This is a genomic window from Kistimonas scapharcae, from assembly GCF_039540975.1.
GTDB lineage: Bacteria > Pseudomonadota > Gammaproteobacteria > Pseudomonadales > Endozoicomonadaceae > Kistimonas > Kistimonas scapharcae.
On record NZ_BAABFL010000114.1, the window covers coordinates 1 to 41,624 of the forward strand.

A 41,624-nucleotide genomic window follows, 5' to 3' on the forward strand; every position below is an offset into this window, starting at 1 on the left:
ATGTGTGAGGTTCCCGACTTCGGCTGACAGTCAAAACTAATGTGTCATTTTGTCTCGTAGAATCTCATAGGGCGTTTTTCCTTTCAAGGCACCATGTAGTCTTTGAAAGTTGTAAAACGCCTCCCATTCTTCGAGCTTGGCTTCCAGATCAACATCATCTTTATAAGTAATGAGTTGATAGAATTCTCGTTGGTCAGTCAGGTGTGAGCGTTCAACTTTTCCGTTGAGATTGGGGCTGGCCGGTTTTATATACACATGTTGCATACCAAGATCTTCGACATGCCAATGAAACTTAGCCTGAAATTCGCTGCCATTGTCTGTACGAATCATTTTTATCCGGAAAGGAAACTTCTCAACGACATAGTTAATGAAATCAATAGCATTGGCCTGATTATGTTTCTTATAGGCCTTCAGAGCTCGTATTCTGGTTGCATCGTCTATTGCCGTATATTGGTATCTGCGGACTTTTTTACCCAGTGCATCTCTGAAGTTTAGAAACTTTACATCTACCTGCACATGGTGGCCTGGAACCTGCTTTTCATACCGCTTAATACTCTTTACATGTCGCTTTCTAAGGTTCTGGGGAAGCCTGTTCAAACCATGCCGACGCAATACGCTGTATACACCGGAAATTGAAACAATCAGGCCATGGTAACGCTCAAGGTACCAACTGATCTTGGCTTGACCGAAGTGATAGTTCTTACGCAGGTACAGTATTTTTTCTTCAATCACGGCAGCAACACGAACAGCAGGGTTTTCAGGGCAGGGTTTGCTGTTTATCAGGCCGGACTCACCTGACTGCCTATAAGCGCGTTGCCAGCGGTAGAAGGTATCACGAGAAATACCCCAATACCGACAGGTCTTGCTGACGTTACCTGTTTCACGTGCATGGGATAGGACTTTGAGTTTACGCCGAACGTCCTGCTCATCTTTTCTATTCATTCTTATACCCTGGCTGGCACATCGTGGACTATACAGAAATGTGTCAGCCAAGGTCTAAAGTTTCACAATTTATGCTCTGTTGATAGGTCAATTCTGTTACACCCTACTACGCCGAGTATCAAAAATTATGGGAGGTAGTACCTCCCATAATGTCATTTCTTTATGGTGCTTACATCATCGGCATGCCTGGTTCAGCACTATCCTGGAGTTCAGGGAACCACAGAGCTGCATCGTCAGGATCAGCAGCCAGTGCCATGCCTGCGCTCATACCAAGCTTCATTGTGCGTGGCTTCAGGTTGGCCACCATAACCGTGTGTTTTCCAACCAGAGCTTTCGGGCTACAGGCCGCCTTGATACCTGCAAAGACGTTGCGAGTTTTACCACCGATATCAAAGGTGAACTGCATCAGCTTGTCTGCGGTATCTTCGATAGCCTTTGTCTGCGGGCGCTTTTCACACGTGTCATCTACGGCTTGAAGTAGAGAATCGTTACAGTGATCAGGAACGGTTATGGATGATTCATTCTGTTGTGTTATTCGAGATGATAGTTTTTTCGGTGATTTGAAACAAATGCTAGTATCACTCTCTGAGTACTTCGGTTGATTCTAGGCGTGAAGGTAATTTGGAGATTTATACTGATAACTAAGGTTGTTGATGTAAATACAGTCTAACTTTAGAAAGAGTTTGAAACTGAGCGGATCACTGTAAAACGGATGAGTCAGCATGAGCATAAATCAATTATTATGTGATATCAGTCATTGATGTTTGACGTCCAAAATGAACTTAATATTTTGAATGTAATAATAAGCAAGTAGCGGAGAGGTTATGTCGTGCAGCGGGTTTGAAATTTTTCAACGGCGTAGATACCCTTATTTATCCGCCATCATTATCGCAGATGCTTCCTGTAAAATTCTGTATAATGCACCATAATTCACTTGCAAAGTACCCTGAAAATTATGTCTAAGTTTTTTTACAAAGGTAGCCGCGTCAATATGCAGGACAACCGCGGCACGGGATACACCTCCAAGAAAGTGGTTCGTGTAGGCACAGAGACCAGTCCGGCAAAAGTCTCAGTTCAGACTGAAGAGCGTGAGGAAGAGTTACTGGCACTCGCCAAAACTCACAATATCGTGGTTGATATCGTTGTATCTGATGAAGAGCCAGAGGATACCTCTCAGCTGGACGCCCTGCTGAACACGGCAAAAACGCAGGTAAACGAAAAGCTCCCCTCGCGTAACGATCCTTGCTTGTGCGACAGTGGGAAAAAATATAAGAAATGCTGCGGCGCCTGAGACAGACTGTCCGTATCGCAATTGCTGTAGAAGTTCAAAGCTGAACTTCTACCCTTAAATCCCGCTTAACCTTGGGAATGTGAGCAAGCTGGCCGTACTTTTGGCAACAGAGTACAGTTTTTGCACAAAACNTGCATTCGTTTTCAACATGTTAGGGCATCAACCACCCAACCCATTTCCTACACCAACAGGATAATTAGCCATGTTTAGCCGGTATTACAGCGCATGTTTTATGATTGTCGCTTTGTCCGCCTGTATTTGGCCACAGCCTTGGCTAATCATTCAGCCGTTCTTTTTCTGGCTACTCGCCATCATCATGGTGTTGATGGGGTTGACGCTAAGCTGGAGTGACTTCCTAAACATCCTGAAACAACCGGGTAGCGTTTGCCTGGGTGTTGTACTCCAGTTTCTGGTGATGCCTCTACTCGCCTGGTTAATCAGTCTGGCACTGGGCTATCCGACTGAGTGGCTGATAGGCATGTTGCTGGTTGGCGTTGCTCCCGGAGGAATTGCATCGAATGCTTTGACTTACCTTGCCGGGGGAAATGTGGCGCTTTCGATCAGTATGACACTGGTTTCCACATTGCTATCCCTGTTTATGACACCTTTGCTGACTGGTTGCTATCTTTCGACAGTCATTCACGTAGACAAAACTGGAATGTTGCTCAGTATTGCCCAGATAGTCATTTTGCCAGTGGTGGTAGGGCTACTGGCCGTCCATATGCTGGGTGAACCGAGAATCCGTAAGGTTCGCTGCTGGCTGCCGGGCCTGTCACTGGGGTTGATCATGATTGCCGTATCCACACTGGTTGCCCTGAATGCAGACAACCTCAACCGTTTGTCCTGGACTTTATTGTTGGGTGTATTGATTCATAATGCCTTTGGCCTATTGTCAGGTTATCTGCTAGCCAGATGCCTTGGCCAACCAACCGCAAATGCCCGGGCTATCGGGATTGAGGTAGGAACGCAAAATACCGGTCTTGCCATGGCACTGGCGCTGAAGCACTTTACCCCTTTAGCAACCCTGCCCGGCGCCATTTTTTCTGTCAGTCAGAATATTTTTGGCGTGACGCTCGCCAGATACTGGCGGCGTAATGACCAGCAATCTGATGAACCGCTATAGTGTCCATCTCTTTTGGGAAACCCTGTACCTGGTTATTAACGAATACAGTGCGCAGATAGAGAGGAGATAGGCTTCGCTTTATCTGCATGCTCTGTTGATGTTGTTTGTAACCATTGTGATGTTATTGAAGCTGTAGTAAGAACGGAACAAGATCATCGTGATATGGTGTATACCTCAAATAAAAGAGGGCATACACACTGTTTTACCAACGCCCTCTTCCATCCTGACTTAAATAACCTGTTGTAGAAAAGTCTGCAATCGCTCTGCCTGTGGATTATCAAAAAAGTCATCCGGCTTGCTATCCTCAAGCAGCTCACCAGACTCCATAAACATGACTCTATCCGCGACTTCCCGGGCAAAGCCCATCTCATGGGTAACGACAACCATCGTCATACCTGACTTTGCCAGATCTTTCATAACATCCAGCACTTCTCCGACCATTTCCGGGTCCAGGGCACTGGTCGGTTCGTCGAAGAGCATGATTTTCGGCTGCATGGCCAACGCCCGGGCAATAGCTACGCGCTGCTGCTGGCCACCTGACAATTGTGGTGGATAACTGTCAGCCTTTTCACTCAATCCAACCTTCAGTAACAGTGCCTTGGCACGTTCTTCCGCCTCAGCCCGGCTGATCTTTCTGACTTTTTGTGGCGCCAGGCAAATATTGTCGAGCACCGTCAGATGCGGGAAGAGATTAAACGACTGGAACACCATTCCCACCTCTTCCCGCAACGCGTTGACATCGCCCGGGGTGGTCAAGGAAATATTGTCGACAACGATTTCACCGTCGTTGATGGTTTCCAGCTGATTCAGCGTACGCAGGAACGTCGATTTTCCTGAACCGCTGGGTCCCACCACCACTACCACCTCGCCCTCCGCAATATCCGCTGACATCTTTTTCAGGGCATGCACCCCGTTGGGGTAGATCTTATCAACACCGGTTGCACGAATAATGTAATCAGTCACTGACGGCATACCTCACTTCCAGTTTACGCACCAGCAGGCTTAACACGCCGGTAAGAATCAGGTAGCAGAGTGCCACACTGAACCACACTTCAAACGGACTGAAGGTTGAACTGACCACTTCCCGCCCCGCTTTGGTCAGGTCAGTGATGGATATCACGGAAACCAGTGAAGAATCCTTGATCAGGTTAATAAACTGGCCGGCCAGTGGTGGCAAAACACGCTTAAAGGCCTGAGGTAAAATGACGTAACGCATGGATTGATGCCATCCCATTCCCAGGCTACGGGCAGCCTCCATTTGCCCCCTGGAAATCGACTCTATGCCAGCCCGAACGATTTCAGCAATATAAGCGCCAGTAAATACAGAAAGTGCGATCACACCAGCGGTAAAACGTTCCATATCCAGCACTGAACCAAGGAAGAAGTAGACCAGGAAAATCTGCACCAGCAAAGGCGTTCCCCTGACCAGTTCAATATACAGAATGGCCAGTTTTTTCAACGCCGGGTTGTTGGATATACGGAATAAGCCAGCAACCGTGCCAATAATAATTGCCAGCACAATAGATACCAGCGACAACTGCAATGTCATCACCATGCCGTCTACCAGCGGCCCGGCTTCCCAGTAGGTGGTGGCCGCGAAGCTGTCACCTTCAAACACCAGTTCCCCGTCGTCAGCAAAGAGCAACTGGGGTTGCATGACCCTCTGGACGGTATCCGGATCATTGTCAGACACCAGTTGCACAACGCCACTTTCACCCAGCGAAATGACGCCGTCGAATTCGGCGATATAGTCTTCCTGAGCCTGATAAAAGAGGTATTGCGGAATGCGCTCCCAGCGCCAGATGTAATCGATGGATTGACTCGACTTATAGATACCCAGGCCCGTCAGAAACACGATTCCCACAAACACCAGGTTCCAGAGAAGCTGGTTGGGTTGTTTTTCCATCTGTTTCGGCCGGCCCGTCACGGGTTTACTTCCAAACACCGGGTTGAAACTCTCCTGGTTGTAGTAAACAGTCATTTCACTACCCGCTCTGAATAAGAACGGGTATCGATGAGCCATCAGGACTTATTTGAGCTTGTCCTGCCAGTCAGAGTTTGCGAACCAACGGTTGTAGATCTTGTCGTAAGTGCCGTCACCACGGGCCTGGCGGAGGAAGTTGTTCAGCCAGTTGGCGAAGTCAGGATCACCCTTGCGGATCGCCCAACCCAGGGGTTCATAGGTGAAAGGCTCATCAAGGTGCACCAGATTGTCACCATTTTGAGCGGAATAGATGGCGTTATAGGGCAGGTCGTAAACGAAGGCATCCGCACGGCCATTGGCCACTTCCAGTGCGCCATCCGCCTCAGTCTCGAACAGACGCAGTTCGGCCTTGGGCATGTATTTCTTGATAGCGTAGTCACCGGTCGTACCCAGCTTGGAGATGACCTTGTACTTGGGATCATTCAGATCCTTGTAGCTCTTGATCTCGCCTTCCAGACCCTTGCGCAGGAGGATGGTCTGACCAACGACGATGTAAGGATCTACAAAGTTCACCTGCAGGTTACGCTCGGCCGTTACCGTCATACCGGACATGATGATATCGAACTTGTCCGTCATCAGCGCAGGAATGATGCCATCCCAGGCAGTATTGACGATTTCCAGCTCAACCCCCATGGCCTTGGCCATTTGCTTGGCGAAATCAACATCAAAGCCGATGTACTTGCCGTCTTTACTCGTCATTTCAAACGGCATGTAACCGGAGTCCAATCCTACCCGCAGTTTCCCTTCTTTCATGATGCGGTTCAGCGCCGACTGCTCCCACAGGCTGTTGCTGGACGCCCAGGCATTGCCCATCATGGCGACCAGCATGGTCAGCATTAACGCGATTTTTCTCATTGTCTCACTCCGTCATTTTTGTTCTTTAATACCGAGACCTGTGCCCTGCCTGCGCTCCCCCACGCAGACAACAACTGACAGTCATGTGTCACCCGGTCAGGCCAACATTGTACTGATACATACGTATAAATACAGACCGATTACGCAGCAATATTCAGGCCTAATGCTCAAAATTCACTGACATCTCGAGAACAAACCTGGATGAACCAGCACATCATGTGGAATTACCACACATAATCACCGGAAATTCCTGACAAGCCGCAAAAAAACAACAAGATATCCGGAATGGCACGATAAGGCTTCACTATCAACGAAATCGATTCGTCGTATAAGAAATATGATTGTTTGTCATGACCAATTTAGACGTTTAAAGCTTTAATTTTCTGCCCGCCGTGATTACAGTGTGTTAAAAGGTTTTTCCCGTCTATAGCGGTTCTGGCTCCACTCATTTCTGTGCATGGGCTTGAAGGCTGGCGATACTCGCTGCCACCTGTCCGCCCTGTTGGTACGTCTACAAAAACCCTGCTCAGCTTCACGCTGTTACTCCTATGCTGTTGACACTTGCCGATTAAACAACTGAGCCCAGGGCTCAGTGTCACATTGCATACGTGCGTCTTTACACAACGAGGTTAGCCATGCATCAAGCCGACCTGGCACTGCCAGTGTTAATTTTCACCGGTCTTTTCATGTTGACCACAGGCTCTGCCATCTGGCTCAAGTTCCTGCGGGTGCCTTATACCATCGGTCTGGTGGTGATTGGGATGGCCCTGGGGCTGCTGGCCAAATATTCGGACTTTCTCGCCCCCGTGCTTCAGGTTCAGCTGACCCATGACCTGATCATGTACGTCATGCTCCCCGTACTGATCTACGATGCCGCAATCAACATCAAGCTGCCCATGTTGATCAAGGAGCTGGTACCGGTGCTGATGCTGGCCATCGTAGGGGTTGTCTTATCCACCCTGGTGGTTGCGGGCCTGATCGGTAATTTCACCCCCATGACGATGGCGGGGGCGCTTCTGTTTGGCGCCCTGATTTCCGCCACAGACCCCGTCGCTGTCATTGCCCTGTTCAAGGAAGTGGGCGCTCCCGAGCGTATGGCCCTGCTGATGGATGCAGAAAGCCTGTTCAATGATGCCACGGCCATTGTCATGTTCGGGATTGTCATGGCCGTATTGCAGACCGGACAGGGTTTTGGGCTGGATACTGTTTTCATGGCGCTCTGGGATTTTTGCCGGGTCTTCTTTGGTGGTATTGCCGTTGGTGCCATCCTGGGCATCGCCATGCTGTTCCTGCTGCGCCTCGGCCACGCCATTCCCTATGTGCAGATCTCCCTGACCACCATACTGGCCTATTCCAGCTTTATCATTGCTGACCATGTGTTTGGGATGTCCGGCGTGATGTCCACCATTGCTGCGGGTATCGTTACCCGCACCGGGTCCAAAAAAGTACTCTCCGAGCCGGTACAGCAGTATCTTGGCCCTTATTGGGAATTCATGGCCTTTGTTGCTAACAGTTTTATTTTCCTGTTGCTGGGCATGCAGGAAGATTTCCTGTTCAAGGATATGGATCATCTCTACAAAAATGTCCCCTTCCTGGTGCTGACCATTGCCGTAGTCTTGTTTGCCCGCTTTCTGGTCGTTTATCTGTTACTGCCGATCAGTAACCGGTTACCCAAAAGCGCCCCGGTGGACAACAAGACCAAGGCCATTATGTTCTGGGGAGGATTACGCGGTGTTGTGCCCGTTGCCCTGATGCTCTCCATCCCTGTCGATATGCCGGAACGGGGGGCGATCATTCACATGACTCTGGCGGTGATTTTGTTCTCACTCCTGATCCAGGGAACAACGATTGGGCGCCTGATGGATTTCCTCAAGCTCAAACATCTCTCCCGGTGATATCACACACGTTACGTCGAAGCGTGAACAGTGAACCGGAGATAGTCTCGATAGTTGCCTGCCCATCAGACGATGGGCAGGTATTGGGACTCAATAAAAGATTATTGATGATCAAACGCTGATATTACCCTGCATCAGAGTCCTCCATGGTCTTACACAACATTTACTTTTTTATTGTCAGATAGCCTATTGGGAAAAATATTTCTTACATACAACCCCCGACCGATAAAATAATTATTCAACCATCCATTAACAGGATTTATTTTCTCATTTCAAACACAGCAATAAAAAACAAAAAACAGTTTAATGACTACAACTCACAACAATCAAAGAAACACTGAAAACACTTTTTATTAAGCAGAATCCAATTTCAAACATATTTCCCGCACATTCAGAAAAACCAGAAAAAAATCAGCCACCCAATAAAAAAACAACACAATTATCCACATAAGCCAGTGAATAAACAGCACCGACACCAAAAGACCAGCCTTGTTATTCTTTGCTGCAGATCAAAACTCAGACCTCTGAGCCATCGCAAAATACGCCCGCATTTGATTCAGGACAGAAAACCACTGACCTTCATGTTTGCCTGAAGGGGAACAACCATCAGTTAATCCTGCTGATTAATAAAAAGCAGCACACACTGATTTCAGCCAATTCTGCCTGAGAAACAATCGTTCCGTTGTTTAACAACAGCCCTGTTTATTGAAGCTATTCATTGACTGACTCACCATTAAACCATGGAACGATCGGCTATTGGGATAAGAAAGAGGGAAGCCCTATGCCCACATCCATAAAGACCACGTCACAAAAACACCCCGCAACATTTTATATTCTTCTTTTTTGGCAATTCTGGTGGGCATTTTCATTTTATGGCTTATGGTCGTTACTACCGGTTTATCTGAATAAATACCTGCAACTCAGTGAAGCGACATCCTTCGCTATCTTTGGCGGTTATACCGCCCTTGGTGCCGGCCTGCTCTTTATTGGTGGCTGGATTGCCGACAATTACCTCGGCGCCAAACGCAACCTGGTCATCGGTACGGCGTTCCAGAGTATCGGCTATTTCCTGGTGGCGTTTTCTGCGGTCAACAAAACGACTCTGCCTTTGTTCCTGGGACTGGGATTTGTCGTGATTGGCCGCGCCACGGCCAGCACCTGTCCGCCGGTGGTGCTCGCCAGCGCCTATGATGGCAAGGACGATCCGCGACTGGATGGCGCCTTCACCTACCTGTACATGGTGAATAATGTTGGCTCATTCACCACCATGCTGGTGATTCCGCCCATCGCCAGCAGCATTTCCATGACGCTGGCATTTGCACTATGCGGCGCTGGCATGGCGATCAACGTCATCGGGCTGATCCTGATGCGCGGACCCATGAGAAAAGCCGGCTCTGCACCAGACCTTAAACCGGCTGGAGCCCGCAAACTGGGTACCTTTACCGGTGGTGCCCTGCTGGCCGTCGGCGTCGCCACCTACCTGCTGACCAACCTGCCGCTGGCGCAGACGCTGATGGCTGTTTCCGCCATTGCCATCTGTGTACTGATTGTCCGGCATATGCGCCAGGAGTCCCCGGCAGACCGTAAACGGATGATTGTCGGCATGATTCTCATGCTGCAGGCGCTGGTGTTTTTTGTCCTTTACAACCAGATGCCCACCTCCCTGAACTTCTTTGCCATTAACAATGTGCAGCCCTACGTCTTTGGGTTCGAGATTGACCCGGTTCAGTACCAGTCCCTGAATCCGTTCTGGATCATCCTGATCAGCCCGCTATTGGCCAAAATCTACAGTTATCTCGGCGAACGCAACAAAGACCTGTCCATGCCGGGCAAGTACGCACTGGGTATGTTTATCTGCGCTATCGCCTTTGGTTCTGCCGGGATTTCCAAATACTTTGCCGACGAGAATGGCATGGTGTCCGCCTTCTGGATCTTCACACCGAATTTCTTCTTTGCCATTGGTGAACTGCTCATCAGCGCCCTGGGGATGTCAGTAGTGGCCAAGCTGTTCCCGGTTCACATGCGCGCTTTCACCTTTGGCGCCTGGAATATGACCCTGGCGCTTGCATCCATTGCCGGCGCCTGGGTGGCAGGGTTCTCGTCATCGGAAGGCAGCAATATCACCCCCATGGACAGCCTGCAGCTCTATGGTGACTACTTCATTATTCTGGGGGTTGTCACCGCCGTTATTGCCCTGCTGATTGCCTTCATGGTGCCAAAGCTGAATCGCTTCATGGAACACCGGGATGAAGAGCCAAGGAAAAATGACAATTCGCATGGCGAGCCTGTACCGGCCTGATTAAGCCTCCATCAATCGTAACGTTTTCATAGATAACCGTGCCGGATTCACCCAATATCCGGCCCAGGGGAGAAGCATGTTTTATCAACGCACCAGCGGCTGGGAAACCACCAGCACCGAACGAAAAGCGGATATTTTTGAGTTCTGCGAAGGTTACAAACACTATCTGGATATCGCCAAAACTGAGCGCGAATGTGTCGCGGAAGGGATTCGTCTGGCCACAGCCCAAGGCTTTGTCCCCGCCGAGAGCAAAGACACCTTCATGCCTGGTGACAAAGTGTGGTTCAACAACCGCGACAAGAACCTGGTGCTGGCGGTGATCGGCCAACGGGATATCACCGAAGGCACCAATCTGGTGGTGTCTCACCTGGATTCCCCACGGCTGGACCTGAAGCAGCATCCATTGTACGAAGATACCGGCCTGGCCCTGATGAAAACCCACTATTACGGTGGCGTGAAAAAATACCAGTGGGCTTCACGCCCACTGGCACTGCATGGCGTAATTGTTCTGAAAGATGGCCGTAAAGTGACCCTGACCATCGGGGAAAACCCCGAGGATCCCGTCTTTACCATCCCCGATCTTCTCCCGCACCTGGATCAACATGTACAACGAGAGCGCAAAGCGTCAGAGGTGCTCAAGGGCGAAGAGATGAATATCCTGGTGGGTTCTATCCCCACCCCCATTGAAGACGAAAGCATCAAGGATCAGGTCAAGCACACCGTCCTGAAAAAACTCAATGACGACTACGGCCTGATAGAAGATGACTTCATCTCAGCCGAACTTCAGCTGGTTCCGGCAGAAAAAGCACGCGATGTCGGGTTGGATCGTGGCTTGGTAGGGGCTTATGGCCACGATGACCGTATCTGTGCCTACACCTCCATGCAGGCCATGCTGGACATGGAAACGATTCCGGAGCGGACAGCCATTTGCTTCCTGGTCGACAAAGAGGAAATCGGCTCTACCGGAGGAACCGGTCTGCAATCCCGCTACCTGGACTATTTCATGGAAGAGATTGTCGGCAAATGCCGGAATGGGGACTTCTGCAGCCGGGCTACCCGCCAATGCCTGTGGCACTCACGCGCACTCTCTTCGGATGTAAATGCGGGTATCAACCCACTGTTCAAGTCTGTCCACGATGAACAGAACGCCGCGAGACTGGGCCATGGCCTGGTCCTGACCAAGTACGCAGGCTCCCGCGGCAAGGTCGCCACGAACGATGCCGATGCAGAGTTTGTGGCAGAACTCCGCGCCCTGTTCGATGGGGCGGACATCAAATGGCAGACGGGTATGCTGGGTAAAGTCGATGAAGGCGGTGGCGGTACCGTGGCCATGTTCCTGGCCCATTATGGCATTCGTACCATTGATGCCGGTGCGGCCCTGCTATCCATGCACGCGCCGATGGAAATTGCCTCAAAATTTGATATTCACGAAATCTACCGAGCGTATCAGGCCTTTTATGGCTGATCGTTTCATCGGTTACTAGATGCCAAGTCTGACAACGACTCCCTGGGGTCATCCTGGGGAATCGCTGTCAGGCAAAGTGCCCAAAACTGAACAAAGGCATCAAACATTCCGCGCGCGATAAATGGGCAGGATGAGAGCCGGGTTTCCCCTGAGGGACTGTCTTTCCCATGCCCTGATAGTATTGAACCCAGAAGTCCAGCACTTCGCCTGTTTTCGAATCAAGGAAATTCATCGGCGTTTCCTCAAACAGGAAAGCCCCCCCATTGGCATGAAAAAAGGCATCGACAATCAACTCGCTGCAGTAATAGGAATCTTTTCGCTGGCCATAATCCCGGTTATACGGCATACCCAACCACTCCGCCGCTTTTCGGATCGCCCGGGGAATGCAGAACTGCCATTCAGGTTTCAGGCGACATGCCAACACCCTGGGATTACCTGCTGCATCCGTCACAGAGCCCGCCAGGAAATCCTGTACAGCTATGCAATGTACACGAGGGCTTACCGCTTCAATCACATGATGCGAATCCACATAAAGCCCCACATGATCAATTAAATAACCATCAATACCTGTACAGACTTGTCGAATCGCCTCGCAGCCACAGGCGATACCCGGCCGTTGCTGGAACAACAGGTCACCAGGCTTTAACAAGGTAATCTGTGCGGTCATAAGGGTCGGTAATAAACTGCACTCTCTATAAGATGGCGCAGAGTATAGGCAACATTGAATAAACGGGTATCAAGGCTGATGATTTAGCCGCCAGGGAAATGACGTCTCTAACTGACAGTGATATAGATGATTCCCCATCATGGAAAGCGATGTTGACAGCCCCGGATTGTTTGGCAGTTTCACCCGAAAATAGTGCCGCTGAAGACACTGCCCCAGGCGCCAGAAAGGAATCGCATCATCCAGCTTTCGCTGTAACCGCTGAACAGCGGCCAGGTCTCGCGAAGTGGATAACTGCGTTTCAAGCTGCTCGAGATAATTCCCCATACAGGCTGGATCCACCTGCTGACGTTGCGCCTGCCAGCGATCAAGTTCTGCGGTAATCTGGTCAAAGACTTCCAGTGTCACCTGATGACCAGCAAATAAGCCGGCAGCATGAAGGTCGCTGAGCAAACAGGCTGTCGGGTTATCTGAATCGGTGGTTAAGGTCTTGCTGAAGAAATCCCGGGCAAAACTGGTGGGTAATGCATGCAAGGTCTTGAGTGCCGAGCGGCATAAATACAAGGGTTGTTCCCGGAGATAGGATACCGCCTGTTGAACATCAGCGTCAGATAACCGCTTAAGCACACCGCGTTTAACAACAGACAATCCGCCACCGCGATGGCATCGAACCAGTCCCGCCGCAATCAGGGCAAAATCGGCACGAACACCGGCACAGTCAGGATGCGCACCGGCAGGTTCCAGCCAAAGCTCCGCTAACCCTTTCTGCAAACTGCCGATGATTTGAAGTGACAGGCGCTTTCCAGCAAGCTGTGCAATAGGCTGACAGCGCCTGATACGCCTGGCAAGTGACAATGGTTCTGGAACGTATTCGGTATTTTTTTGAGTGGCGTAATCCATGTTGCATGGCCCAGACAATAGCGATGTATCGCTGTTATCGGCCAAAAACACCACGACAGAAGCCTCAGGCACCTCACCAACGCAGCCATCCTCACTCTTTGAAGACAGACCAGAAACCAATCACTTCTTCACCACGCACAACCCGAATACCACCAAACTGCAGCATCACCCGCTCACTCTGGGTGGGGCGCAGGAACACCGTATCATCAACATCCAAACCCGTGCCATTCGAAGCCGTCAGCATTTCCTGATTAGTGCTTCGCCCATAAATACCGTTATTACGTAAACCCTGAGGCGCGCAGGGTTTGGCTTTCCACCAGCCCCCATAGACAAAAAACGCTTTCTGCCAGTTCACATTCAGTTTGGCCAGCCAGGGCGCAAAACGCTCTAAGAAAGGAATCACCAGGCCATCCAGTTTTTTGAGTACCGGTGTGGCGATAAACAGGCCCGGCTGATGGTCAGTCAGTGTGGGCAGGTCAAAATCCGTTGGCTTCACGAACGATGAGCCAATGGTAAAGTCATTCAGGCAGCCTTGATCACCTTCCGGATAGAGCTGATAGGTCATACTCCCTGCGCCATTCAAACAGAGATCATCCCGATACGAATCCGGCCACGTCTCACGCACATGATTCACAAATCGCTGGTAGATCGCCATCGCCTCGGAACGGGCCTGCTGGCGCGCTTCACCCTGCTTCCAAGGTAAGGCCGGTGCCTTGGCCAGGTGGGCGTCGTATCCCATGAAACCGGAAAAAATGAGATGTTCTGGAGCGTCATTGATCAGCGCCATAATTTGATCAAGCGCTTCCAACGTTTGAATCCCACCACGGTGCAGGCCCACATCGATTTCGACATTCACCCGGAACTGCAGCCCCTGCTCCCTGGCGAGCGCCAGGTACTGGTGCAAACGTGACGGGGTATCAATCAGCCACTGGATTTCAACAATCCGTGCTTTTTCCTCATCGGAAAGATTACGCAGGAACGTCTTGACCGCAGTGACAGGAAAGGGTTTCCCCACCAGGAAATCACTGCCAGGGAAACTGCGAAACTGCTGCAGAAGAAACGGCAGGTGAAACGACATCAGTCGGTTACTGCCCAGTTTTTCCAGCAAATAACGAATCAATTCCGGAGATGGCAGAGACTTGGCCGCTATCCGTACCTGGGATGGGTCTCCAAGGTGTGCTTTGACCCTCTCAAGGTTCTGATCCACACGGTTAAGGTCAACGATCAGTACCGGACACCCCGGCATCTGCTGACGCACCAGCTGGTTCAATGCCGAAAAATAATGATCGTAGGGTTTAGCCTGACTTCTGGGCCAGACAATTACCACGAGTACCACAACAGCAACAAACAACCAGAGCATCCTGAGTCCTGCCTGCAATCAAACTGTAATTATTTTAATGATGCACGATCGTACCATATAGCTTTTTACGGCGCACCTTCACAACACACGATGGATTCACTTCTGCCCTTTAAAAGCCCGTACTCAAAAGCAGGATCAGGTTGTAATATAGTCAGCCATCGCATTCACCGGCAGAGATGAGGTAGGTATGAAGCTTTCCGCCTTTGGCGAACAATTCACGGGACATTCAGGCATCCTCTCGCTGATGGATGACCTGGGCAACGCGCTGGCCGGTAACGACGATATTATTATGATGGGCGGTGGCAACCCCGCTCACCTGCCGGAGGTAGAAGCGGTATTCCGTCAACGCCTGAGCCGTATCCTCGACAACCAGAAAGAGTTCACACGCCTGATTGGCACTTACGATCCGCCCTCAGGGGAAAAGGATTTTCTGCGAGAACTGGCCGCCATGCTGAAACGTCGTTTTGGCTGGAACCTGACGGAACGTAACATCTGTCTGACCCATGGCAGCCAGTCAGCCTTTTTCATGCTATTCAACATGTTTGCCGGCAAAGACAGTCAGGGTGTCCATCGCCGCATCCAGCTTCCACTGGCGCCGGAGTATATCGGCTACAGTGACAGTGGCATTGTCAAAGATATCTTCACTGCAGAAAAACCGGAATTTGAGTTTATAGATGACAATACGTTCAAGTACCGCGTCAATTTTGATGCGCTTGACCTGTCAGGTAATATTGCGGCGCTGTGCGTATCCCGCCCTACCAACCCTACCGGTAATGTACTGACTGACGGTGAGATTGAGCATCTGGATGCCATGGCCAGGCAGCATGACATCCCCCTTATCATCGACGGCGCCTACGGCCTGCCCTTCCCCAATCTGATTTTTACCGAGGCGACCCCTTACTGGGATGATCACATTATCCTCTGCCTCAGCCTGTCCAAGCTGGGACTGCCTGCGACCCGCACCGGTATTGTCATCGCGAATGAGTCCGTCATCAGCGCCATCAGCAACATGAACGCCATCATCAACCTGGCCCCCAACAGCAGTGGCGCGTTACTGGCTCTTGATATGGTTCGTGACGACAGCATCATGACACTGAGCAACCAGCACATCCGCCCCTGGTACCGTGAACGGATGGAGATGGCGACCGGTTACCTCAAGGAAGTGATGGGGGACCTGCCCTGGTACATGCATAAACCGGAAGGCGCCATGTTCCTGTGGTTGTGGTTCAAGGACTTGCCCATCAGCAGTCTTGAACTTTACGAACGCCTCAAGAAGCGCGGTGTACTGGTCGTTTCCGGGCATTACTTCTTCCCCGGCATTGAGAGTGATTGGCAGCACAGCCATGAATGCCTGCGCATTACCTACACCCGTGATGCAGAAACCGTCAGAAAAGGGCTGGCCATTATTGCGGACGAAGTACGGAGCCTATACAACCGCTAACCACGATACAGACAGGTCCAACCCCAACACAGACGGCGAACAGGGTTGGACCTGTTTTTTACCCATCAAACTAGGCAAACAAAAAAGCCAAAAATCGTGTAAATAGGCATGCACCGCATATTCCAAGGGTATATTACGAATATATACCTAAATAACATATTCATATTATGATCGGCACTTTTTCCAAAAAGACGCTGATCGATGACAATAGAGACTACAGTAGACGGCTCAGCAGGCCTGCCCGGGAACGGCAAAAAAAGCAAACTGGGTGTATGGATGTGTGCCGCCCTCGTCGTCGGAAACATGATTGGTTCAGGGATCTTTCTACTCCCCGCCTCCCTGGGCGCCTATGGCCCCATCAGCATTGGCGGCTGGCTATTTACTGGCGCCGGCGCCCTGCTCCTCGCACTGACATTTGCCCGGCTTAGCCAAATGATCCCCTCTGCCGGCGGCCCTTATGCCTACTGCCGTGCCGGACTGGGTAAATTCATGGGCTTTCTGATCGCCTGGGGATACTGGATCGGTCTCTGGTCAGGCAATGCGGCTATCGTGGTCGCCATGCTCGGCTACTTAGGCATCTTCATTCCGGAAATCAACCAAAACCCCATGCTGGGCGCGGGCATTGCCGTAGGCACCATCTGGTTCATGGCCTGGATTAACTGTCGCGGCGTCAAATCTGTCGGCGTGTTCCAGCTGGTCACCACCATTCTTAAAACCGTGCCGCTTGTGGCTATTGCCATCTTTGGGATTTTCCAGATCAATCCCGAACACTTCACCACCATCAACACCAGTGAACTCAGCAACTTCAACGCACTGACCAGTTCCGCGGCACTCTGCCTGTGGGCATTTCTGGGACTTGAATCAGCCACTGTTCCTTCAGAGAACGTGCATAACCCGGAAAAAACCATCCCCCGCGCAACGGTTCTGGGCACACTGTTCGCGGCTGTCCTTTATATCATTGCCACCACTTCCCTGATGGGATTGATTTCACCTGCTGATTTAGCACAGTCAACAGCACCCTTTGCCGATGCCGCAGCCATCCTGTGGGGACCTGCCGGCACCGTCGTCATTGGCGTCGCCGCTATCATCTCCTGCCTGGGCGCCCTGAACGGCTGGACACTGATGACTGCGCAGATCCCAATGGCTGCCGCCCGTGACGGCCTGTTCCCGGAAAGCTTTGGCAAGATATCCAAGCGTGGCACACCGGCCCTGGGCATCATCATCTCATCGGTCCTGGTCACTCTGCTGGTTCTGACCAACTACAGCCGCGGCTTGGTGGGCGCCTTCAACTTCATCATCAGCCTGGCCGTCATGACGACATTACTGCCTTACACCATGTCCACCATGGCACGACTGGTCCTGCAGATTCGCGAACGGGAAAAGCTGGGTACTGTTATCCCCAAGCGCGACATTATCATCTCCTCACTGGCCTTCCTCTACTCCCTCTGGGCACTGGGCGGCAGTGGCATGGAAACCGTGTACTGGGGCTTCCTCCTCTTAATTGGCGGCATCCCTGCCTATATTTGGATTTTATGGAAAAAATCCCCTCATACCACAGAATCCGACACCTGCATCACGACAGCAGGATAAAACACCCAAGGCGCCGCAAGTAGCTGCGCCTTTTTTCTGCCTGAGCAAGCAATCATACGACAACAATCAACCATTAGACCCAATGGAAAAACCGGAGATTCCCTTCTACGTTATTCACAGTAGTCTCCCAAGGAGAATCTCATGAAAGCGTTCAAGATTTCCGTCGCTATCGCCTGCGGCAGCTTAATCACCTGCGCCACCCTACCCGCCTTTGCCAGCCAGACCAGCGGCAGCACTGTCCAGCAGACCCAACCCGACATACCGGTTTTACCGCTGGAGAAACTGCTGATTAAGGCAAAAGACAAGCATCCAGGCATGCGGATCATTAACACGTATTCGGAAACCACACAGAAAGGCAAGCCGGTCGAAAAAATCTATTACCTGATGCCCGACAACACCGGTGCGTGGATCATGACGCTGGATCAAACCAACGGCAAAATTCTGGATGACCACCCCTACAAGTTCCCGGAAAAAGCCGACGTCATACCGTTGGAAAAAATCCTGCAGGATGTAAAGGAAAAGTACCACGTCAAGAAAATTGTCCGTACGCGGCTTGAACAGGAAGATGGCCGAAAACTTCGCGTGATCTATTACATCGACAAACTCAAACAGCAACGCACCATGGTCGTTGATGAAAAAACCGGCGCTGTACTATCTGATCGCGCCAGAAAACTCACCCCAACAGGTTAATTCATCAATTCAAGAGCACAAAAAATGCGAGCCATTGGCTCGCATTTTTTACACCCGAATCACTGACTATACAGCACCAATACTCAAGCCTACCATCAAACCAATCGTCAGAATCAACAACAGTGGCCAGACATATTTAATCCATTTCTCATACGGCACACGCCCCATGGCCAGCGCACCCATCACCACGCCAGACGTCGGGGTCATCAGGTTAACCATGCCACTGGCCGACTGATACGCCGTTACCACCAGATCACGCCCCACATCCGAGAAATCAGCCAACGGCGCCATAATCGGCATGGTCAACACCGCCAGACCGGAACTGGAAGGTACAAAAAACGAGAGCAGGATCTGGATCCAGTACATGACATTGATGAAGACAATGGACGACAAACCACTAACCGCCTGCTCTGACCAGTACAGCACCGTGTCCGTGATCATCCCGCCATTCATCACAACCACAATACCCCGGGCAATACCGATGATCAGGGCAACACCAAGCAAATCCCGGGCACCATCAACGAACGTATCAGTAAACTCGGCCTCACCAAGACGCCCGACAAAAGCCACTACAATGGACATCACCATGAACAGGGCTGACATCCTGGCCATCCACCAGCCTTCAGCCGCTACACCCCAGATCATGATGCCAAACGCTACCAGGAACAGCAGCAGAATGATTTTTCGCCGCCCGGTCAATTCCGGCACATCAGCCGCATCGGTAGAAGTCAGAAAATGCTCGCGATTGGCTTCATACATATCAGCCACAAAAGAGGCTTTTGGATCCCGCTTCACCTTCTCGGCATAGCGCATCACAAACACAATGCAGATCAGCAAGCCAACGATATAGAAAACCAATCGCAAAAATATGCCATCCGTAAAGGACACACCGGCCGCGTCTGAGGCAATGACCGTCGCAAAGGGATTGACCGTTGACCCCAGCGTGCCAATACCTGCCCCCAATAAAATCACCGCAACCGCCGTCAGGGCATCATAACCGGCAGCAATCATCACAGGTATTAACAAGGGATAAAACGCCAGACTCTCTTCCGCCATCCCATAAATCGTTCCACCGAGCGAAAAGAACGCCATCAACAAGGGAATCATCCATTTTTCCTTGCCCTGCAGCGCCTCCATCGCCTTGGCGATACCGGCATCAATCGCGCCTGTTTTTGTTACCACCATCAGGAAACCACCGATGATCAGAACAAACAGGGCCACATCAATACCATTGGCCTCATAGGAATCCGGATTATAAAAACCGGCAATGGGCGCCAGCACCACATCTTCAAAGCCCTGGGGATTGGGCTCCACATGATGGTAAGTACCCGCGATCGGCACCTCTTTACCGATGGCTTCATCCATGCGGGTGTCGTATTTACCCGCTGGTACAATCCAGGTCAGTATTGCGACAAAAATGATAATCAGAAAAAGAATGGTATACGCCGAAGGAAACTTGAACTGCTTCATGACTGAAAAGACCTTTTGCAGAGCCTGTTCATGGAACCGGGCGGCGGGAACCGGACCTGCCAGACCGGCCGGCGCTGACACGGCTGTCAGCCAGCACCATGGAAACGTCAGTCATAGTGACAGCCACCTAAGCCATCGGTCACCAGTCATCAACGGATAACGCTGTCGCAGGAAAAACAGAGAAAGGCACATTTCAGAACCCTACCGTTGAACACTTCGACGCTCCGGTAACCGGTCAACAACGACTCAGGGACTCATGCAGACTGATTTGACGTGTTCACTATATAGTCGATAGACATCCTTTTTGCATAAACGACACTGACACAAAAATGCCCCCATAAATACTTTCAATAACAGCCATAATCTGTGCCCAATCAAAAACGACAGCGCTCAACCATGATTTTTATCAAGATTTTTACCGATTTAACCACGAATTAATCCCTGTTTTCTGCCACCAATCCCAAACTTTTTTTTAATAGTAAAACAAACGTATTAGTTAGAGGCTAAAAACCGGAAAATGGGTATTAATACGTAATGTCAAAGGATTACTGCAGGTCTAGTCTAGGCACCGCATTAGGGGGCATCCCCTAACGAGATTTAAGAATTTTCTAATGCTATGTCGATATATCCAGTACTTTGGTAAGCACAAATCGACATACATTATGCATACCGGATTTCTATCGCCTTTATAACAGTCACCCGACTGCCTCAGCCCAACGGACTGACCCAGCCAGACTGAAAAGGCGACTTTAGCTTTTGCACAGTCATGTGCACTTATTCATGTACATCAGACATTCAGGAGAAAGATGATGTCACGCTTCTACGTTGGTTCTGAGGTTGGTCAACTTAAAAAGGTATTGCTGCACCGTCCAGAGCTGTCTCTGCGCCGTCTGACACCTTCCAACTGCGAAGGCCTGCTGTTCGACGACGTTCTGCGTGTTGAGCAGGCTGGCAAGGAACACGACGCGTTCCAGCAGGTTCTGCGTGACAACGGAGTAGAAGTATTCCTGCTGCGCGACATGATGGCAGAAACCCTGGCCAACCCTGAAGCCAAATCCTGGGTTCTGGACCGTCAGGTCAACCCCCTGCGTTACGGCCACGCACTGGCTAAGGACGTTCGCAGCTTCTTCGAAGAAATGAGCGACAAGGATCTGGCTTCCCACCTGATCGGCGGTCTGACCGTTGCTGAACTGAACTCTTCCTGCGGCAGCCCCACACTGGGCGTGATGAACCAGACTGACTTCATTCTGGATCCGATCCCGAACCACCTGTTCACCCGCGACACCTCCTGCTGGGTATACGGCGGCGTTTCCGTTAACCCGATGGCCAAGCCGGCCCGTAAGCGTGAAACCGTTCACCTGCGCTCCATCTACAAGTTCCACCCGATGTTCAAAGATGCCGACTTCCACACCTACTTCGGTGACGAAGACCGCAACTACGAACTGTCCACCATTGAAGGCGGCGACGTACTGGTTATCGGTAAGGGCGCGGTACTGATCGGCATGTCCGAGCGTACGACTCCTCAGGGTGTTGAGCATTTGGCTCGCGGCCTGTTCAAGACTGGTCAGGCCACCAAGGTTATCGCCCTGGAACTGCCCAAGCTGCGCAGCTGCATGCACCTGGATACCGTCTTCACTCAGATGGACATCGACTGCTTCACCTACTACCCAGACATCATGCGTGACGACATCGCCTGCTGGGAACTGACCCCTGGCGACAACGAAGAAATCGTCTTCACTTCCGTTAAGGATGGCTTCGTCAAGGCAATTGCCCGTGCTCTGGACCTGTCTGAGCTGCGCATGATCCCGACTGGCGGCGACATCTTCGAAGCAGAGCGTGAGCAGTGGAACGACGCCAACAACGTTCTGACCGTACGTCCAGGCACCGTTGTCACTTACGAGCGCAACATCTACACCATCAAGAACATGGAAGAAGCCGGCATTAACGTGCTGACCATTCCCGGTGAAGATCTGGGCCGTGGCCGTGGCGGTGCTCGCTGCATGAGCTGCCCAATGGAGCGTGAAGGTATCTAATACCTTCCCCTGCAAGACCCAGGCACGCTGACCGGCCTGAAAGGGTAAACGATACTGACCAGGGTGTCAGTGATAATACCCAACCGGCCAGGGTACCATGAGTGAAACAACAATCTGCCGCACGTGCGGCAGATTGTCCTTAAACATAAAATTTTTTAGGGATTTAAGACCATGTCTTTCAATCTGCGTAACCGTAACTTCCTGAAACTGCTGGACTTCCAACCTAAAGAAATCCAGTACCTGCTGGATCTGTCCCGTGACCTGAAGCGTGCCAAGTACGCCGGTTGCGAACAGCAGCGCATGAAAGGCAAGAACGTTGCCCTGATTTTCGAAAAGACCTCTACCCGTACCCGTTGCGCATTCGAAGTGGCCTGCTTCGACCAGGGCGCTAACGTCACTTACATCGGTGGCGGCTCTCAGATGGGTCACAAAGAATCCGTTAAGGACACCGCTCGCGTTCTGGGCCGTTTCTATGACGGTATCGAATTCCGCGGCTTCTCTCAGGACGCCGTTGAAGAGTTGGGCGCATACGCTGGCGTTCCTGTCTGGAACGGCCTGACTGACGAATGGCACCCCACTCAGATCCTGGCTGACTTCCTGACCATGATCGAACACGGCCAGGGCAAGCAGCTGAACGAAATCAAGTTCGCTTACCTGGGCGACGCTCGCAACAACATGGGTAACTCCCTGATGGTTGGCGCTGCCAAGATGGGCATGGACATTCGCCTGGTTGCTCCGAAGGCATTCTGGCCTGAAGAGTCTCTGGTTGAAACCTGCAGCAAGATCGCTGAAGAAACCGGCGCCAAGATCACCCTGACCGAAGACGTTGCTGAAGGCGTTAACGGCGTTGACTTCCTGTACACTGACGTATGGGTTTCCATGGGTGAAGCCGAGTCCGCATGGGCTGAGCGTATCGAACTGATGAAGCCTTACCAGGTGAACATGGACGTCATCGCCAAGACTGGCAACAAAGACGTTAAGTTCATGCACTGCCTGCCTGCTTTCCACAACACCGAAACCAAGGTTGGTCAGGAAATCGCCGAGAAATTCGGCATGGAAGGCCTGGAAGTGAACGAAGAAGTCTTCGAATCCGCATACAACATCTCCTTCGACGAAGCAGAAAACCGTATGCACACCATCAAGGCTGTTATGGTTGCCACCCTGGGCGACTAATCTGTCATTGATAGATCAAGAGAGGGGCTAATGCCCCTCTTTTTTATCATATGAAACTGACCAATCCGCATTAAGCATCACCATCCCACCCGAATTTTCTCACACAACGAAAACAGGCAACGGATACAGTATGTACTATCCTGTAGTCGTGTTTCGTCACCTGCCACATCAACGACAGGCTATCTGCTCAATCCCTCAGTACTCAAGAGGATTCAGTACCATGTCTTTCAACCTGCGCAATCGTAAATACACCAAGCTGCTGGATTTCACCCCGAAAGAAATGCAATTCCTGCTGGATCTTGGCCGCGACCTCAAACGCGCCAAATATGCCGGTTGCGAACAACAGAGACTGAAAGGTAAGAATATCGCCCTGATCTTTGAAAAAACATCCACCCGGACCCGGTGTGCCTTTGAAGTTGCCGCCTTTGACCAGGGCGCTAACGTGACCTTTATCGGCGGCGGCTCCCAAATGGGCCACAAGGAATCCGTAAAAGATACAGCACGGGTGCTTGGTCGCTTTTATGACGGTATCGAATTCCGGGGCTTCAAGCAGGAACACGTTGAAGAACTGGCGGAATACGCCGGTGTACCGGTATGGAACGGGCTCACCGACGAATTCCACCCAACTCAGATCATTGCCGATTTCATGACCATGCTCGAACATGGCGATGGCAAACAACTGCACCAAATGAAGTGGTGCTACCTCGGCGACGGCAAGAACAACATGGGCAACTCCCTCATGGTCGGCGCCGCAAAAATGGGGATGGATTTCCGCATTGCCGCCCCTAGCAGTTATTTCCCCGAAAAGTGGATTGTTGACGAGTGCAACAAGATTGCTGAACAAACTGGCGCCACCATTACACTCACAGAAGATGTCGGCAAAGCCGTTAAAGACTGCGACTTCCTCTATGGTGACGTATGGGTCTCCATGGGCGAACCCAAGGAAGTGTGGGATGAGCGCGTAAGCGCGCTGAAACCCTATCAGGTCAACATGGATGTCATCAAAAAAACCGGCAACCCGAAAGTGAAATACCTTCACTGCCTGCCCGCCTTCCATAATACGGAAACCACTGTCGGCAAAGAGGTGGCGGAACAATATGGCCTTACCAATGGTGTAGAAGTCACTGAAGACGTGTTTGAATCAGAGTACTGTATCGCCTTTGACGAAGCCGAAAACCGCATGCACTCAATTAAAGCCATCATGGTAGCGACACTCGGTGACTAACGCAGTGCCATCTCGTCCCCACCCAAAGAGAGCATCTGAACGCAACTATTGATTGCCCCTAAATGCCATGGGTGACACCCGTCACCCATGGACAATACCGGTTTCCGATTCAACTATTCACCTACCCAATCAGAGGATCAGGGATATGTTAGTTGTCATGGCCCTGGGAGGAAACGCTATCCTGCAGCGTGGCCAACCCCTTGAGGCACACATCCAGCGTGAAAATATTCGAACCGCTGCCAAGTCCATCGCAGAAGTCGCCAAAGATCACCAGGTGGTGCTAACACATGGCAATGGCCCGCAGGTTGGCTTGCTGGCCCTGATGAACGAAGCTTACGAAGCGGTGGCCAATTACCCACTGGATGTTCTGGGTGCACAAACGCAGGGCATGATCGGGTTCATGTTTGAGCAGGAACTGCGCAACTACATGCCGGGTCGTAAAGTGTGCACAGTATCCACCCAAACCATCGTCGATCCCAACGACCCCGCCTTTGAGAACCCGGACAAATTCGTCGGACCTGTCTACACCTATGAAGAAGCTCAAGTCATCCAGGAAGCCAATCCCAGCTGGACATTGAAACAAGATGGTAACTACTACCGTCGTGTGGTGCCTTCACCACAACCCATGGAAATACTGGAACTACCCTCGTTAAGGCACATTGTGTCATCGGGTGATATCACCGTGATCTGCGGCGGTGGCGGAGGTATTCCGGTCCGTCGGGATGCCGACAACATGCTGCACGGCGTCGAAGCCGTTGTGGACAAGGATCGCGCCTCACGCACACTGGCCGAAGGCCTGGAAGCCGATGCTCTGGTACTGCTGACGGACGTTCCAGCCGTCGAAACGAACTTCGGTCAGCCGGATTCGAAAAAGATCAAGGAATGCTCACCGGACGAATTTGAGAAGTTCCCGTTTGCGGCTGGTAGCATGGGGCCTAAGGTAGAATCCGTATGCCATTTCGTTCGCTCCGGTGGTAAGTTTGGTGCCATCGGTTCGCTGGACAAGGCGGCGGAAATCCTGCTTGGACGCTCCGGCACCTTTGTCAAGGTAGATGTACCCGGTGGTATCACCTATTACGACTGAACCGACCAGACAACTATTCCAATTACAGCCTCTCACTAGCCGGGAGATGCCAGCCTCACACTGTGAAGTGGAATGACTGGGATCTCGCGGCAAAGTAGTGTCTGCGCATGGTATGTACGGACACAACCGGCGGCGACGGTTTATACCATTGCCAACGGTGTTTGAAAACAGGGTTTGCCACGGGCCTGGTCCCGCAATTGCCGCCGGTTTGACCGGCTAACGTTTTTTGGCAGGCTTTGATCTATCACCGGATAAGGGTTTACGAAAACTGCGGCGCCGTTAGTTGTTCAGGGTGACAGAGTTTTCGTCGGCAAGGTGACGGAATCTGTTTTCAGCCATAACGGGCGGTTGCGTATTGTGGATATATGCCCATCGGGTCTGAAGCATTTGTTTTCCCTTTGACGCAGGGCCCCATGGCCCGAATTATAAAGGACAGGAAGAAGGCTATGTCCCAGAGTCTGTTACGTTATACCAACATTCTGAGTATTGTTGGTGACATTATCCGGGTCGAAGTACCCAACCTGAGCGACAGTAATGCTCAGGCGCGGAACGGTGATCTCGCCCTGATTGAGCAGAATGGCCAGGCCTATTCGCTTGCGCAGATCATCAAGCTGAACCGCGAAGAAGTTTCCCTCCAGGTGTTCGCGGGCACCAAAGGTCTCTCCACTGACGCCGCTGTCTGCTTCCTAGGCGAACCCATGAAAGCCGTATACTCCCCGAACATTCTGGGTCGTATCTTCAACGGCGCGGGTGAGGCGATTGATGGCGGTCCGGCACTGGACCAGGATCCTCGCGTTGAAATCGACGGCCCTTCCGTCAACCCGATCCGTCGTGTTCTGGCGTCCCGCATGGTACGGACCAACGTACCCATGATCGACGTGTTCAACACCCTTGTTGAATCCCAGAAGATCCCGATCTTCTCCGTCTCCGGCGAACCCTACAACAAGTTCCTGGCCCGGATCGCGATTCAGGCGGAAGCGGACGTCGTTGTATTCGGCGGCATGGGTCTGATCTTCGACGATTACCACTTCTTCAAGACTGCATTCGAAGAAGCCGGCGTATCTTCCCGTACTGTCATGTACACCAACCTGGCTTCTGACCCGACCGTTGAGCGTCTGATGATCGCCGACATGTCTCTGGCAGTGGCTGAGCACTTCGCGGTAGAAGAAGGCAAGAAGGTTCTGGTCCTGCTGACCGACATGACTTCCTATGCCGACGCCATGAAGGAAATCGGTGTTGCCATGGACAAGATCCCGGCCAACCGGGGTTACATGGGTGACCTGTACTCCCAGCTGGCCCGCCGTTACGAGAAGGCAGCCGACTACAAGGGCGCTGGCTCCGTGACCATCCTGGCGGTAACCACCATGCCCGGTAACGACCTGACCCACCCGGTTCCGGATAACACCGGTTACATCACCGAAGGTCAGTTCTACCTGCACGACGGCGTTATCGATCCGTTCGGTTCCCTGTCCCGTCTGAAGCAGATGGTTATCGGCAAGGAAACCCGGGAAGACCACAGCCAGATCATGAACACCATGATCCGCTTCTACTCCGATTCCGTGAACGCCAAGCAGAAGCAGGCGATGGCTTTCGAACTGTCTCCGTACGATGAGAAAGTGATTCGCTTCGGTGACCAGTTCATCGACAACTTCATGAAGCTGGACGTCTCCATGAGCCTGGAAGAGGCCCTCGACCTGGCGTGGAAGATCCTGGCTGACTGCTTCAGCCCAGAAGAGACGCTGATGAAGCAGAGCCTGATCGAGAAGTACTGGCCCGTGAAATCCCAGGTTGCTGCGGCAGCTGCCACTGAAACCGCCGGGGCATAAACCATGGCCAAGATTGCGCTGAACAAAAGCTCGCTTAACCGGGAAAAGCGCAACCTGAAAACGTTCAACCGTTACCTGCCGGCGCTGGAACTCAAGCGTCAGCAGCTGATGGCGGAGCGGAAAAAAGCAGAGGATGCTGTCAGGGAAGCGCGCGAGCGTATTGAGCAGATCGAAAAAGACGTCAGTGAGCAACTACCAATGCTTGCTTGTGAGGATATCAACGTCGAAGGCCTGGTGCGTGTGACCAACGTGGTTCTGGGTGAACAGAACATCGTCGGTACTACCGTGCCTGTCGTTGAAAAAGTTGAGGTAGAAGTCGCACAGTACAGCTACCTGACCAAACCTCACTGGGTGGATTTCCTGGTGGAACGCCTGAAGGAAATGGTGGAACTGCATGTTGAGATGCTGGTGCGTGAACTGCGCTACCAGGAGATCAGCAAAGCGACCCGCACCACGTCCCAGCGTGTGAACCTGTTCTCCAAGGTTCTGATTCCACGCAGCAACAAGAATATCGCGAAGATCAAGATCTTCATGTCCGATATGGATCGTGCTGCGGTGGTGAACGCCAAGATCTCCAAAACCAAGATGGCCAGCTGATCTGCCCCGGCAGTCAGCCTAAAGCTGGATAAGAGCATGAGTATCAAAACACTCAAGAAGATCACGCTCTATGGGCTAGCCAGCGAGAAGGAAGCCGTACTCAGCGGACTACAGGAAATGGGGTGTGTTCACCTGATTCCCCTGGCTGAGACACCGGCTGCCCCCGAAGGCGAGCTCAGTGAGCCCCGGGCTGCAAAGGAGGCCTATAGTCACCTCCTGAGCTGTCCGGTCAAACGACGGGAAATCCGTCGTATGGATGCCATGGACACCGACGAGGTGGTCGCCAAGGTTCTTGCCAACAAGAATCAGCTGCGTGCCGCGTCTGACGCCCGTGACAACCTGATCAAGCGGATCCGGGAAGTTCGCCCCTGGGGCGATTTTTCCTTTCCGGAACTGAATCAGCTGGACGACATCCGTCTGTGGTTCTACGTGATTCCCCACCATGACATGGGAGCACTCGAAGAGATCGAGATGCCCTGGGAAGTGGTGCACCGTGATCACAAGAACTGCTATGTCGTCCTGCTGAACAAAACAGAACCGGATGTTAACCTGCTGCCGGTCAAGCGCTCCCATGTGGGCGGTGACTCCCTGTCCAGCCTGGAACACCAGCTGGAAGAAGCGGAAATGAAGGTGGAGGATATTCAGGGTGAACGGGAGTCTCTGACCCGTTGGCTTTACGTCCTCAGCCAGATCGTTGCCCGCAAGGAAGACACCCGCGCATTGGAAGACGCTCGTCGTGTTACCCTCGACGATGACCAGTTTTTCCTGGTCTCAGGCTGGCTGCCTGCGGATGAAGAAGAACGCGCCAGTGCATTTGTCGCGTCCTTTGCCGTAGCCGCCACCATCGAAGACCCGGCGCCGGAAGACAATCCGCCGACCCTGCTGGAAAACCCCGAATCCGTTGCCGGCGGTACGGAAGCCATGGCTTTCTACCAGCTGCCCGGTTACCGGACCTGGGACCCCAGCACCGTGGTGTTCTTCTCGTTCTCCCTGTTCTTTGCCATGATCATGAACGACGCGGCCTACTGCGCCATCCTCGGCGGCCTCGTGTTCCTGTTCCGCAAGAAACTGGGTGCCAGCGAGACAGGCATCCGCATCCGTAACCTGGCCTATTTCATGTCAGGTCTCGGTATTGTCTGGGGCATCTGCTCCGGCAGCTACTTCGGTTACACGCCAGACAAGGACACGTTCTTTGGTTCGCTGCATTTCATCGATATGAACAACTACGGCGCCATGATGAAGGTTTCCATCATCATTGGTGCGACCCATATCGTGATCGCGAACCTGGTCACTGCCTGGAACAACCGAACGCGCCTCTATGCGCTGGCGCCCCTGGGCTGGACACTGGCCATCGCCGGTGGTGTTGCCCTGTGGCTCGGCATAACGGGTGATCTGGAGCCGGTCTGGAAAACAACGTTTGGTCCTGCATTAGCCATTGCCGGTGCAGCGTTGATCTTCCTGTTTACCAGCACACGCCCGGTCTCCAGTGCGAAAGACGTACTGTTCCGGATCGCTGACGGTCTGCATGCGCTTTACAATATCTCCAGTGTTTTTGGCGATATCCTGAGCTACATGCGTCTGTTTGCCCTCGGTCTGGCCGGCGCGTCTCTGGCAGTAACCTTCAATACGCTGGCCTTCCAGGTTCTGGAAAGCATGCCGGGTATCGGTGTTCTGTTCTGCGCCCTGATCCTGATCGCGGGTCACCTGCTCAATATCAGCCTTTCCCTGATGGGTGGTGTTGTGCACGGCCTGCGTCTGAATGTGATTGAGTTCTTCAAGTGGAGCCTGACTGAAGAAGGCTACCCGTTTAAACCGTTTAAAAAGCAAGAGGATTGATTCATGGATAACTATATGATGCTGCTGGGCTGGGCTGGTATTTTCGCTCCTATGGCTCTGGGTGCCATCGGCTCCGGTATGGGTTGCTCTATCTCCGGTCAGGCGGCCTGTGGCGCCATGCTGGACGTTGAAAGCGGTTACGGTAAGTTCATCGGTCTGTCTGCACTGCCTTCTTCCCAGGGCATTCTGGGTATCGTTATCATGTTCATCCTGATGGGTACCCCCCTGACCGTTGACACTGCGCCTGCTTTCTTCGGCATCGGCGTTCTGGCAGGTGTTGCACTGCTGGTTACTGCTATCTACCAGGGCAAGGCGGTTGCTGGTGCTATCAATGCGTCCAAGAACAAGCCTGAAATCTTCGGTCTGTCTATCGCTCCTGCGGCTATCGTAGAAGGCTTCTCTGTATTCGCCTTCGTATTCGCCCTGGTTCTGGCTGGCAACATCGCCGCCTAAGCCTGTCGATTAACGTTGCTAACAGGGTGAAGTCATGACTGAAGTAGCAAGTAATGTATCCGTCGGGGTACAGGAGCTGATTGAAAAGCTCCGCAATCAGGGCGTTGCCAACGGCCGCTCTGAAGCCGACAAGATTGTCTCCGACGCCCGCGCTGAAGCGGAGCGGATTCTGGCAGAAGCGCGCGCGCAGGCCACTGACCTGGTGAACAAGGCGAAAAAAGAAGCCGACTTCACCATCAAGGCCGGCGAAGAGTCCCTGGAACTGGCCGGCCGTAACGCCGTGCTGGAACTGAAGGACTTCCTGCTCAAGCAGTTCTCTGAGCAGATCCGCCTGACCGTCGCACGGGAAATGGAAGACCAGGGCATCCTCAAGAACATGATTCTTGAAGTCGCCGGTCGTAACAGCCTGCGTGGTGAAGAAAACGTCGAAGTGATCCTGCCCCGCAAGGTCATCGGTGTTGAAGACCTGCGTGAGCACCCGGAAGCACTGAAAGAAGGCTCACTGGCCTACTTCGCAGTGCGCCAGGGCAAGGAAATGCTGAGCAACGGCGTCACCTTCAAGGTCGGCGGCGAGAAGCAGACCGGCGTGACCTTCCGCCTGCGCGAGAAGAACATCGAGGTTGAGCTGGATGACACGGCTGTCAGCACCATGCTGCTGAAGCACCTGCAGCCCCGCTTCCGCGCGCTGCTGGAAGGCATCATCAATTAAGGCTTACGCTGCCGGCTAACGGTAACCGGACTTTTCTGACGTCCGGCTACCGGCTCCGGCAGCGGCTGTTAAGGAGCAAGCCATGGCTGAGAATGCCTGTTATACCTTGCTGACCTCGCTGCCGCACATTGATTCCCTGTTCAACAGCCGGATCACCCCGATCTCCCGCTTCCAGCTGGACCGTCGCCTGTCCATGCTGGATATGGCCGATCAGGAACGTCTGGTCATGATCGAGAATCTGCTGCACTGGGATCACCTGGCAGACGATGTCAATGAAAGCGCCCTGATCCGCCTGGCCGAAAAAGCCCGGGATCAGCTGGATAGCCAGACCCTGCGCGAACTCGTGGACTGGCGCCTGGATATGCGCACTATCGTAGCCGCCCTGCGCCGCAAGCACCTGGGTGAAGCAGCGCCAACCACCGCCAAGTGGAGTTACGGAACCCGCTATGAATACATTCGTAGCCACTGGAGCTCACCGACCCTGGGTCTTGGCAAGGCGTTTCCCTGGATCAGCAAAGTGGCTGAGTGCCTGCGCACTGGCAACTGTGTTGAACTGGAAAAAACCCTGCTGCAGGCTGTCTGGGATCAGCTGAACCGGCTGGCCACCCGACACCAGTTCGATTTCGAGGCAGTGGTTATCTATGTACTGCGCTGGAACCTGGTCGCCCGCTGGACCAGTTATGACACTGGCAAGGCCCAGGTCCGGTTCCGCAAGCTGATCGACAAGAGCCTCGGCGAATTCAGGGACCAGTTGCCGGTCAGCAACTGATCACGACGATTTCATCTGCAGAACGGTCAATGTACCGACTGTGCTAGAAAAAGGTTATCGCGTTATGAGTACAACGCACGAACAAAACGCCACAGCCCGCGTCGTGGCCGTCAATGGTGACATCATCACCATTGAAACCATCGACAAGGGCGAAGAGAGCCGCGCCCTGGTTAAGAACGAAGTGGTTTACGTGGTACCCAGCCGCAAGCAGAACGAAAGCATTGATGAAATGCTGATGTCTGAAGTCCTGCGGGTTCACGGCAAAACCGCCGACATTCAGGTCTTCGAAGACACCCGCGGCGTTGCCGTCGGTGACTACATCGTCCAGACCGGTCAGCTGCTGTCCGTAGAACTGGGCCCGGGCATCCTGAGCCAGATCTATGACGGTCTGCAGAACCCGCTGGAAACCCTGGCCCAGCTGCACGGCACCTTCCTGCAGCGTGGCGTTCAGGCGGAAGCCCTGGACCGTACCAAAACCTGGTCCTTTGTTGCCAAGGCTCGTGTTGGTGACGTCCTGCGTGCCGGTGAAACCCTGGGTACTGTTCAGGAAGGCCGCTTCACGCACAAGGTCATGATTCCTTTTGACCTGACCGGTTCCGTGACTGTCGACTGGATCCAGGAAGGCACCTTTACCGTTGACACCATCGTTGCCCGCGTGCGCGACGAGCAGGGTAAAGAGCGCGAACTGAACATGATTCAGCGCTGGCCGGTGCGTCGCTCCATTTCCGAGACCCTGTCTCAGAAAGGCGGCAAGACCACCCGTCACTACCCGACTGAGCCTCTGATCACCCAGCAGCGCCTGGTTGACACCTTCTTCCCCATCGCCCGTGGCGGTACCGGCTGTATCCCTGGTCCGTTCGGTGCGGGTAAGACCGTACTGCAGCACATGCTGTCCAAGTACTCTTCTGCCGACATCGTTATCGTTATCGCCTGTGGTGAACGTGCCGGTGAGGTGGTAGAAACCATCGACGAGTTCCCGAAACTGCAGGATCCCAGCGGCGCCGGCTCCCTGATGGACCGTACCACCATCATCTGTAACACCTCCTCCATGCCGGTTGCGGCCCGTGAAGCCTCTATCTACACCGGTCTGACCCTGGGTGAGTACTACCGTCAGATGGGCTACAACGTTCTGATCCTGGCTGACTCCACGTCCCGCTGGGCGCAGGCGATGCGTGAAACCTCCAACCGTCTGGAAGAAATTCCAGGTGAAGAAGGCTTCCCGGCGTACATCGACTCCGCTATCAAGGGTCTGTACGAGCGTGCGGGTGTGATCAGCAACGAAGACGGCGAGTCCGGTTCCCTGACCATGATCGGCACCGTATCACCGGCCGGTGGTAACTTCGAAGAGCCCGTGACCCAGTCCACCCTGGCGACCGTGAAGTGCTTCCTGGGTCTGTCTTACGATCGTGCTTACAAGCGTTTCTTCCCGGCTGTTGACCCGCTGATCTCCTGGTCTCGTTACCTGGATCAGATGAAGCCCTGGTACGACGCCAACCTGTCCAGCGACTGGGTTGCCATGGTGACCGAGATGCAAAAGCTGCTGGTTCGCGGTGAAAGCATCAACCAGATGATGCAGGTGACCGGTGAAGAAGGTGTGACCCTGGGCGACTACGTCGAGTTCCAGAAGTCCCTGTTCCTGGACATGGTTTACCTGCAGCAGGACGCTTTCGACCATATCGACGCCGCCTGCTCCCTGGAGCGTCAGAAGTTCAGCTTCCGCCTAATCGTTGACCTGATCCGTCAGGACTACAACTTCGCTGACAAGAACGTCGCCCGCGACTTCTTCGTGAAGCTGACCGGTCTGTACAAGAACTTCAACTATGCGCACATGGATTCGTCCGAATACAAGGACTACCTGGAAAAGATCGAGGATCTGCGCAACCAGTATGCTGTCAGCGCCGAAGCGGCCTGATAGACAACGGTATCCTCACAGAAACAAAGGCCGACCTATGTCGGCCTTTGTTTTTCCTGAAAAACATCATAAAAACTGATTTTCCCCGCCTCAAACGTCAATTTAAAGACGATATTTATCAACAAAACCAGCAGCCACTTACCAAGTGTTAAATAACTATAACTGTAGTGACACGTAAACCTTATCTCAGGTCAACACACCGTCGATTATTGGCCAAAGTACGTACAAAACACACTTGGAATCGGAACTCTCGAACCTAATATGGTGTCTATACCGGAGTGAATCCCCTCTCGGATATACAATCCAGTACCGGTGCCGATAAAAAACCGGAATGGATCATCGAATCACCAAAGAAAGTAAGGGAATCCTGTCATGCGTATTGTCATCGCTCTGGGCGGTAACGCCATGCTGCAGCGCGGTCAGCCTCTGGAAGCTGATATCCAGCGCGAAAACATCAGCAAAGCCGCTGAAATGATTGCCAAAGTTGCCCAGGAGCACGAAGTAATCCTGACTCACGGTAACGGCCCCCAGGTGGGTCTGCTGGCTCTGCAAAACGCTGCCTACACCAAAGTTGCCCCTTATCCGCTGGACGTACTGGGCGCTGAAACCGCCGGTATGATCGGCTACATGATGGAGCAGGAACTGTACAACCACACCAATGGCGCACAGATCGCGACCATGGTAACCCAGACCCTGGTTGACGCTAACGACCCTGCCTTCCAGGATCCGACCAAGTTCGTTGGTCCGGTTTACAGCAAAGAAGAAGCCGAAGCCCTGGCCGCTGAAAAAGGCTGGTCCATCAAGGCTGACGGCGAATACTTCCGTCGTGTCGTTCCTTCTCCACTGCCCCAGGGTATCGTTGAAGTTGAGATGATCCGCAAGCTGGCCGAGCAAGGCGCTCTGGTTATCTGTGCAGGCGGTGGCGGTGTACCGGTTCGCAAGGACGAAAATGGCAAGCTGGTTGGCGTTGAAGCCGTTGTCGACAAAGATCTGTCCGCGGCCATCCTGGCAGAACAGATGGGTGCTGATGCCCTGATCATCATGACCGACGTTAGCGCCGTATGCATCAACTTCGGCCAGCCTGATCAGAAAGAAATCCACAAGGCGACACCTGACGCGATCACCTCTCTGGACTTCCCGGCCGGCTCCATGGGTCCGAAGATCGAAGCTGCTGCCAACTTCGTCCGCAAGGGCGGCAAGTTCGCCGGTATCGGTAGCCTGTACGACGTCGTTAACATTGCTAACGGCGTATCCGGCACCTGGATCACCGAAGACGCAGAAGGGATCACCTACCACGAAGATCGTAAGGCTGCTGAAGCCTGATCTGCCTGGCGGGGGCTTTAGCGCCTCCGCCTTTCCTTCTCTCTCCTATACCTCCCCACACTTAGACTCCCCTAATACTCACTGACCTATTAAAACGCAATCCACCATTGCCGTTGACGTCGATGTCTTTATCATTCGAGCAGACAAAATTCTGCTGGGAGAACGCACGGGTTCATACGGTAAAGACACATGACTCTACCCGGTGCTTGGTGAAACCCCTGCAAACTGCGCCATCCGTGAAACACTGGAAGAAACGGTTATCAAGAAACTGTAGCGTTCACAACCGATATTTTTGAAAAGGAAGGAAAGCATTACATCACACTGTTCGCTCTAGCCAAACAGTGCGATGGTGAACCCTGCATCACGGAACCAGATGAGCGTAAAGGCTGGTCATGGTTTAACTGGAATGACCTGCTAAAATCGCCTTTTGCTTCGCTTGAAAACCTCATACAACAGGGATTTGTTCCTGCATTTGGCAGGCAATGATTACAGCTATTCCTGGCACGTGGCCCGACAATTATTGCGGGCATAAAAAAAGCCTTCTTGCAAAGCAAGAAGGCTTTTTCAAATATGGCGTCCCCTAGGGGACTCGAACCCCTGTTACTGCCGTGAAAGGGCAGTGTCCTAGGCCACTAGACGAAGGGGACCTCATGGACGGCGGCAATAATAGGGGTTCACTTTCCGGGAGTCAACAGCCTGGCCGCGATTCTTTTTCACATTCCATCATGGTCATGTACACTCTCCGTACGCATAAAGGAGAGGAATGATAAGAATGAAACTCAAACTCCTGGGGGCTCCGCTATCGCCTTTTGTCCGGAAGACCATTCTGACCCTGAAACTCAAAGAGCTGCCTTATGAGTTGACCCCTGTTTTACCCTTTAATTTCCCTGACTGGTTTGTAGAACTCAACCCACTCAAACGCATACCCGTTTTAACCGTTGATGACACGCCCATTGCCGATTCCAGTGTGATCTGCCAGTTTCTGGATACCCTGTCAGACACAACACGACTGATTCCCGACAATGCGCTGGATGCAGCTCGTGTGCGGTGGTTTGAAAAATATGCCGATTATGAGCTGGCGCCGCATCTGACTTTCACTATTTTCAGAAACCGTTTTCTTCTTCCCTCTTTGGGCAAGCCCGGTGATGAAGCTGCGATAGAAAAGTCATTAACGAAAAAACTTCCCCCCATGCTCACTTATCTGGAGCAGACACTGGCAAATAATGACTACCTGGTAGGCGACAGTATCACTCTGGCGGATCTCGCTGTTATCAGTCAGTTCCTCTCCTTCAAACATGGTGGTGAACAGCCCGATAGTAACCAGTATCCAAACCTCTGCGCTTACCTTGAGCGGTTAATGCAACTGCCCTCCGTCGTGGAAACCTGGGAGAAAGAGTGCGCCATTATCCAGAAAATGAAAAAATAGTACTCACCGACAGGGAAATCCGGCATCCTGATAAAACAGGTACCGGGCAGTATGACAGGGATGTTATGAAAACCAGACTCAGTGAACGCCTGTCCTACAAACAGGCCAGAAATACACTGATACTCACCTTCCTGATAGGCGCACTGTTCAGCGTGATACAGGTCACTCTGGACTTCTACGAACAGGATCATGCCATTGACCAGGAAATGCAGGCACTGCTCAATATCAGCAGCACTCCCGCAGCCCGTATCGCTTATAACATTGATGAAGAGTTAGCCCAGGAATTACTGCTGGGCCTGCTCCGCTCCCCAACTATCATCCGTGCCGAAATGACGGATGAAAATAACACACCTTTGGCAGCCATTTCCCGGGATATACAACACGACACTACCCGTGTTGTCAGCGACACGCTGTTTGGCAAGACACGCCAATACAAAAAACCGCTGCGTGTCGCCTACGACCCGGAAGAAAAGCTGGGCTTCCTGATACTGGAAATTGATACCTATATTTACGGCAGCAGTTTTATCAAGCGTTCAGTCGTAACCGCAGTCACCGCCATTATTAAAGGATTAATTCTGGCCATTGTCCTGCTACTACTGTTTTATCGCATGACTACCCAACCGCTTTCCGCGTTGACCCGGGATTTGCGTCGGGTGAACAACCATGCACGCACCCCCATTGCACTGAAGTATCCGGCAGGTCATGAATATGATGAGATTGGCAGTCTGGTTGACTCCATCAATCGCCTGCTGCATGTCATTTCAACCAATCTGAAAAAACGTCGGCAGGCTGAAAAACAACTGAGAAATTACCTGGTTGATCTGGAAAACATTGTCGATAATCGAACCGCCGAACTCAATGCCCGCAACCGCCAGCTCAGGGACTCCAACGAGGAACTGGACCAGGCCCGCCAGGATGCGGTACAGATGGCGAAAACCCGTGCCTCCATGCTGGCCAGTATGAGTCATGAGGTGAGAACCCCCATCAATGGCATTCTGGGCATGATTGACCTGTTACTCAGGGACAATCCCACGGAGTCCCAACAGGCAAAACTGCAGCTGGCGCGTGAATCCGGCATTATTCTTGTTCAGCTGCTCAATGAGGTTCTCGACTTCTCGAAGTTCGAATCCGACAGACTGACGATAGAAGCCATTGTTTTTGATCTTCACGACACCCTGGAAACGGCGACCGCTCTGCTGGGACAAAGCGCTACTGACAAAGGTTTGATTCTGCAGAATCAACTGGATCACGCCCTTCCCCATACCGTTGTGGGTGACCCCACCCGCCTACATCAGATACTGACCAACCTGTTAGGGAATGCGATCAAATTTACTCATCACGGTAGCGTTATCCTCAAGGCCTGGGCCGAGGTGCAGCCTGATCAACAGTGCCAACTGCATGTCGAGATTCGTGATACCGGCATTGGTATTCCGGAAGCCATGCAGGAGGATATTTTTACCGCTTTTTCACAGGCATCATCCGATACCACACGGAAGTTTGGCGGTACCGGCCTGGGGCTGGCACTATCGAAAAAAATTGCAGAAGCGATGGGCGGTTCCATCACCGTGGAATCGCAACCTAACGAAGGGAGCCGATTCACAGTGGTACTGCCCTTTGAGCAAACGGTGCAGGAAGTGTCCCCATACCCACTAAACCACCACACAATAACTATCGCCGGTACGACCATGGCGATCGCCGCACCTCCCGTATTAGCCTCTATAATTTACGGCTATTGTCGTGAATGGAAGATTGATGTTTGGGTTCCCAGCTGGCACGGCCCATGGCGGCAACAGGACCTGGAACGTCTGTCAAAGACGGCTCTCCTGCTGACACACGCTCAACACCTTGTGGTTGAGCGACAGAACCCAACCCTATTGTTACAGGGGTCAGATAATACAGCCACCAATACCCCTGAAAACGATACTGTCGTAATGCCATTACCCATCAGAAAAGAGCAACTGCATACGACCCTTGCAGAGCTTCTCGGTTCTGACATTCACCCTGCAACAGCCTATTCGATGACACCACCCAATGTCATTGTCCAGGAAGCACCACCAATAACCACCCGTATTCTGGTGGTTGAGGACAATCCGACGAACCTGATGGTCGCAGAAGGCATGCTGGAGCAATTAGGCTACCAGGTGACAACCGCAAGGAACGGTCAACAATGCCTGGATCGATGCCAGAAAGCGTTATTTGATCTGGTATTAATGGATTGCAACATGCCCGTAATGGATGGCTATGAAGCCTGCCGCCAGCTGCGCAACAACGCAAAAACCTGTGATATTCCCGTGATAGCGCTCACGGCCAATGCCCTCAGCCATGACCGTGAACGCTGCTACAGGGCTGGCATGCAGGATTACATCGCCAAACCCTTTGAGCGTAGCACCCTGAAGAAAACGCTCGAGAAGTGGCTTTAACGGATAGAGTTACTGTTCAGGTGGGACAAATGACAGTGCAACAGAGTTTATGCAATAGCGCATACCTGTTGGCTTGGGCCCATCGGGAAACACATGGCCAAGATGAGCCTGGCATCGGGCACATTTCACTTCAACCCGCACCATCCCATGGGATGTATCGTATTCGGTGGTCACTGCGTCATCTGACAGCGGTTGCCAGTAACTCGGCCAACCCGAACCCGAATCATATTTTGCCTCAGAACTGAACAACGGCTGATTACAGCAGCTGCAGTGATACTCCCCCTTCTCCTTGCAATGATATAAGGCACCGGTAAATGGCGGCTCAGTCCCCTGCTGACGACACACCCGGTACTGCTCAGGCGTCAGCTGCTCACGCCACTTGTCGTCAGAACGGCTGACAATGTCAGCACGGCTATCGTTACGATCTGATCTTGCCAATGGTTTCCCTCCTTAGGACGCGGTATGATTTCGACCTTAACACCCACAATGACCGCTGACCAGAGCCTGCAGCGGTCAGTTTTTTCGGGACAGCCATGTCTGAAATTCTCAAGTCGACCAAACTGCTCGACGTCTGTTATGAAATTCGCGGCCCCGTGCTCAGCGAAGCCAAAAAGCTGGAAGAAGAAGGCCAGCGTATCATCAAGCTGAATATCGGCAATCCTGCGCCGTTTGGCTTTGATGCTCCGGAAGAAATCATCCGGGACGTAATTCTCAACCTGCCCGCATCCCAGGGGTACTGTGACGCCAAGGGCCTGTTTTCTGCTCGCAAGGCCATCATGCAATATTGCCAGCAACGGGAAATCAATGGCGTTGAGATTGAAGATATCTTTGTTGGTAACGGTGTCAGCGAGTTGATTGTCATGGCCATGCAGGGCCTGCTAAACAACGGCGATGAAATGCTGATTCCCGCACCGGACTACCCTCTCTGGACGGCGGCGGTCAACCTTGCCGGCGGCAGCGCGGTGCATTACATCAAAGATGAGCAGTCCGACTGGTACCCTGACCTGGATGATATTCGCAGCAAAATCTCTGCGAAAACCCGTGGCATTGTGGTCATCAACCCCAACAACCCGACTGGCGCTGTTTATCCACGTGAGATTCTTGAAGGTATTGTCGAACTGGCTCGAGAGCACAACCTGATCGTTTTTGCCGATGAGATTTACGACAAGATACTCTATGACGGTACCGAACATACGGCACTGGCCTCTCTGGCCGACGACGTATTGTTTGTGACGTTTAATGGGTTATCCAAGTCCTGGCGAGCGGCCGGTTTCCGTACTGGCTGGATGGTGATGAGTGGCACCAAGCATAAGGCGAAGGATTATATAGAAGGCCTGGGTATTCTGGCCTCCATGCGCCTGTGCGCCAATGTCCCTTCCCAGCATGCTGTACAAACTGCACTGGGTGGATATCAGAGCATTAATGATCTGGTATTGCCCGGCGGACGTCTTCTCGAACAGCGAGATAAAGCCTGGGAAATGATCACCGACATTCCCGGCGTCACCTGCGTCAAGCCAAAAGGCGCACTGTACCTGTTCCCGAAACTTGATCCAAAGATGTACCCCATCGAAGATGATGAACAGTTCATCCTGGATCTGCTGCGTCAGGAAAAGGTGCTTCTGGTTCAGGGCTCCGGCTTCAATTGGCCGGCCAATGACCATTTCCGGATTGTTACCCTGCCCCGTGTCGATGAGCTGGAAATTGCCATTAACAGGCTGGCAAAATATCTGGAACGAATACGCAAGTAACAGGCGTCATCACACAAGAAAGGATACGACAGGATCATGGCAGATATTCATATCGATGATTTCTTTCAGGACTGCGCCCACATTCTCCTGAAGCTGTATGGCCATTTTCCGCGCAAGGATGCGCTGTATGTGGATGACATTGCTGACTGCGACCCTGCTGATGAATACGGCATTCCCTCTGAACGCCACATGGCCTGCTATCAGGCCATGCTCTGGCTGGCGGAAGAGGGTTATCTGCGGTACGAGGATCGCATAGGTTTCAGCGGTCTTGACCAGGTTACACTGACTGAAAAAGCCTTCTTGAAGCTCGTGACACCCCTCAATGCAGCATTGACAGAAGAGAGCACTTCACCGCTGATTATCAGTCTTCAACAAGCCACTTTTGCAGAGCAGCTGAGACAGGCCATAAGCGCAGGAACCCCTTATAGGATGAGAGAAGCACTTTCACACCTATGGCCCGACGTGTTACCCAGCCATGCTTTGAATATTGTTACAGATAAAGATTAATAGTAAATATCAATCGAAACCTGCCAAATATTCGAACGGCTTAACATTAAACCAGATTGACTACATTGTTTGGTATTGTTCAAGCCACGATAACAAAGCATCAGTCGTTTATAGTGTCAAATCCTAAACGACCAAAAATTTCAGTCAGTTCATCCGTGGATGCAGATACTTGAAGCACGTCAACGTGGCGCTCCTGATGCAATTCTCGAACAAACAAATTCATAAGTTGATTTAACACATTTCCTTGACGTGCGTCCGAAGGGTCATATTGAATTACTTGAATGCTGGCAATTTTTTCTCCACCCACTTCGGTCTCATCAAAAATAATCAAACCATGAATGGTGCCCATAGCGCTACTAATCTTAAAAATCCGACTTCCATTACTCTGAAGATCATCGAGCTTTTCGACATCATCTTCAATAGACGACGTAATATCTGCCAAGGCAGCGACCCCAAGAGCCTCCGAACCTCCGTTAGTAATTAATACTTCAGCTGACCTTTTCCATGACTCTAATTTACCTCCACATAACCATACCTGATTACCACTGTGGCTCAGCCAGCTTGAGAAGCCTTGCTGGCATGGGGCAGGTTCGCGCAGCCATGTAACCCAGCCT

Annotated in this window: 35 protein-coding genes and 1 tRNA gene; 24 read left to right on the forward strand and 12 right to left on the reverse strand. The window is 52.2% G+C overall.

Features of this window, described 5'->3' with window-relative positions; all coding sequences use genetic code 11:
- Nucleotides 1–36 precede the first annotated feature (36 nt).
- The gene (locus tag ABD892_RS06780; RefSeq protein WP_345194676.1) at nucleotides 37–942 is read right to left on the reverse strand and encodes an IS481 family transposase; all 906 of its coding nucleotides are present in this window, start codon (nucleotides 940–942) and stop codon (nucleotides 37–39) included.
- Between the two features lie 169 nt (nucleotides 943–1,111).
- The gene (locus ABD892_RS06785) at nucleotides 1,112–1,513 is read right to left on the reverse strand and encodes a hypothetical protein (RefSeq protein ID WP_345194716.1); all 402 of its coding nucleotides are present in this window, start codon (nucleotides 1,511–1,513) and stop codon (nucleotides 1,112–1,114) included.
- Between the two features lie 384 nt (nucleotides 1,514–1,897).
- Between ABD892_RS06785 and ABD892_RS06790 the strand changes: the two genes are divergently transcribed.
- Together ABD892_RS06790 and ABD892_RS06795 are read left to right on the forward strand one after the other, a co-directional pair.
- Nucleotides 1,898–2,233, forward strand: a complete 336-nt coding sequence (locus tag ABD892_RS06790) for a PBPRA1643 family SWIM/SEC-C metal-binding motif protein (RefSeq protein ID WP_345194677.1) — start codon at nucleotides 1,898–1,900, stop codon at nucleotides 2,231–2,233.
- A 202-nt stretch (nucleotides 2,234–2,435) separates the two neighbouring features.
- The gene (locus ABD892_RS06795) at nucleotides 2,436–3,356 is read left to right on the forward strand and encodes a bile acid:sodium symporter family protein (protein WP_345194679.1); all 921 of its coding nucleotides are present in this window, start codon (nucleotides 2,436–2,438) and stop codon (nucleotides 3,354–3,356) included.
- Nucleotides 3,357–3,584: 228 nt separating this feature from the next.
- On the opposite strand, the gene ABD892_RS06800 is transcribed toward ABD892_RS06795, so the two are convergent.
- The 3 genes from ABD892_RS06800 to ABD892_RS06810 are packed head-to-tail and all read right to left on the reverse strand — an operon-like array spanning nucleotide 3,585 to nucleotide 6,195.
- Complete coding sequence (locus tag ABD892_RS06800) at nucleotides 3,585–4,328, reverse strand: amino acid ABC transporter ATP-binding protein (RefSeq protein ID WP_425559190.1); 744 nt, start codon at nucleotides 4,326–4,328, stop codon at nucleotides 3,585–3,587.
- Nucleotides 4,312–5,337 carry an amino acid ABC transporter permease gene (locus ABD892_RS06805; RefSeq protein WP_345194680.1) on the reverse strand — a complete coding sequence of 342 codons (1,026 nt, stop codon included), beginning with the start codon at nucleotides 5,335–5,337 and terminating at the stop codon, nucleotides 4,312–4,314. Before ABD892_RS06805 ends, ABD892_RS06800 begins: the two co-directional genes overlap by 17 nt.
- Before the next feature lie 48 nt (nucleotides 5,338–5,385).
- Complete coding sequence (locus ABD892_RS06810; RefSeq protein ID WP_345194681.1) at nucleotides 5,386–6,195, reverse strand: transporter substrate-binding domain-containing protein; 810 nt, start codon at nucleotides 6,193–6,195, stop codon at nucleotides 5,386–5,388.
- Between the two features lie 635 nt (nucleotides 6,196–6,830).
- Here ABD892_RS06810 and ABD892_RS06815 point away from each other — a divergent pair.
- The 3 genes from ABD892_RS06815 (at nucleotide 6,831) to ABD892_RS06825 (ending at nucleotide 11,854) form a co-directional block, all read left to right on the forward strand.
- Nucleotides 6,831–8,090 (forward strand): cation:proton antiporter, encoded by a 1,260-nt coding sequence (locus ABD892_RS06815; RefSeq protein WP_345194682.1) that lies wholly within the window; start codon nucleotides 6,831–6,833, stop codon nucleotides 8,088–8,090.
- Between the two features lie 781 nt (nucleotides 8,091–8,871).
- Nucleotides 8,872–10,389, forward strand: coding sequence for an oligopeptide:H+ symporter (locus ABD892_RS06820; protein ID WP_345194683.1), 1,518 nt, complete (start codon nucleotides 8,872–8,874; stop codon nucleotides 10,387–10,389).
- 76 nt (nucleotides 10,390–10,465) lie between these two features.
- On the forward strand, nucleotides 10,466–11,854 hold the full coding sequence (locus ABD892_RS06825; protein ID WP_345194684.1) for an aminopeptidase: 1,389 nt from the start codon (nucleotides 10,466–10,468) through the stop codon (nucleotides 11,852–11,854).
- Between the two features lie 67 nt (nucleotides 11,855–11,921).
- On the opposite strand, the gene ABD892_RS06830 is transcribed toward ABD892_RS06825, so the two are convergent.
- The 3 genes from ABD892_RS06830 to ABD892_RS06840 form a co-directional block, all read right to left on the reverse strand.
- Complete coding sequence (locus tag ABD892_RS06830; protein ID WP_345194685.1) at nucleotides 11,922–12,521, reverse strand: YiiX/YebB-like N1pC/P60 family cysteine hydrolase; 600 nt, start codon at nucleotides 12,519–12,521, stop codon at nucleotides 11,922–11,924.
- Between the two features lie 69 nt (nucleotides 12,522–12,590).
- Nucleotides 12,591–13,418: a hypothetical protein gene (locus tag ABD892_RS06835; RefSeq protein WP_345194687.1), complete on the reverse strand. Its 828-nt coding sequence runs from the start codon at nucleotides 13,416–13,418 to the stop codon at nucleotides 12,591–12,593.
- A gap of 91 nt (nucleotides 13,419–13,509) precedes the next feature.
- On the reverse strand, nucleotides 13,510–14,778 hold the full coding sequence (locus ABD892_RS06840) for an alanine racemase (RefSeq protein ID WP_345194688.1): 1,269 nt from the start codon (nucleotides 14,776–14,778) through the stop codon (nucleotides 13,510–13,512).
- Nucleotides 14,779–14,965: 187 nt separating this feature from the next.
- On the opposite strand from ABD892_RS06840, the gene ABD892_RS06845 reads away from it, so the two are divergent.
- The 3 genes from ABD892_RS06845 to ABD892_RS06855 all read left to right on the forward strand — a co-directional run bounded on the left by ABD892_RS06845 (nucleotide 14,966) and on the right by ABD892_RS06855 (nucleotide 18,499).
- Nucleotides 14,966–16,219 carry a valine--pyruvate transaminase gene (locus ABD892_RS06845; RefSeq protein WP_345194689.1) on the forward strand — a complete coding sequence of 418 codons (1,254 nt, stop codon included), beginning with the start codon at nucleotides 14,966–14,968 and terminating at the stop codon, nucleotides 16,217–16,219.
- Nucleotides 16,220–16,420: 201 nt separating this feature from the next.
- On the forward strand, nucleotides 16,421–17,809 hold the full coding sequence (locus ABD892_RS06850) for an amino acid permease (protein WP_345194691.1): 1,389 nt from the start codon (nucleotides 16,421–16,423) through the stop codon (nucleotides 17,807–17,809).
- A 141-nt stretch (nucleotides 17,810–17,950) separates the two neighbouring features.
- A complete protein-coding gene (locus ABD892_RS06855; protein WP_345194692.1) occupies nucleotides 17,951–18,499 on the forward strand; it encodes a PepSY domain-containing protein in 549 nt (182 codons plus the stop codon).
- Between the two features lie 66 nt (nucleotides 18,500–18,565).
- On the opposite strand, the gene ABD892_RS06860 is transcribed toward ABD892_RS06855, so the two are convergent.
- On the reverse strand, nucleotides 18,566–20,050 hold the full coding sequence (locus tag ABD892_RS06860; protein ID WP_345194693.1) for a YfcC family protein: 1,485 nt from the start codon (nucleotides 20,048–20,050) through the stop codon (nucleotides 18,566–18,568).
- Nucleotides 20,051–20,778: 728 nt separating this feature from the next.
- Here ABD892_RS06860 and arcA point away from each other — a divergent pair.
- From arcA to arcC (ABD892_RS06920), 12 genes are all read left to right on the forward strand, one after another.
- On the forward strand, nucleotides 20,779–22,002 hold the full coding sequence (arcA, locus tag ABD892_RS06865) for an arginine deiminase (protein ID WP_345194694.1): 1,224 nt from the start codon (nucleotides 20,779–20,781) through the stop codon (nucleotides 22,000–22,002).
- 171 nt (nucleotides 22,003–22,173) lie between these two features.
- Complete coding sequence (gene argF, locus ABD892_RS06870; protein WP_345194695.1) at nucleotides 22,174–23,175, forward strand: ornithine carbamoyltransferase; 1,002 nt, start codon at nucleotides 22,174–22,176, stop codon at nucleotides 23,173–23,175.
- 220 nt (nucleotides 23,176–23,395) lie between these two features.
- The gene (argF, locus tag ABD892_RS06875; RefSeq protein ID WP_345194696.1) at nucleotides 23,396–24,400 is read left to right on the forward strand and encodes an ornithine carbamoyltransferase; all 1,005 of its coding nucleotides are present in this window, start codon (nucleotides 23,396–23,398) and stop codon (nucleotides 24,398–24,400) included.
- A 145-nt stretch (nucleotides 24,401–24,545) separates the two neighbouring features.
- Nucleotides 24,546–25,484 (forward strand): carbamate kinase, encoded by a 939-nt coding sequence (gene arcC / locus ABD892_RS06880; RefSeq protein WP_345194697.1) that lies wholly within the window; start codon nucleotides 24,546–24,548, stop codon nucleotides 25,482–25,484.
- 446 nt (nucleotides 25,485–25,930) lie between these two features.
- Complete coding sequence (locus ABD892_RS06885; RefSeq protein WP_345194698.1) at nucleotides 25,931–27,310, forward strand: V-type ATP synthase subunit B; 1,380 nt, start codon at nucleotides 25,931–25,933, stop codon at nucleotides 27,308–27,310.
- Between the two features lie 3 nt (nucleotides 27,311–27,313).
- Complete coding sequence (locus ABD892_RS06890) at nucleotides 27,314–27,907, forward strand: V-type ATP synthase subunit D (protein WP_345194700.1); 594 nt, start codon at nucleotides 27,314–27,316, stop codon at nucleotides 27,905–27,907.
- Between the two features lie 36 nt (nucleotides 27,908–27,943).
- On the forward strand, nucleotides 27,944–29,743 hold the full coding sequence (locus tag ABD892_RS06895) for a V-type ATP synthase subunit I (protein ID WP_345194701.1): 1,800 nt from the start codon (nucleotides 27,944–27,946) through the stop codon (nucleotides 29,741–29,743).
- Between the two features lie 3 nt (nucleotides 29,744–29,746).
- Nucleotides 29,747–30,196, forward strand: coding sequence for an ATP synthase subunit C (locus ABD892_RS06900; RefSeq protein WP_345194702.1), 450 nt, complete (start codon nucleotides 29,747–29,749; stop codon nucleotides 30,194–30,196).
- A gap of 34 nt (nucleotides 30,197–30,230) precedes the next feature.
- Nucleotides 30,231–30,905: a hypothetical protein gene (locus tag ABD892_RS06905; RefSeq protein WP_345194703.1), complete on the forward strand. Its 675-nt coding sequence runs from the start codon at nucleotides 30,231–30,233 to the stop codon at nucleotides 30,903–30,905.
- Between the two features lie 82 nt (nucleotides 30,906–30,987).
- The gene (locus ABD892_RS06910) at nucleotides 30,988–31,674 is read left to right on the forward strand and encodes a DUF2764 family protein (protein WP_345194704.1); all 687 of its coding nucleotides are present in this window, start codon (nucleotides 30,988–30,990) and stop codon (nucleotides 31,672–31,674) included.
- Nucleotides 31,675–31,738: 64 nt separating this feature from the next.
- Nucleotides 31,739–33,586, forward strand: a complete 1,848-nt coding sequence (locus tag ABD892_RS06915; RefSeq protein WP_345194706.1) for a V-type ATP synthase subunit A — start codon at nucleotides 31,739–31,741, stop codon at nucleotides 33,584–33,586.
- Nucleotides 33,587–33,958: 372 nt separating this feature from the next.
- Entirely contained in the window at nucleotides 33,959–34,909 is a 951-nt protein-coding gene (gene arcC / locus ABD892_RS06920) for a carbamate kinase (protein ID WP_345194707.1), read from the forward strand.
- A gap of 571 nt (nucleotides 34,910–35,480) precedes the next feature.
- Here arcC (ABD892_RS06920) and ABD892_RS06925 read toward each other — a convergent pair.
- Nucleotides 35,481–35,556 (reverse strand) — tRNA-Glu (locus ABD892_RS06925).
- Between the two features lie 125 nt (nucleotides 35,557–35,681).
- On the opposite strand from ABD892_RS06925, the gene ABD892_RS06930 reads away from it, so the two are divergent.
- Both ABD892_RS06930 and ABD892_RS06935 read left to right on the forward strand, forming a co-directional pair.
- Nucleotides 35,682–36,335, forward strand: a complete 654-nt coding sequence (locus ABD892_RS06930) for a glutathione S-transferase family protein (protein WP_345194708.1) — start codon at nucleotides 35,682–35,684, stop codon at nucleotides 36,333–36,335.
- 65 nt (nucleotides 36,336–36,400) lie between these two features.
- The gene (locus ABD892_RS06935; protein WP_345194710.1) at nucleotides 36,401–38,755 is read left to right on the forward strand and encodes a hybrid sensor histidine kinase/response regulator; all 2,355 of its coding nucleotides are present in this window, start codon (nucleotides 36,401–36,403) and stop codon (nucleotides 38,753–38,755) included.
- Between the two features lie 9 nt (nucleotides 38,756–38,764).
- On the opposite strand, the gene msrB is transcribed toward ABD892_RS06935, so the two are convergent.
- Nucleotides 38,765–39,193, reverse strand: coding sequence for a peptide-methionine (R)-S-oxide reductase MsrB (gene msrB, locus ABD892_RS06940; protein ID WP_345194711.1), 429 nt, complete (start codon nucleotides 39,191–39,193; stop codon nucleotides 38,765–38,767).
- 95 nt (nucleotides 39,194–39,288) lie between these two features.
- Between msrB and ABD892_RS06945 the strand changes: the two genes are divergently transcribed.
- Nucleotides 39,289–40,503 (forward strand): pyridoxal phosphate-dependent aminotransferase, encoded by a 1,215-nt coding sequence (locus tag ABD892_RS06945; protein WP_345194712.1) that lies wholly within the window; start codon nucleotides 39,289–39,291, stop codon nucleotides 40,501–40,503.
- 36 nt (nucleotides 40,504–40,539) lie between these two features.
- Nucleotides 40,540–41,010, forward strand: coding sequence for a hypothetical protein (locus ABD892_RS06950; RefSeq protein WP_345194713.1), 471 nt, complete (start codon nucleotides 40,540–40,542; stop codon nucleotides 41,008–41,010).
- A gap of 100 nt (nucleotides 41,011–41,110) precedes the next feature.
- Here ABD892_RS06950 and ABD892_RS06955 read toward each other — a convergent pair.
- Nucleotides 41,111–41,624: hypothetical protein (locus ABD892_RS06955; RefSeq protein ID WP_345194715.1), on the reverse strand; the 514-nt coding region annotated here is incomplete at its 5' end.

Coding starts and splice junctions, on each gene's coding strand:
- ABD892_RS06780 (WP_345194676.1), bottom strand. CDS start 942: ATGAATAGAAAAGATGAGCAGGACGTTCGGCGTAAACTCAAAGTCCTA.
- ABD892_RS06790 (WP_345194677.1), top strand. CDS start 1,898: ATGTCTAAGTTTTTTTACAAAGGTAGCCGCGTCAATATGCAGGACAAC.
- ABD892_RS06795 (WP_345194679.1), top strand. CDS start 2,436: ATGTTTAGCCGGTATTACAGCGCATGTTTTATGATTGTCGCTTTGTCC.
- ABD892_RS06800 (WP_425559190.1), bottom strand. CDS start 4,328: ATGCCGTCAGTGACTGATTACATTATTCGTGCAACCGGTGTTGATAAG.
- ABD892_RS06805 (WP_345194680.1), bottom strand. CDS start 5,337: ATGACTGTTTACTACAACCAGGAGAGTTTCAACCCGGTGTTTGGAAGT.
- ABD892_RS06810 (WP_345194681.1), bottom strand. CDS start 6,195: ATGAGAAAAATCGCGTTAATGCTGACCATGCTGGTCGCCATGATGGGC.
- ABD892_RS06815 (WP_345194682.1), top strand. CDS start 6,831: ATGCATCAAGCCGACCTGGCACTGCCAGTGTTAATTTTCACCGGTCTT.
- ABD892_RS06820 (WP_345194683.1), top strand. CDS start 8,872: ATGCCCACATCCATAAAGACCACGTCACAAAAACACCCCGCAACATTT.
- ABD892_RS06825 (WP_345194684.1), top strand. CDS start 10,466: ATGTTTTATCAACGCACCAGCGGCTGGGAAACCACCAGCACCGAACGA.
- ABD892_RS06830 (WP_345194685.1), bottom strand. CDS start 12,521: ATGACCGCACAGATTACCTTGTTAAAGCCTGGTGACCTGTTGTTCCAG.
- ABD892_RS06835 (WP_345194687.1), bottom strand. CDS start 13,418: ATGGATTACGCCACTCAAAAAAATACCGAATACGTTCCAGAACCATTG.
- ABD892_RS06840 (WP_345194688.1), bottom strand. CDS start 14,778: ATGCTCTGGTTGTTTGTTGCTGTTGTGGTACTCGTGGTAATTGTCTGG.
- ABD892_RS06845 (WP_345194689.1), top strand. CDS start 14,966: ATGAAGCTTTCCGCCTTTGGCGAACAATTCACGGGACATTCAGGCATC.
- ABD892_RS06850 (WP_345194691.1), top strand. CDS start 16,421: ATGACAATAGAGACTACAGTAGACGGCTCAGCAGGCCTGCCCGGGAAC.
- ABD892_RS06855 (WP_345194692.1), top strand. CDS start 17,951: ATGAAAGCGTTCAAGATTTCCGTCGCTATCGCCTGCGGCAGCTTAATC.
- arcA (WP_345194694.1), top strand. CDS start 20,779: ATGTCACGCTTCTACGTTGGTTCTGAGGTTGGTCAACTTAAAAAGGTA.
- argF (WP_345194695.1), top strand. CDS start 22,174: ATGTCTTTCAATCTGCGTAACCGTAACTTCCTGAAACTGCTGGACTTC.
- argF (WP_345194696.1), top strand. CDS start 23,396: ATGTCTTTCAACCTGCGCAATCGTAAATACACCAAGCTGCTGGATTTC.
- arcC (WP_345194697.1), top strand. CDS start 24,546: ATGTTAGTTGTCATGGCCCTGGGAGGAAACGCTATCCTGCAGCGTGGC.
- ABD892_RS06885 (WP_345194698.1), top strand. CDS start 25,931: ATGTCCCAGAGTCTGTTACGTTATACCAACATTCTGAGTATTGTTGGT.
- ABD892_RS06890 (WP_345194700.1), top strand. CDS start 27,314: ATGGCCAAGATTGCGCTGAACAAAAGCTCGCTTAACCGGGAAAAGCGC.
- ABD892_RS06895 (WP_345194701.1), top strand. CDS start 27,944: ATGAGTATCAAAACACTCAAGAAGATCACGCTCTATGGGCTAGCCAGC.
- ABD892_RS06900 (WP_345194702.1), top strand. CDS start 29,747: ATGGATAACTATATGATGCTGCTGGGCTGGGCTGGTATTTTCGCTCCT.
- ABD892_RS06905 (WP_345194703.1), top strand. CDS start 30,231: ATGACTGAAGTAGCAAGTAATGTATCCGTCGGGGTACAGGAGCTGATT.
- ABD892_RS06910 (WP_345194704.1), top strand. CDS start 30,988: ATGGCTGAGAATGCCTGTTATACCTTGCTGACCTCGCTGCCGCACATT.
- ABD892_RS06915 (WP_345194706.1), top strand. CDS start 31,739: ATGAGTACAACGCACGAACAAAACGCCACAGCCCGCGTCGTGGCCGTC.
- arcC (WP_345194707.1), top strand. CDS start 33,959: ATGCGTATTGTCATCGCTCTGGGCGGTAACGCCATGCTGCAGCGCGGT.
- ABD892_RS06930 (WP_345194708.1), top strand. CDS start 35,682: ATGAAACTCAAACTCCTGGGGGCTCCGCTATCGCCTTTTGTCCGGAAG.
- ABD892_RS06935 (WP_345194710.1), top strand. CDS start 36,401: ATGAAAACCAGACTCAGTGAACGCCTGTCCTACAAACAGGCCAGAAAT.
- ABD892_RS06945 (WP_345194712.1), top strand. CDS start 39,289: ATGTCTGAAATTCTCAAGTCGACCAAACTGCTCGACGTCTGTTATGAA.
- ABD892_RS06950 (WP_345194713.1), top strand. CDS start 40,540: ATGGCAGATATTCATATCGATGATTTCTTTCAGGACTGCGCCCACATT.